The sequence below is a fragment of the Mycobacterium sp. genome, from assembly GCF_025965855.1.
Taxonomy (GTDB): Bacteria; Actinomycetota; Actinomycetes; order Mycobacteriales; family Mycobacteriaceae; genus Mycobacterium.
In genome coordinates, this window is record NZ_JAOPWB010000179.1 from 1 (window position 1) to 49,285 (window position 49,285).

Consider the following 49,285-nt stretch of genomic DNA (forward strand, 5'->3'; position numbering starts at 1 on the left):
AACAGCCCGCCCGAATGGTTGGCCACCACCAGCGCGCCGCCGGTCGGAAAGTCCTCGAGCCCACGCACCTCGGCACGGTGCCAACCCTTGATTACCGGCCGGATCAGGCCCATCAACCGCTCGGTGAGTTCCGGGTCCCACTTCGCGACGGCCGCTGACTCGATGTCGGATGTGTTCACACGCCTCCCAGCAGAAGTCGTTAAATAGTTTGATGTTATCCGTCCTGTAGGCGTGGGTACCCGAATACCCTCACTTCGATGCAGGGCCTGGAGGAGCGGTGAAGAGGCTTGGAGGCTGGGACGCCGTGCTTCTCTACAACGAGACTCCAAACCTGCACCAGCACACGCTGAAGATCGCGATCGTCGACGCGTCGGAGTCCGACGGATTCGGGTACGACCGCTTTCGTCGGACGTTGGCGCGGCGACTGCACCTGCTCGAACCGCTGCGTTATCAGCTGGTCGACATCCCGCGTAGGCTGCACCGCGCGATGTGGCTGGAGAATTGCGACGTCGACCTCGACTACCACGTCCGACGCCTGCAGATCAGACCTCCCGGTGGTCACCGCGAGCTGGATGCCGCGATCGGAGAGATCGCCAGCACTCCGCTGGATCGCAGGAGGCCGTTGTGGGAGTTCCATTTCGCGGAGGGCATGGCGGACAACCGGTTTGCGATCATCGGCAAGGTCCACCACGCCCTGGCCGACGGCGTCGCGTCGGCCAATTTGATGTCCCGCGCGCTGGAATTTCCCGATGCCCCATGGCCGGAAAAGGACAACTACCGGCGCGACCCTCGCCCATCCGACGGGCAACTGATCCGAGCCGCGATGCGTGATCACGGCGTCCAGCTGCGAGAGCTGCCCGCCCTGTTGCGAGACACCGTCAAGGGAGTACGGCGGGTGCGCCGCCAGTCCAGATCTGCCCCGGGACTGGCCCGCAACTTCCGCCCGCCGGCGACATTCCTCAACCACGTCGTGACAGCCGGCCGCACCTTCGCCAGTGCCACGCTCCCACTCGCCGACGTCAAGGGCACCGGCAAGCATCTCGGTGTCACGATCAACGACATGGTGCTGGCCATCGGTACGGGAGCCCTTCGCTCACTGCTGCTGAAGTACGACGGCCACGCCGCTGAGCCCCTGTTGTGTGGGGTGCCGATGAGCATCGACACCTCGCCGGAACGGATCTCCGGCAACGCCCTGGGCACGGTGGTGGTATCGCTACCCGTGCAGGTCACCGATCCCCTCGAGTGGGTTCGCCTCGCTCGCGTCGGCGCGACGGTCGGCAAGGAGAACGCTCGGCTGCTTGGGTCCGAACTCGTCAGCCGCTGGTCCAACTACGCACCACCAACCCTGACGGAGTGGGGTTTTCGGCGCATCGCGACCAGCGACTCGCCCAACAAGCTGATCAACGTTCCCATCTCGAACGTGCCGGGCCCGCGCCAATTCGGCCGGATCGCGGGCGCCCCACTCGCGCAGATCTACTCGGTCGGACCGCTCACCTTCGGTGTGGGAGTCAACATCACCGTCTGGAGCTACGTCGATCAACTCAACATCTCGGTGCTCGCCGACGACGCGACGCTCGAGGATCCCCACGAGGTCACCGACGCGATGGTCGACGCGTTTGCGCTTATCCGTCACGCGGCTGGGATGCCTGCCGAGGTCAGATAGCGTCAGTGCAGGAGGCCTTCGACGAAGACGCTTTCCGGGACCGCGGCATCGAGGCCGATCGGAACGGCCCGGTTACTGGCGGCCATCAGATCGTCTGCGCTCGTCGCAGCCGTGACGGTCCAGCCGTGCGCTTGCAGCCAGTCGACGACCTCGGTTCGTTCTTCCTCGTAGAGCAAGTTGCCGGACTCGGTGATGTCTTTGCCGCCCAGCTTGATTGCGGCCTGCCGATAGCGTTCCGTCTGCTCCTCGCGACGTGCGAAACTGTCTTGGCTGAAGAACTCGTTGGTGAAGGCTTCCACCGCGACACGGCTCCCGGGAGCGCTGAGCGACTGGATCCGGTCGAACAGCAGGTCCTGGGCGTCGGCAGTGAGATACGGCAGCAGCCCCTCCGCCGACCACGCCGTCGGAACCGAGGCGTCAAACCCGGCCTGCGCCAACGCCGTCGGCCAGTCCTGACGCAGATCGATGCCAACGCTGACGTGGGAAGCGACCGGGCTGACCGCATGAGATTTCAGCGTGCCGGTCTTGAATGCCAGCACCTTGGGCTGGTCGATCTCGTAGACCACACACCCTGCAGGCCAGTCGAGCCGCCAGGCGCGTGAGTCCAGACCGGCCGCCAGGATCACGATCTGCCGGATGCCGTCGCGGGCCGCCGCGAGAAAGTAGTCGTCGAAGAACTTCGTCCGGCACGCGGTATAGCCCAGCATCGCCTGCATCCGGTCCGCGAATTGTGGATCGGCATCGACCAATTCGGCTGGCAATTCATCGTCCAGGTAAACCCGCCAGATGCCGTCGCCGGCCGCTTCGAGGAACAGTTTTGCGTAGGGATCGCTGATCAGCGGATCGGCGCTTTTGGTCTCTGCCGCCCGCCCACCGGCGACCCCTAACGCGGTAGCGCCGACGCTCTCATTGATGTCCCATGTGTCATCGTCAGTTCTAGCCATCGGGATCCCTTCGCCACTCTCGGTACAACGCGCTACCAGCAAGCGTATACGAGAACTTAGCCAAGCTTACAAATTGCAACCAGGAACTGGCCAGGACTGACGACTGGGTGATAGCGGCGGTTCACACCGATACGGCGAGTCCCTTGGCGGGGCGGACCTCGACCGGCTCGAGATGGACCGACAGCGCCTCAGGCGTTCGCCAGTGCGGGCGGCTTGATGGCCTCCGGATCGGGGTTGGCCAGCGGCAGGCCCATGAAGCGACGAGCGTTGTCTCCCATGAAGTCGTACGTGCGGCGGGTGTCCATGCCCTCGGCGTACTGCCAATAACGCTTGGGCTCGGCCAGGCCTTCGGGATGCGGCCAGTCCGAGCCGAACATCACCTTGTCCCATCCGACGGTCTGTACGACGTCGGCCACGGAGCCCTCCCAGAACGGGCTGACCCAGACGTTGCGGCGGAACACTTCGTGCGGGTGCTCGGGGAAGTTCTGCGGCATCTTGTTGTACGTCGACTGCAGATCGTCGAACAGCGGCTTGATCCACGCGCTGCCATTCTCCACGCTGGCGATGCGCAGCTTCGGGAACCGGGTCAACGTGCCGTGGCAGATCAGGCTTGTCAACATGTCGGCGATCTCGCGGTGACCCAGCGCCGTCCACTTGAATGCCGACATCTCGAACGCGCTACTGGTCGACGGCGGCTCCCACTTGTCGATGTACTCCTGCAGCGGAGGTTGGCTGGCGTGCAACACGATTGGCAGCCCAGCGTCCTCGACGTCGCGCCAGAACGGGTCGAACTCGGGCAACGCGGGGGAGCGCCACCCCTTGTAGCCGTTCACCGGCGCCGGCTTGATCAGTGCGACCTTGGCGCCGTTGTCCAGGATGTAGGCGAGTTCGCGACGGGCTTCGTCGACGATGCCGAGGTTGAGCACCGGCGTCGAGTAAACCCGGTTGGCGTGGCTGAAGCCCCAATGCTCGAGCATCCACTGGTTCAGGGCGTGGATGATCGCCACCGTCAGGTCGGGATCCTCGGCGGCCGAATGCTCGACCAGATTGGCCAGTGTCGGGTAGTTGAGGCACGAGTCGACCCCTTGGCGGTCGAGTTCGGCGATCCGGTCCTCGGGGTTGCGCGCTCCCGGCGGCGTGTCGATGCCGCGGCCGGACATCTCCCGCATCGACAGACCCTCGGGGTTCTGGCCGGAGTAGAACTTCTCGTGCGCCCCGGGGGCCGCGACCCGTTCGAACGTCGGGTTCGGCATGTAGTCGGTGATCTTGTTCAGGATCGCGATGCGAGTGTGCCTGCCGATTTGGACGAACTGCACCTTCGGCTGGAACTGCTTGGGCAGATACTTCGTCAGCGCATCAGGCGTCTCGTACATGTGCTGATCGGCATCGAAGATCGGTGCCTCGGTGAACTGCGTCATCGTTGTGCCTCTCGCTACTCGACATACGGCTCGTTTAAGAGCTTGGCGGAATCTGACAGTTGTGTCAAGTATGTATAGTCCTACGCGATGAATAATACTTGAGCAGCGGTGATTGCAGTTGACGATACTGTCATATAAAGTCGCCGCATGACGGTGACCTCGGCTTCGCCCGAACGGCAACTGGACGCCACCCGCGGTGCGCGCACCCGCTCGGCGATCCTGAACGCCAGCCGTCGTCTCTTTCTGGAACGCGGCTATGCGGGCACGCCGATCAACGCGATCACCGAAGCGTGCGGCATCTCTCGGGCCGGCTTCTACACCTACTTCAAGGACAAGCGCGAGATCTTCAACGTCCTCGGCAAGAACGCCTACCGCGAGGCCCTCGCCGTCATCGCCGAGTGGGCCGAGGCCGGCGAACCGTTCGGTCCGGCCGACATCCGGGCCTGGGTCGGCCACTACTTCGACTACATGGACCACCACGGCGCCTTCGTGCTCGCGTCTGCGCACTCGGCGCCCGACGACGACGACTTTCGAAACTCGCGCAACCGCATGGTGACTCGGGCGTCGTGGAAGCTTGGCCAGGCGATCGCCGGAAACGGCGCCCACTCACCGGACGTCATCGGCGTCGCGGTGATGGGGCTGCTGGACCGAGCCTGGCACACAGTGCACCGGCAGACCGTGGCCGTCGACCGCGACGAAATGATCGCGGTGGTCGCGGAGATGATCGTCGCGATGGCAACGCCTCTCGCGTCGTGACGCCGCTGTCGCTCGACGCGCCGGACGTGGTCGAGTTCATCCGTGCCAACCACCGCGCATTTCTCTTCTGCCGCGACGGCGCCCAACGCCCCATCGGCTATGCAATGCGCTCCGTTGCCTATCGCTCCGCCACCCGCTGCCTCTACTTCGCCACCTATGCCAAGAGCGCCAAGGTCCAACACCTACGCTCGGCTCCCGAGGTCGCATGCTTGATCGGCGACGACGAGGGTTGGGTCTCCGTTTGTGGCCTCGCGCACGTCTACCAACCGTCCGCAGCCGAAGTCGACGAACTCATCGGCGAAAGTTCACGGGATCAACGCGTGCCCGACTCGGTGGTGACGAAGGTCCGCGACCGCCTTCTCAGCGGCAAGCGGTGCTTCATCGGTCTGACGCTCACCGAGGTCCGCGCCGCCGATCTCCCCGATCGACGTGCCTAGTCCGCGCAGTGGCGGCCCGGTTTCCATGGCCGAGGACGAACTAGCCGAGTTCTTGGCGCAGGGGCCGACCGGCGCGATCTGTGTCGTCGACGCCGACGGCCAGTTGCTGGCCCTACCGGCGCGGGTGGTCGACTTCGACTCCGCCACAATCGCCGTCACCGCTGACGGCGTGAACGGCGACGCCACGCAACGCGCTGAGATCCAGGCCTGCGTAGTGGCCGACACCTTCACCGCCTATCGGGACATTCGCGGTGTGATCTGTCAGGGAACGGTGACATGGCCACCCGCGTCGGATGACGTGGCCACGCTGACAGTTAGCCGCACGCTGACGTTCTCGTTCGCCAACGCATGACCGTCCAGGCCAACGGAGGTTCGACGATAAGCGACGAAGCCGTCGTTAGCCCACCCGTTCGATCAGCGCCTCAGCATCGGCGACGCTGCGCAGCAGATCATTGAGATGGGTGCAGGTGCTGGTACCGAACAGTTCCTGTCGGACTCGGAAGTGCAAGTCCTGCAACGTCATTCCGGCGATTCGCTCAGCGCTGGCGACGGCTCCCGGGCATTCCTGCCAGGGCAGCACCCGAGGTGTGGCCCGCGAATCGACGATGACGCCGGTCTCGGCATCCACGACGGCGACCAGGGTGTACTCGTGGATGATCGTCTCCACCCCGTCGCTTCGCACGTAGGTGTCGCGGAACATCGCATCGATGCCGACTCGCCCGGCGCTTTTCTTCATGGACGTCGATGCGCCGTCTGCGGCGCATGGCGTGGCGCGGCAACGCCGCCACTTGGTGCCACGCCCAAGGGTCCCCTGGATCTTGGCCGTGATCGAGGTCGGGAGCCTCCGGGCCGGTGACGATCACGGGATCGCCCGCCTCGAACGACGTCAGCAGCAGCCCGCCGCTCGCGAAGCCCGCACACTGGTCGGCGACCGGCAGGTACCCGGACTTCGCGACGTCCCCGAGCAGGTTCGACGCCGAGAGCGCATGACCGGATATCAGCGTGGCGACGGGAACGTCGTCGAGCAGCGTGTAGCGCAGATCGCATGCCCGCCGCAGCTCGGGAGCCGCCTTGTCGGCCGCGGCGCGGAACCCGCGCATCGCGGGCGCGCCCGCCAGCCGGGACATCGCGGCGACCGGTGGCGTCACCTCGACGTGACGCACGACGCGGGCGATCAGCTCGATAGTGGCCGAGAGCGTCGCGGAGCCGAGCTCGGTCACCGTTCCGTCGGCCGCCGTCCACAGATCGCGCGCCCGCCCGTTCAGATACACCGGGTCCAACGAGCCCTCGTCGCGCGTCATGTCGATCGACGTGGTCCGGCGCGCGGACCGGGGACGACGCAAGGGATTGCCGGTCGTGGGCTCATGCACGCCGTGCAATGGATGCAGCCCGAAGGGCGGGGAGCCCAGGTCCGTCACCGGATGGACTCTAGCTCTCCTCGGCCGGTCGGAACGCGAAGGTCAATAGTGACTGGCCGTCGGCGGTCTCGAGCGTAGTCGTGGTGGACACGAGCGGCTGGCCGATCCGCAGTTCGGCCGGGGTCGCGTCGACGATCAGCGTCTCGACCAGCACGCCCTCGGGCAACTCGACGAAGCCCACCACGTACGGCTGGAACACCTTTGGATCCCGATTGCCTTTGTACGGCAACGGTGGTGGGAACTCCTGCGTGGTGTAGGTGTAAAGCGTTCCCTCGGTGGATAATTCGATCGGCTCGATGTCCTCCTGGATTTCGGCGTCGCCGCCGAAGAGCTCGGGCAGCTCTGCAGGGAACTTCACCACGCCTGTTGAACGCCTGCGCGACGCAAAAAGCACCGCGCGGTCGCCGTCGACTCGGAACAGTCCCTCGGTGATCAATGCGGTCATCTCAGGCCACCTCGATCACCATCGCGGCACCCATACCGCCGCCGGCGCACATCGACAGCACTCCGATTCCGCCGCCGCGCCTGCGCAATTCGTAGATCGCCGAGGTGACCATGCGGGCACCCGTTGCGGCGATCGGGTGGCCCAGGCTGATGCCCGACCCGTAGACGTTGACGATGTCCTCATTGAGCCCGAGTTCGCGGGCGCACGCCACCGCCTGCGCGGCGAACGCCTCGTTGATCTCGAACAGTGCGACGTCCTCGAGCTTGCGGCCGGCCAGTTCCAGCGCCTTGGGAATGGCGGTGATGGGCCCGCTGCCGGTGCGTTTCGGCGCCACCCCGACCGCGCTCCACGAAAGGATCTGAGCCAGCACCTCGCTCGCGGTGTCCGGGGCGGCGAGTGCCACGACGGCGGCGGCGTCGTTGATGCCCGAAGAATTGCCGGCGGTCACGGTGAAGCCTTCGATCTCGGGATGCAGCACCTTCAGGGCCGCCAGCGACTCCATCGAACTGCCGCGCCGGGGATGCTCGTCTTCGGCGAACGTGATCGTGCTGCCGTCGGCTTGCGGCACCTGGATCGGCACGATCTCGTCGACGAATGAGCCGGCGTCGATCGCCTTGACCGCGCGTTGGTGACTGCGCAGTGCCCACTCGTCCTGTGCCTCGCGGGTGATGCCATACTGCACCGCGCAGTTGTGCGCGACGGTGATGGACATATCCAGCGCTGGTGCGTCCGCGGTCGGCGGATGCGACAGCGGAAACCACTGTTCGTAGTCCTCTGGGGACTTGCCGGTGGTGAAGGGCTTGCGCTTCTGCAATATCGGTCCGGTGGACAGCGACTCCATGCCGCCGGCCAAAATGGCGCGGCTCATGCCGGCCGCGATCTGACCCGCGCCCACGGCGATCGCCGAGAGGCTGGACGCACACTGGCGGTTGACGGCCAGGCCGGGAATCCCGGTCAGCCCGAGGTCCACCGCGACGTAGCGGGCACTGTCGCCGCCGCCTTGCAGGCTCTCGGCCAGCACCAAGTCGTCGAACTCCGCCGCGTCAAGGCCGGACCGATCCACGACCGCCGCGACGACGGGCTTGGCGAGCTCGATCGCGGGCATGTTGGCCAGCGTGCCTTTGCGCGCCGTTCCGATCGGTGTGCGGGCAGCGGCCACGATCGCTGCGCGGGACGTCATTGCGGCCATGTGTCTCCCAAGATCGTCGGATTGCGGGGCTGGTCGCCCTTTCAGCGCGCCCAGTCTATACCGTTAAATAGATATCGGTATGTCAGGTCACACGACGTTAGGAGCGGCCGGTGAAGGTGATCAAGTCCGTGGACGACGCGCTCGCGACGATCGGGGAGGAACTCGGCGTCAGCCGGTGGGTGGACATCGACCAGAGCCGGATCGACGCTTTCGCCGATGTAACCATGGATCACCAATGGATCCACGTCGACGTCGAGAAGGCCAAGGCCGAAAGTCCTTACGGTGCAACGATCGCGCACGGCTTCCTCACGCTCTCGCTGATCCCCGGCGTGAGCAAGGACAACTATCGCGTCGAGAACGCCAAGATGGGCATCAACTACGGCCTGAACAAGGTGCGGTTCCTGTCCGCGGTCACTGCGGGCAGCCGCATCCGGGTCAGGTCCGAGCTCGCGGATGCTGCCAAGGTCGCCGACGACACCGTGAACCTAACGGTGCGTCACACCGTCGAGATCGACGGGGTCGACAAACCAGCCGCGGTGGCCGAACTGATCGCTAGGTTCATCTGGTGACCGGGGGCCCGTTCGAAGGCAGAGCCGTCCTCACCGGGGCGGGCAAGTCCCAGGTTGGCCGGCGGCTGGGCCGAACGGGACTGGACCTCACGCTCGAGGCGGTGCTGCGGGCGATCGCCGACGCCGGGCTGAGCGTCGACGACGTCGACGGAATCGCCAGCTACCCGGGGCCGGGTGTGCCGGACCCCGGATTCTCCGGGGCCACCGTCCAGGAGGTCCGCAACGCACTCGGACTGCGCTCCCGCTGGTACGTCTCGGCGATGGAGACCGCGGGCCAGATCGGCCCGGCGATCGAAGCGTGCATGGCGGTCAGCCTGGGCTTGGCCAATCACGTCGTGGTCTACCGGTCGGTGTGGGAGTCCACCGCCGCGCAGCAGGCCGGCGGCAGCCGGGCGTCGGTGCTGTTCGGCGGCGGGGAATTGCCGCCCCATCTGGAGTGGACGGCACCCTTTGGCGCACTGTCGGCGGCGAACTGGCTGGCGATGCCCGCCCAGCGCTATATGCACGACTTCGGCCTGACCCGCGAGCACCTGGGCCGCATCGCGATCAACGCTCGCACCAACGCCGGGCGTAATCCCGACGCGGTCTACCGGGAGCCGATGACGATGGACGACTACCTGGGTGCCCGGATGATCTCCGAGCCGCTGTGCCTCTATGACTGCGACGTGCCCTGCGACGGTGCCACCGCCGTGATCGTGTCGCGCCGTGATGCCGCGAACGGCCTACCGCGGCAACCGTTGACGGTTGAGTCCGTCGGGCCGGGCATGTTCGAACGCGCCACCTGGGATCAGCGCGCCGACATCACCACCATGGCCGCCCACGATTCGGCGGCCACGCTGTGGGAGCACACCACGCTGACCCCCGCCGACGTCGACATGGCCCAGCTTTACGACGGCTTCTCCTTCCTCACCGTGATGTGGCTGGAAGCGATGGGCTTCTGCGAGCACGGCAAGGTCGGCGAATTCGTCGACGACGGTTCGCGCATCGCGCTGGGCGGGTCGCTGCCGATCAACACCAGCGGCGGGCAACTCTCCGGCGGGCGGCTGCACGGGATGGGCTTCCTGCACGAGGCCTGTGTGCAGTTGTGGGGCGAGGGCGGCGATCGACAGGCGCCCCGCACTCCCGAGGTGGTGGCCGTCGGTGTGGGCGGGGGACCGGTGGCCGGGTCGATGCTGTTGAGCAGCCGGTAGCTTATGTCGATGGCCGCGGTCGACGACCTGACGCTCGGTGACATCGTGACCGACAACGCGGTCCGCTTTCCCGGCGTCGTCGCCTACCGGCACGGCCGCCGCACCGTCACCCACGCCCAGTTACGGGACCGGGCAGTCCGATTGGTGTCGGCGATGGCCGCGGTCGGGGTGAAACGCCAAGGCCGCATCGCGGTGTTGAGCCGCAACAGCATCGAGTTCGGCGAGCTGAACGCGGCCACCCAACTCAGCGGAATCATCATGGCCACCATCAACTTCCGGCTCTCGCCAACGGAGATGGCCGATGCGCTGCGCCGCGTCGCCCCGTCGATCGTGTTCTGCGCCGAGGAGTTCCTACCGGTGATGGCCGATCTCGTGGCGGGCATTCCGTCGGGGCCGATGCTGGTGGCCATCGGCGGACAGGCTGCGCCCGGAATCACGGGTTACGAGCAATTCGTCGAAGGAGGCCGCAGCGGCGAGCCCGAGTTCGTGGCCCGGCCCGACGACATCGCCTACCTGCTGTTCACCAGCGGCACGACTGGCGCGTCCAAATGCTGCGTCCTCGGCCAGCGGGAGATGCGCCGGGTCGTGTTGACGATGAACAACGAGATACGTTGCGGCAGCGCCGATCGCGGGCTGATCAACATGCCGATGTTCCATTTCGGTGCGCTCGCGATCGTCGGCGGACTACATGCTCGTGGCGGAACCGTAGTGCTGCAGCAACAGTTCGACGCGGCCGACGCGGTGCAGTTGATCGCCGACGAGCGGATCACGGTGCTGCACCTGGCGCCGGTCATGCTCAGGGCAGTGCTCGATGTGGTGAGTGACCGCTCGGCGGTGGAATCGGTGCGCACGGTGGTCTATTCGGCCGCGCCGATGACCGCGGCCATCCTGCGGCGGGCGCTTGCCGTGCTGCCGGATGCGGGCTTCCTCAACCTCTACGGGCAGACCGAAGTCATCGTCTCCGGACTTCCGCGCGAACTCCACGCCCTCGATGAACCCGACGCCGCCGAGCGGCTGAGCTCGGTGGGTTTCCCGTTTCCCGGCACACGGGTGCGCGTGGTCGATGAGCACGGAGGCGTCCTTCCCGTGGGGCAGACCGGTGAGATCGTCGTGCGCTCTGACTCGGTGTTCCGCGGCTACTGGCAGGACGACGCGGAAACGCAGGCGACGCTGCAGGACGGGTGGTGTCGCACCGGCGACATGGGCCGGATAGACGGGCACGGGCTGCTCTATCTGATGGACCGCAAGAAGGATGTGATCATCAGCGGCGGCGAGAATATTTATTCGCCCGAGGTCGAGGATGCGGTCAGTGCGGTTGACGGAGTGGCCGCCTGCGCGGTCGTGGGAGTGCCCGACGACAGATGGGGCGAGGCGGTCTGCGCGGTCGTGGTGCCGCGCAGCGGTGCTGCGCCGACCCTGGAGACGGTGCAGGAGGGCGTGCGGCAACGGCTGGCGCGCTACAAGGTGCCTCGTCGACTGGTGCTGGTCGCCGATCTGCCTGTACTGGCCAGCGGCAAGGTGGACAAGAAGCGACTGCGGGCCGACCTCAAGGCGGCTGCCGGCTGAGCTTCCATGCTCACGCCGTGCGGAGGAGCGAACGGCGCAATAGTTTGACCATCAACAGTGCGGCCCGCTCGTCGCTGTCCGACGCGCTTGCCCCCGTCGGCTCGGACATCCGGCCGAGCACCGCCACGAACACCGCGCCCGCCACATCGGCGTCGACGCCGGCGGGCAGGTCGACAGTGGACAGGAGCGCGGCAACCGCTTGGAAAATTGCGCCAATGCCGTGGTCGACATCGGCGTCAGAGAGCTGTTCTGCGACCGTGCCGTCGAACCACGCCCGGATCACACCCCGGTAGGTGCGATGGAATCGGACGTAGCCAAGCATCCACTCGGTCAGCGAATCCGGGGCCATGGCGGGCAGGGCGGCGGCGTGCTCCTCGATCTCGGCGACCGCTCGGCGGGTCAGTTCGGCCAGGATCTTGTCCTTGGTGCTGAAGTGCCGGTACAAGGTCGCGCGGCTGACCTCGGCGGCGGCCGCGATCTCCTCCATGCCGATGGCGTAGTAGCCGCGTTCGGCGAACAACGACGAGCTGACCGACAGCACATCCTGTGGAATCGGCGAGCCCGCCGCCTCGATGGCCGCCGGTGTCGCCGCGGCACTGTCGAGGGGCGCGGTTCGCGCGCAGCCGTTTGTTACCTGCGGTGCTACCGCCTGCAGCACCTCGGCCGGGGTCTCGGGAAACAGCATCAGCTGAAGCGCAACGGTCAACGACCACGTCACGGTCGCGCGAGCGGGCAACGGGAACATGGCCCGGTACCGGTAGAGATGAACCATGTGGGGGATGCGCCCCAGTGCTGCGGCCGCATCGTCGGCTTCCAGATCCCCCAGGCGCGTCCGCCGCAGCCGATCGGTGACTGTCTGATGGAACTGGTCGGCGGCCGAGCTGGCATCGATGACGGACAACCCGGTGGCCGTGCCGATGCCCGGAAATTCGGCGAACACTGCGGCGTGGGAGTCGTAGATGTCCGCCCATTCGACTAGCCAGCGGTGCAGCGCGTTCATCCCGTCGACCGTCGGGCCGAGTCCACTGAGGTGTTCGCCGTGGGCCAGCACATCGCGCTCGGCCAATGCACTCAATTCGCCGAAGATCTCCTCCTTACCCGCGAAGTATTGATAGACGGTGGCACGCGAGGCGCGGGCCGCCTTGGCGATGGCGTCAAGCGAGGTGGCGTGGAATCCGTTGGCCAGGAACACCTCTGCGGCGCGCCCGAGTATGCGGTCGCGCGTGTGCAGGCCGCGGCGCCCCACGCCGGCATTGGCCGCGGGGGCATAGCCGGGGCGCCGCAGCCTGACCGGAGAGCTGGCCATGGGAGAAGTCGACGCGGTTGTCATGGGACCGACGGAGCTCCGGGCAGGTTGCGCTTGGCCTTGCCGGGATAGCCGAAGAATTTCTCGAAGTTGGCGTCGTTGATGGGCTGCGCGGTGTTGCGGGCGGCGGCCGACCGCAGCGCTCCGAGGCGTGCCTGGGCCTTCTCGAGCGTCTCAACCGGCCCGGATTGCCGCAGGCGTCCCACCTCGAGCGCGGCCTCGGCGATCTCGATTCGAAGCCGTTCACCCGCTTCGCCGAAGGTCAACAGGTCGTGGTCGTCTTCATCGACCTTGTCCCGGCCTGCGTCGTCGGCGGGTCGGTCCGTGGATTCCATGTCGCGCCTCTCAACTGCTAGACGAATGTGGCGTACGTCATATAGTCTGTGAGACGAACCGTCAGAAAACAAGACGGTACGTCAGAAAAAGTACGACAGATCGCCAGATGCGAAGGAGCATCATGCCGCTTCAGGATGACCACCAGATCGTGTCCGTTGACGACCACTTGGTCGAGCACCCGCGGGTGTGGCAGGACCGGTTGCCGCAGAAGTACCTCGAGCAGGGCCCGCGCATCGTCGAGGAAAACGGTATGCACCTGTGGCACTACGACGGGCAGGTCTTCCCGACCATCGGCCTGAACGCGGTCGCCGGCAAACCGCCGGAGGAGTGGGGCCTGGATCCCGTCCGCTACGAGGACATGATTCCGGGCTGCTACGATCCGGTCGCGCGGGTCGCCGACATGGACCTCGATGGTGTGCAGTCGGCGTTGTGCTTCCCGTCATTCCCCGGATTCGGCGGCGGCACGTTCCAGCGTGCCGAGGACAAGGACCTGGCGCTGCTGTGCGTGAAGGCGTGGAACGACTTCTACATCGACGAGTGGTGTGCCACCGCGCCTGAGCGCTACATCCCGCTGGCGATTCTGCCGACCTGGGACATCGACGCCTGCATCGCGGAGGCCAAGCGGGTGGCCGCCAAGGGCGCCAAAACCATCTCGTTTCCGGATAGCCCTGTGCCGCTGGGGCTCCCGTCGTTTCACTCAGACCACTGGAACGGGCTGTGGGAGGTCTGCTCCGAGACCAAGATGCCGGTGTCGCTGCACTTCGGCTCCGGCTCCTTCGTGCCGGGCTTCTCGTTCTCCACGATCAAGCCGATCCCGGGTCAGATGGCGGTGCCCGACGCACCCTTCGCGGTTGCGACGGCACTGTTCTCCACGAACCTGATGTGGAGCACGGTCGATCTGCTGTTCTCGGGCAAGCTGCAACAGTTCCCCGATCTACAGATCTCACTGGCTGAAGGTGGCATCGGCTGGGTGCCCTACATCCTCGAGCGGACCGACTACGTCTGGGAGCGGCATCGCTACTACCAGAACATCGACTTCGACACCCGTCCGTCGGATTTGTTCCGCAAGCACTTCTGGGGCTGTTTCATCGACGACGAGCACGGGCTGAAGAACCGGCACAGCATCGGCATCGACCGGATCATGCTCGAGATCGACTTCCCGCACAGCGATTCCAACTGGCCGAACTCGCGCAAGCGGGCTGCTGAGGTGCTCGCAGGCGTGCCCGACGACGAATGCGCGCTGATTGTCGAGGAGAACGCCCGCCGGATGCTCAACTTCCCGCGGGTGAGAGCGGCCGATCGGCAACTTGCCAGCGTCTGATGCCTAGAGCCTGCCCCGCGAGACCAACTGCGCGGCAATGACATTGCGCTGTATCTCGTTGGTTCCTTCGCCGACGATCATGAGAGGGGCGTCGCGGAAGTAGCGCTCGACATCGTATTCGGTGGAATAGCCGTAGCCGCCATGGATTCGGACGGCGTTGAGCGCGATTTCCATGGCCACCTCCGATGCGAACAGCTTCGCCATTCCGGCTTCCATGTCGCAGCGTTCGCCGCTGTCGTACTTCTCTGCGGCGTAGCGGGTGAGCTGGCGTGCCGCGGTCAGTTTGGTTGCCATGTCGGCCAGATAGTTCCCGACGGACTGGTGCTTCCATATTGGCTGCCCGAAGGTCTCCCGCTCCTGCGCATATTTCAGCGCGTCCTCGAGCGCGGCGTTCGCCACGCCCAGGGCCCGCGACGCCACCTGAATACGGCCCGTCTCAAGGCCTTTCATCATCTGCGCGAATCCTCTGCCCGGCGTGGCTCCGAGGATCGCCGAGGCCGGCACGCGGCAGTCGTCGAATGACAGCTCGCAACTCTCCACGCCCTTGTATCCCAGCTTGGGGAGGTCGCGCGAGACGGTGAGGCCCTGACCGTGTTCGACCAGGACGATCGAAATGCCCTTATGGCGTGGCGCGGCTTGAGGATCGGTCTTGCACAGCAGTGCGATGAGGCCGGACCTGCGGGCGTTGCTGATCCAGGTCTTCGCGCCGTTGATCACCAGCTGGTTATCCTCGGCTAGTGCGGTGGTCGTCATCGCCTGCAGGTCCGAACCGCCACCAGGTTCGGTGAGCGCCATCGTGGCCCGCATCTCCCCGCTCGCCATGCGCGGTAGATACTTTTGTCGCTGTTCGTCGTTGCCGTACAACGAGATCAGCTTCGCGACCACGGTGTGCCCGCCCATCACGCCGGCCAGGCTCATCCAGCCGCGGGCCAATTCCTCGGTCACTTCTACGTAGCAGGGCATCGACACCGGCGAACCGCCGTATTCCTCAGGCACGGCAAGACCGAAGATCCCGATCCGCTTCATCTGCTCGATCCACGCTTCCGGGTACTCGTTTGCGTGCTCGACTTCGCGGACCGTGGGCTTGACGTCGCGGTCGATGAAGGTCCGGACCGTATCGACCAGCATGGTCTCTTCGTCGTTGAGCGCGGATGTCATTGCAGTTTCTTACCGGACGTAATGGTCAGAATCAAGTGAACCGTGCGGGTCGATCGCTCTCATATATGTCGTAAACAGCCATGTATGCCCGATCAATAGTATGACACTACTGTCAGAATTGAAGCTGCGTACTCACCTCTCAAAATAGCTAAAGCTTTAGCCGTATGCTGTCAGATTGGATGAGACCGTGCGCCCGGATGGTCGAGCGAAGGAGGTCGTATGAAAATTCGGCTTGAGCAGTCGAAGTGCGTGGGCCACGCCCAGTGCTACGCCGTCGACCCGGAGTTGTTCCCGATCGACGACTCCGGCTACTCCATCCTCGAGGAGCATGAGGTGCGGCCGGAAGACGAGCAGCTCACCCGCGACGGCGTGGCCGCATGCCCCGAAATCGCCCTGATCCTCGAAGAAGGCTGACGGCAAGCTTGCCAATCGGCTGCAATCACCGGCACACTGCTGACATAGTTAACCAAGTTGACTTTGTGGAGTGTCATGCATACAGCTGATTGGCGTGCTCGGCTCGAGTTGCTGCTCGCCGACTTCCGTCGTCACCAGGCCGACATCGCTCGGTCGGGCGACAAGCCTGACCGCATCGAGGTGGCCCGTGCCTGGCACGCCGAGCTCGTCGACCACCAATTGGCGGCCCCAGGGTGGCCGCGCGAGGTCGGCGGACTCGACCTGTCACTGGCCGATCAGCTGGACTACTACCGGATGACCACGGATGCGGGTGCGCCGCCGCATCCGTGTCCGTTGTCGTTCATCCTCGCCCCGACGCTCATCGCGCACGGCACCCAACAGCAGAAGGATCGTTTCCTGACACCGTTGCTGCGTGCGGATGAGTTCTGGTGTCAAGGGTTTTCCGAGCCTGGGGCGGGCAGTGACCTGTCGTCGCTGTCCACCCGCGCGGTCCGCGACGGCGACGTGTACCGGGTGACGGGTCAGAAGGTGTGGACCACGATGGCCGACCGCGCCGACTGGATGTTCGCGCTGGTGCGGACGAGCTCCGGTGCGAAACCGTCGGACGGGATCACCTACCTGTTGATCCCGATGAAAAGCCCCGGGATAACGGTGCGTCCGCTGCGCGACATCAGCGGCGCGGCGCACTTCGCCGAGGTCTTTCTCGACGACGTGACGGTGCCGGTTGAGAACATGGTCGGCGATGAGGGCGCGGGCTGGTCGATCATGCGCACATCGCTGGGCCACGAGCGGGCCACCGCTTTCCTAGCCGACGAGTTCAAGTACCGGCGCACGGTTGACCGGGTGATCGATCTTGTCGTCGCCCAACGGCTCGACGACGACCCGTTGGTCCGTCAGGACGTCGCACGGCTGGAATCCGGGGTTCGCACCATCGCCGCCAACAGCGCCCGGGCATTGGCCGCGGTGTTGCGCGGCGAGGATCCCGGCGGCGTGGCATCGGTGAACCGGTTGGTGAAATCGGAGTTCGAGCAGCACATGCATGCGCTGGCCCTGCGCGCGGCTGGTCCCTATGCGGCGCTGGGCAGCCGCGCACCCGACGCCGTCGACAACGGCCGCTGGACGTTCGGCTACCTGATGAGTCGGGCGACCACGATCGGCGCGGGAACCGCGGAGATCCAACGCAACACCATCGCCGAGAGCGTGCTCGGACTGCCGTCACACCGCGGCGAGGGCACCCGGGCAGCCGCCGTCACGCCCGGCGCCCCGCTCGCCGTGCCCGAGGCGGATGAACGCGAACTGCGCCAGGTGCTGGCGGCGACACTTCGGGCCAAGGTGGACGTGGCGGCATTGCTCGACCGCAAGCGTCCCGTCGATGCGGCCGAACCCGAAGTATGGTCGGCGCTCGTCGAATTCGGCCTACCGGGTCTTGCCGTGGACGAATCCCTGGGCGGCGCCGGCGCCCGACCGCGTCTGCTTTACGCCGCCATTGAGGAAGCCGCCAAGGCGTTGGCTCCTGCGCCGCTCGTTCCGACGGTGATCGCGCTCGACGTCGCACTACAGTGCGGGGCAAAGGCTTTGGTCCAGCGGATCACGGGCGGCGCGGCGGCCGCGTTCGCCGTGGCCGTGAACGACAGCGGCTGGGTGGCCAGCGGTCCTGAGCTGCCCGAGTGGAACGGGTCGGACCTTAACGGTGTGGTCCCGATCGTTGCGGGAGCACCGCAGGCCGAGGTGTTGGTGGTACTGGCTCGCGTCGCCGGCGGCGCCGGCGAGGTGTTGGTAGCCGTCGACGCGGCTGCCGACGGTGTCAATGTGGCGGCCCATCAACCGCTCGACCTGACCGGCACCATCGGTGCCGTGACGCTGACTGGGGCGGCGGGGGAGGTGCTGGCCGACGGGACCGATGTGTCCCCGGTGCTGCACGACGCCTACCGCCAGGCGGTGCTGGCGGTAGCCGCGGACTCGATCGGGGTGGGCTCGCGCGCTTTGGCGCTGGCCGTCGACTGGGCACGCGAACGGCATCAGTTCGGCCGCCCCATCGGCAGCTTCCAGGCGGTCTCGCACCGGTGCGCGGACATGTTGGTCGCGCTGGAGGGAGCGCGCAGCCAGGTGCTCGCCGCGGCCGAGGCCGACCTCGAGGAGTCGGGATACCTGGCGGATCTGGCCGCCGCGGCCGCGCTCGACGCCGGGGTGATGGCCACCGAGGGTGCGCTGCAGATCCACGGCGGCATCGGCTTTACCTGGGAGCACCCGGTTCATCTTCTGCTGCGCCGCGCTCGGACCAACGCCGTGCTGATCGGACGCGCCGACGCGCTGCGCGACCGGGCCGCCGGCGAGTTGTTGACGCTGAGCCGCTAAGACGTCACATCGAACAGGAAGACGGCAACGTGGAATACGGCATGGGTCCCGACTTGGAGGCCTTCCGCGCCGAGGTACGCGCCTTCATCTCGGAGCATGCACCCCCCATACCCCCGCGGGCGGGCGTGCGTAGCGCCGAGAACGAAGCCGAGCTCAAGGCGCTTCAGGACTGGACGGCGCGCCTGTTCAAGGCCGGCTACGTCGGCGCGGACTGGCCCGCGGAGTTCGGCGGCCGCGACGACCGCTCCGTGCAACACGCCATCGTGGTCGGCGAGGAGCTCGCTCGGGCCGCTGCGCCAGGCGTGCCGAGCGGCAACGCGCTGGCATCGCATGCGCTCATCCACTACGGAACCGATGAGCAGCGCCGCAGGCATCTGCCCGAGATCCGGGCGGGTCGACAGCTGTGGTGCCAACTGTTCAGCGAGCCCGGTGCGGGAAGTGACTTGGCGTCGCTGCGCACCCGCGCGGTGCTCGACGGTGATACGTACACCGTCAACGGCCAGAAGGTGTGGACCACTGACGGGCATTGGGCCGATTACGGATATCTGTTGGCGCGCACCGATTCCGACGCCCCCAAGCACAAGGGCATCAGTGCGTTCGTCCTCGACATGTCCAGCCCGGGCATCACGGTCCGCCCGCTGCGCGAGCTGACGGGTACCTCGGATTTCAACGAGATCTTCTTCGATTCCGTCGAGGTGCCTGCCAAGGCAATCATCGGAGTACCGGGGCAGGGCTGGGCGATCGCGAACGCCACGCTGGGGCACGAACGCACCAGCGTGGGCGCCGCCGTCGTCAAGCTGAGGCTGGCTATTGACGGACTGGTCGCCCTCGCCTCGCGCGTCACCGTTGACGGTCGCCCCGCGATCGACAGCGATCGGGTTCGGGATCGGATCGGTGAGTTCAGCGCCGAGGTGGAGGCGCTGTCGGCGCTGACGTACGCCAACCTCACGCGTTGGCTCCGTGGTACCGAACGCATGCACGACGGCGCGATGGCCAAACTGATGTTCAGCGAGCTCAACCTCGAGATCGCGCGCTTCGCCGTCGAACTCGGCGGCGAGGCAGGCGTGTTGGTGGAGGGCGACCCGGACGTCCTCGACGGCGGTCGTTGGCAGGACGAGTGGCTCTACGCCCGTGCATACACCATCGCGGGCGGCAGTTCGGAGATCATGCGCAATCTGATCGCCGAGCGGGGCTTGGCGCTGCCGCGCGACCGTCGTTGAGCTTCAGGCGGTGACCAACGCCGCACGATGCTCGGCGACGGTGCCGTCAAAGGCCTCGTCGACCTTGATCCGGCGCAGGAACAAATGCAGATCGTGCTCCCAGGTGAAGCCGATGCCGCCGTGCACCTGCAGCGCCGTACCGGCCACCTTGGCGGCTGCCGACTTCGCATATGCCGCCGCTGCGGATGCGGCGCGGGATCGCGCGGCCACCGATGCGGTGTCCAGCGCGAGCGCCGCGGCCCACAATGCCGCCCTGCTCGCTTCGACAGCGACCACCATGTCGGCGCAGTGATGCTTGACCGCCTGGAACGAGCCGATGGGCGCACCGAACTGTTCGCGCTGCCCGGCGTAGGACACCGTCATGTCGAGCAGTCGGGCCGCCGCGCCCAGCGCGTCGAACGCCCGATGTACCGCCAGCGCATCGCGCAGCAGGGCGACCGTTCCCTGGGGCAACTCCGTCCATTCGTCGCTCGTCACGTCGAGGCGCAGCCGCGCCCACGACCGGGTGAGATCCAGTGTCGCCAAGGCGGTCGTCGTCGGGGGCGTCACGACGACGAGGTACTCCCGGTGGTCGACGACGCCGGTTACCGCGACGGAGTCCATGTCGGCGGCCATCGGCACCGGACGGGTGACACCAGCCAGCCGCAGCGCATCGCCATCGAGACTGGCGTCGGGACCGAGCGCCAATCCGGTCAGCTCGCCGTCGTCGGCGGGCGAGTCGACGTGGTCGAGAAGCCATGCCGCGATGCTCACATCGGCGACGGGCAGCGAGCTCGCCGCGTATCCGTGCGCCTCGGCCACGACCGCGAGATCCACGTGGCTGCCGCCCATTTCGGGAGTGAGGAGCGCCAAAAGGCCCGACTCCGCCGCATGCGCGAGCGCTGCGGGATCGACGGTGACGGTAGCCGAGTCCAGTGTCGCGCGGACTCTGGCGATGGGGTCGTTCCGGGTGAGCCAGGCACGCTCGGCCGCGGCGAGTTGGTCCTGTTCGTCGGTCAACCCGAAGTCCATGGCAGCCCCTTCTACTAAGTTGACCTAGTAAACCATGTCCTCTAGGTTCAGTTGACAGGCTTTCGCCGCGAGGGCCGATTCGGAAAGCAACGATGACGAGCATTCACGACGCGCTGGGACGGCTCTGGGACGCCGACGACGGTGCCCGCATGGTGCAGTGCGATGCACGTTGGGTCGCGTGGGGGTCCGTCCGCTCGTTGACCGAGCAGATCGACCGGGAGTTGACCGCGGCGGGATGCGGCACAGGTGGCAGGGTCGCCGTCGTGCTGGGCAATCGGGCGGAGTCCGTCGCGGCACTCATCGCGATCTTCCGGGGCGGACGCACGCTGGTGACCATCAGTCCGCTACAGCCGCCGGAGCGGCTGAGCGCCGACCTCGCTGCGGCGCAGGTTTCCTTCGTCCTGGCACCGTCGGCACTGTGGTCCGAGGACGTATTCAGCCGCGCCGTCACCGAACTCGGCGCAACCGGCTGGAGCCTCGACGCCGCCTCCGTCGCCATCCGGGCCCGGGGGACAACGGACGCGACGAACGGCGATCCCGCCGTGGCGATCGAGATGCTGACGTCGGGAACGACAGGCGCCCCGAAGCGCATCCCGTTGACCCGCGCACAGCTGGAGGCCTCCCTCGCATCGGCGTTACGGCACAACGACCGTTCCGACGCCAGGACCAAGCCCCCGCTGTCGGGCACCGTGGGCATGGTGACATTGCCCATCGTGCACATCGGCGGGCTGTGGGCGTTGTTGCAGTCGCTGGTTGCGGCCCGTCCGGTCGCGATGCTCGACCGCTTCACCGTGCCGGGATGGCACGCCGCGATCAAGGAGCACCGGCCTGCCGTCGCCGGACTGCCGCCTGCGGCCATCCGGTCAGTGCTCGACTCCGACATCCCGCGCGAGGATCTGTCGAGCATCCGCGCCATCAACGCGGGCACCAGCCACGTCGACCCCGAACTGGTCGAGGCATTCTACGAGCGGTACGAGATCCCCATCCTGGTCATCTATGGAGCGACCGAGTTCTCCGGCGCGGTCGCCGGGTGGACGGTCAAGGACTTCCACACTCGATGGACCGACAAGAAGGGCAGCGTCGGACGAGCCTTCCCTGGGGTGCGGCTGCAGGTCGTCGACGATGACGGCGCTGCGCTCGGCCCGGGGGTAAGCGGCAGGCTGCAGGTCGCCACACCCCAGGCCGGCAGTTCGGGTGGATCCTGGGTCACCACAAGCGACTTGGCGCATCTCGACGCCGAAGGCTTCCTGTACATCGACGGCCGCGCCGACGACGTGATCATCCGCGGCGGCTTCAAGGTGGCGCCGGAGACCGTGGTCCGGGCATTGCGAGCGCACCCGGCTGTCGCCGACGCCGCCGTAGCACCGATACCGGACCGGCGATTGGGTCATGTCCCCGTTGCGGCTGTCGAGTTGCGCAGCGGCGCCGCAGCCGATCCCGAAAGTCTGCGCGAGCACTGCCGGACCACGCTGACGCCCTACGAGGTACCGGCCCGCATCTTCGTCGTCGACGAGTTGCCTCGTGGAGCGGCGCTCAAGGTCGACCGGCGCCGTCTGATCGCAATGCTCGAGGACCTTGGCGTGCCGACCGTTCAACCGGCCGGAGCAGGTTGAAACTCTCGCAATGCCAATCCAATCGGAAGGAGACATCTTGACCATGGGTCGAGTTGAGGACAAAGTCGTTCTGATTACCGGAGGCGCCCGCGGTCAGGGCCGCAGCCACGCCGTCAAGCTGGCCGAGGAGGGTGCTGACATCATCCTCTTCGACATCTGTCACGACATCGAGACCAACGAGTACGCGCTGGCGACATCGCGTGATCTCGAAGAAGCCTGTCTGGAGGTGGAGAAGACCGGCCGAAAGGCCTACACCGCCGAGGTCGACGTCCGCGACCGGGCGGCGATAAGCCGCGAACTTGCCAACGCGGTCGCCGAATTCGGCAAACTCGACGTGGTCGTCGCCAATGCGGGCATCTGTCCGCTGGGAGCTCATCTGCCGGTTCAGGCCTTCGCCGATGCCTTCGATGTCGACTTCATCGGCGTCGTCAACACCGTCCACGCCGCGCTGCCGTACCTGACGTCCGGCGCATCGATCATCACCACGGGGTCGGTCGGCGGGCTGATCGCCGCATTGCAACCCCCGGGTGCGGGCGGACCGCAGGGCCCCGGCGGAGCGGGTTACAACTACGCCAAACAGCTGGTCGACTCCTATACGCTCCGGCTCGCGGCGCAGCTGGCACCACACTCGATCCGTGCCAACGTCATTCATCCGACAAACGTGAACACCCCGATGCTCAACAGTGAGCCGATGTACCGACAATTCCGACCGGACCTCGAGGCGCCGAGCCGGGACGACGCCCTGCTGGCGTTCCCCGCCATGCAAGCAATGCCCATCCCCTACGTCGAGGCTTCGGACATCTCGAACGCGGTCTGTTTCCTGGCCTCGGACGAGTCCCGGTATGTGACGGGCCTGCCGTTCAAGGTCGACGCCGGCGCCATGCTGAAATTCTAGGAGAACCGAATGACTACCACCGAGAAGCAAAGTGCCGACGCGGCCGCCGAAGAGGGCCGCATCACCGACGAGGACATCGAACGTGCCAAGGCGCAGATCGGCATTCCCGTTCACCAGCGTGACGAAGCGTGGCACAAACTGCCGTCGGCTGACGCCATCACGCACTTCGCGTTCGGCTGCGGTGACGACAATCCGCTGTTCCACGATCCGGCGTACGGACCGTCGACGCGCTGGCACGCACAGATCGCTTCGCCGACCTTCCCGATCACGACGGGTCTGGATCAGACCCCGAAGTTCACCGATCCGGAGCGAAAGAAGCTGTTCCGCGGGCTGTTTCGCGGGACCGGCAAGTACTACTCGGGGGTGAGGTGGACGTGGTATCGCCCGGTCTATGCCGGTAGGCCGGTGTTGGCGGAGAACTACACCCTCGACGTGCAGGTCAAGGAGAGCGAATTCTCCGGCGGGCGTTCGGTGAAGGAAACCTACCGCTACCTCTACGTCGACATCGACGGCAACCCGATCGCGACCCGCGACGAGTCCTACATCAACGCCGAGCGCCACGGCTCGAAGAAGTCCGGGAAGCTCAAGGACATTGCGCGCAAGCACTGGAGCCCTGAAGAGTTCGCCCAGGTCGAGGAGGAGTACGAGGCGGAACGACGACGAGGCGCTGATCCGCAATGGTGGGAGGACATCTCGGTCGGCGACGAGCTTCCGGGAATCATCAAGGGCCCGTTGACCGTCGTCGACATCATCTCCATGCACATGGGGTGGGGCTGGGGTGGCTACGGTGTGGGGCCGCTGAAGTTCGCCCACCAGTTGCGCCAGCGGATGCCCGCCTTCTTTCAGCCGGATGACTATGGCGTCCCCGACGTCGTGCAACGACTGCACTGGGACGCTGGACGCGCTCAGGCCCTTGGCATTCCGGCTCCGTACGACTACGGCCAGATGCGCGCCGCGTGGGTGAGCCACCTGCTGACCAACTGGATCGGTGACGACGGCTGGCTGGCCGAGATGGACCTGCAGCTGCGCGGCTTCAACTACCACGGAGACGTGCACCGGTGCAGTGGCACGGTCACCGCGAAGGGTGACGGGGCCAATGACCCGGTGTCACTGGACGTCTTCGCCACCAGCCAGCGGGACGAGACCACCACGCGCGGCACCGCCAAGGTATTGCTACCGTCCAAGACGACCGGCGCCGTGGTGCTGCCGATCCCGGATGCCGATCTCAGAAGGCGCGGTGCGCAGGTCGTTTCTCGGGTTTCTGGCAAGGTCGGTGAAGAGATGCGACGACTGTATGGAGAGTGAGACCACCACATGAAGAGACTGGTTCTGGAGCCGGAGCACGAGGCGTTCCGGGAGACGGTCCGGCAGTTCATCGATCGTGAACTGGTGCCCAACGCCGAGCAGTGGGAGAGCGACCGCATCGTCGACCGCTCGGCGTTCGTCGCTGCAGGCAAGTACGGCCTGATCGGGTTCAACATGCCTGAGCAGTATGGCGGTGGCGGCGTCGATGACTTCCGGTTCAACGCCGTGATCGACGAGGAGATCGCCCGCTACGGGGGGCCGGCACCGTCGCTGAGCCTGCAGAACGACGTTGTGGGTCCGTACTTCTCGTCGTTGGCCAACGACGAACAGAAGGAGCGCTGGCTGCCGGGCATCATCAGCGGCGAGCTGATCGTCGCCGTCGCGATGACCGAGCCCGGCGCGGGCAGCGACCTGGCCGGCATCCGCACCTCGGCCATTCGTGATGGCGACGACTGGATCATCAACGGCTCCAAGACGTTCATCTCGTCGGGTATCAACGGCGACCTGGTGGTGGTGGTCTGTCGTACCGACCCCGAGGCCGGCCACAAGGGCTTCACGTTGCTGGTGGTCGAGGCGGGCATGAAGGGCTTCACTCGCGGCCGCAAGCTCGAAAAGATGGGGTTGCACTACCAGGACACCGCCGAACTCAACTTCGACAACGTCCGGGTGCCGTCGGCCAACCTGCTCGGGAAGGAGGGTCGCGGCTTCTATCACCTCATGGCCAACCTCCCGTCGGAGCGGTTGTCCATCGCCATCTCGGCCATCGCCGGCGCACGCGAGACCTGGCGGCAGACATTGCAATATGCCAAGGACCGCAAGGCCTTCGGCCAGTCCATCGGCAGCTTCCAGCACAACCGATTCCTGTTGGCCGAGATGGACACCGAACTCGACATCGGCGAGCAGTACATCGACCGTTGCCTGCAGGCGGTCGTGGACGGGGAACTCACTGCGGTCGAGGCGTCGAAAGCCAAGTGGTGGTGCACCGAGACCGCCAAGAAGGTGATTGATGGCTGCGTGCAGTTGCACGGTGGCTACGGCTATATGACGGAATACCGGGTCACGCGCGACTACATGGACAACCGCATCATGACGATCTTCGGGGGAACCACCGAGATCATGAAGGACATCATCGGCCGCGACCTTGGCTTGTGAACCCGTTGTCGTGAACGGCATCTCGGTCGAACACGATGGTGCGGTGCTGCGGATCCGGCTGGACCGGCCGGAGAGGCTTAACGCCGTCGACACGCCCATGCTCGACGAGCTGTCGTCGCGGCTGAGCGATGCTGCGGCAGATGACCCGGTCCGTGCCGTGTTGCTCACAGGCGCCGGGCGGGCGTTCTGTTCCGGCGGTGACCTGACCGGCGGTGACACCGAGGGAGCGGCTCATGCCGCCAACCGGGTGGTGCGGGCGATCACCTCGCTACCCAAACCGGTGATCGGCGGTGTGCACGGTGCGGCCGTCGGCTTCGGGTGTGCGCTGGCGCTGGCCTGCGATCTGGTGGTGGCAGCACCATCGGCGTACTTTCAGTTGGCTTTCACGCGGGTCGGGCTGATGCCGGATGGCGGTGCGTCCGCTCTGCTGCCCGAGTTGATTGGGCGAGCGCGCACTGCACGCTTGGCGATGGCGGCTGAAAGAGTCTCCGCGACAACGGCGTTCGAGTGGGGCATGATCTCGTATCTCACTGGTGAGGGCGATTATCAGTCCGTGCTGGCCGACGTGCTGCGGGCGGTCTCCGGCGGTCCGACATTGGCGTTCGGCTGGACCAAGCGCGCACTGGCCGCAGCGACCCTGACCGACCTCGAGTCGGTGCAGGCGATCGAAGCCGACGGGCAGTTGGCGTTGATCGAGACCGCTGACTTCAGGGAAGGCGCGCGCGCCTTCCGCGAGCGGCGCACCCCGGATTTTCGTGGTCACTGAACAGAGGAGAGCCGACGTGACAACCCAGAAGGTACGAGTAGACGGCCTGGACATCGAGTACACCGACACCGGAACGGGTTCGACCATCCTGTTCGTGCACGGCGTCTACGTGACCGGCGCCCTGTGGAACGACGTCGTGGCCGAACTAGGGGAGGGCTTCCGCTGCATCGCCCCGACTTGGCCGCTGGGCGCCCACAGCACACCCACCGACGGTGCCGACCTCGGCGCCGAGGCGGCCGCCCGCCGCATCGTGCACTTCATGGAAGCCCTCGATCTGACCGACGTCACCGTGGTGGCCAACGATACCGGTGGCGGTCTGGTGCTGGCGTCGCTGGGTGATCCAGCACTGGACACGTCTCGGATCGCCCGTCTGGTACTCACCAATTGCGATAGCTACGAACACTTTCCACCCGGTTCGTTCGCTCAGATCGTGAAGCTGTGCCGACTTAGCTCTACATTAGGTGGAGGAATCGTGCGCCTGTTGGCCACCGGACCGGGGCAGGCCTTCTTCCTCAAGGCCGTATCCAAGCACCCCCCGACCCAGGAGCGGCAGCGAGAGATCTTCGGAGCCTTCGCCACCAGCGGAGCGGCCCGCCACGACGCCGTCAAGGTGACCGCCTCACTGGACCCGGCTCTCACGTTGCGTGCTGCACCGGCGATCGAGGCGTTCGACAGACCCGTCACCTTGACGTGGGGCACCGAGGATCAGCTGTTCCCCATCGATCACGCCCGCCGACTACGCGACGCGTTCCCGCATGCCACGTTGATCGAGATCCCACATAGCTCGACCTTCGTCATGCTCGATGCACCAAAGGAACTCGCCGAAGCGATCCGGAACAGCTGACAAGGAGAATCGCTCATGGACCTGGGTTTGGCCGGCGCGGCCGTGTGCGTTCAAGGTGGAAGCAAGGGCATGGGGCGCGCTGCCGCCGAGTGTTTCGCCGCCGACGGCGCACGAGTGGCGGTCATGGCGCGTGGACGTGAGGCGCTCGACGACACGGTGGCGCGACTAGCCGAACTCGGCTCTCCCGACGCGGTCGGGCTCGTGGTGGACGCCGGTGATGCCACTAGCATTGCCAACGGTTTCGCGGAACTAAGCGATCGATGGGGCGAGCTCAACTCACTGGTCTGCGCCGTCGGGCCCCAGGTCTCACAGCTGCCCTGGGACGAGGTGACCGACGATCAGTTTCTCGATGCTTTCGTCATCGGCGCGTTGAGTGCCGTACGGTCGGCGCGCGCCGCCCTCCCGTTGCTTCGGGCCGCAAAGTGGGCTCGGATCGTCAACCTGGCGGCGATGTCGGCGCGCAGCCAGGGTTTCGGGTTGATCGAATACACCGCCGCCAAGGCGGCATTGACCAGCATCACCAAAAACCTTTCACTGGAACTTGCGGCCGAGGGAATCCTCGCCAACACCGTCTCACCCGGCACCTACATCTCGGACCAGATGGTGCAACACATCGCCACGCTCCCCGCCGACGCCGGGGTGAGCGCAGACGACCCGACGTCAGTAATGCGGTATATCTCGGAATTCTTCGGCGTGCGTGCAGACCTCGGCCGCGCAGGGATCCCGCCCGATATCGCGCCGGTGATCTGCCTCCTGGCGTCCGAACGCAACACGTACACAACCGGCGCCAACATCAACGTGGACGGTGGGTCCAGCTTCTTCGCTTGACCGGGCCTGCCACCAAATGTGACAGTGACGCGCAGTGGCGTTCTACCGAATGCGCTAGCGCCTTCAGGACAGCGCGGGTTCCTTGCGGGTGAGCTGTCTTGAACATTATGTGTTGATAGTAGACCTCGACATTGTTTACCTAGTAACCTATGTTGGCACTTAGTCGGCGCGGCCAGCAGGACAGAGGTGAGCGGATGCAGAAACCGATGACCGGTGTGCGCGTGCTCGAGGTTGCGCAGTTCACCTTCGTGCCTTCCGCGGGCGCGGTCCTCGCCGACTGGGGCGCCGACGTCATCAAGATCGAGAATCCGGTCACAGGAGATGCGCAAAGGGGACTCGTCACGGTCGCCGGTCGCTCCGCCACCACACCGGGAGTCTCGTTCTCGCCCACGATCGAAGCCCCCAACCGCGGCAAGCGCAGTGTCGGACTGTCCCTGGCGTTGAAAGAGACGCGGCCGGTGTTCGAGGAACTCGTCAGGCGCAGCGACGTCTTCCTGACCAACTTGCTGCCTCAGGCGCGGGCGAAATTACGGATCGACCTGGACGAGATACGTCGCATCAATCCAGAGATCGTCTACGTCGCGGGGAGTGGCTTCGGGAGCGAAGGGCCCGACCGCGAGACGGGCGCACACGACGCGACGGCGTTCTGGGCGCGCGCCGGCAACGCCGACGGGGTCACGCCGACGGAATCCGAGGTGCCGACGGGCATGCCGGCGGGCGCGTTCGGCGACAACATCGGCGGCATCACCATCGCGGGCGCGGTCGCCGCCGCCCTCTACGGCAGGCAAACGACTGGGCAGACGTCCGTCGTCGACGTGTCGCTGCTGGCGGTCGGGGCGTGGGCCAACCAGTCCAGCGTGAACCTGGCCATGCTCTACGGGTGTCCGTTGCCGAAGATCGACCAGCGGACGCAGGCGCCGGGTAACCCGCTGACCGGCGCCTACCGGTGCTCGGACGGCCGCTTCATTCAGCTTTCGATGCTTCAGCCCACTCGCTACTGGACTCCCGTCTGCCGACTCTTCGGACTCGAAGCAGCTGCCGTGGATGAGCGATTTGCATCGCTCGAGTCCTTGGCGGAACACGCCGATGAGGCCACCACGCTGCTCGCCGACGCGATCGCATCGCGAACCTTCGAGGACTGCACCCGGCTGCTGAGTCTGCTACGGGGCCAGTGGTCTCCGGTGCAGGACGCCTGGGAGGTCGCCCACGACGAATCGTTGATCGCCAACGGGCGCATCGCCGACCTTCGGGACGCTCAGGGGAATGAACAGCGGCTCGTGGCGAACCCGGTGAAGTTCGACGAGGCCGCCGCCCACCTGACCCGGGCGCCGATGTTCGCCGAGCACACCGACGAGGTTATGCGGGAACTCGGTATTGACGATCATGAGTTGATCGAATTGAAGCTCGAAGGCGCCATCACCTGAGCGTCGGTCGGATCAGCACTATCGACGGTGGTGGCACCGACCCCGTCACCGTTTGAGTTCCCAGCCCGCCCAGGTGCCGTTCATGAACGGGCCTCTCTCGCCGTTACGCTGGTAATACCCTTGCGGATCAAACACTTTGGTCTCGGGATAGCGCCAGTGTTGAGCGGTCGAGGTGGCGATGCCGGTGGCCCGAACGATGCCGAATGAGAGCCCGTAGCCGACATAGACGACGCTCATCACCGCCCACGCGATCACAAACGCGCCGACGTGAGGGCGGTTGGCGAACACCCTGGTGCGCCGCGCGACTGTCTCCGGCCAGGTGCGTCCGGTGTCGTCGACCCACATCAGCGGTGCGGCGACTGACAGCACGATGCCGAACAACACGGCCTCCCAGATCAGCGGGAACTGGTGCGGTGTCCCATTGAAGATCGAGCCCCACGGAATGACTTGGGTGTAGGTGTAGAAACCCATCTGGACGAAGGTCGCCTCCATGACGCCGTCCCACACGATGCAGATCGGTACCGACAAGGCGAGCACGGCGAGCTTGGGTCGGCGCACTAACCAGGACCCGAATCGAGCCTTGACGGCGATCCTGCGGTAGACGGCGAGCGTGAACCAGGCCGGGATGAGGAAGAAGTAGCCATAGCCGATGATGACTGCCCACGGCTCGACGGTCTGCGCGAGATTGATCCAGAACCAGTCGACGTTGAAGTGGAACATCCGAGGGTCGTAGGCGGCATACGGCGCCCAGTTCATGATGGGGTCTAGCCAGGTCAGACTGGTGGTGACGGCGATCATCAGCAGCGTGGGTGTGGGCTTACCGCGGCGGCGCGACTGGACGATCGCCGTTCCCCAGACCGCGAAGAACATGACCAACGAGCCGACCTCGAAAAGCAGATACCAGTTTGAGATGCCCAGGAATTCGGTGCGTGGGGGGACGAAAGATCCAGGGGCGCGGCCCACCCGCGTCCCGTCGACGCTACGACTCGAATTCAGTGCCGCGTAGCCGACAGCGACAACGCCGACAACGATGAGGCTCCACGACAGCGGGGACAGGTGCCCGAAACGGTTGGGGCTCCCCGGCTCCGGGCTCCGATCAAGCGTCTTGACCGACGTCATGAGGTGAACAAATCGCTCAGGGATTGTTGGACGTCATCGATCCCACCGTGCTCGCCCATGCCCGCATAGGCGGCCTCGGGGCCCTTGCCATCGTTGGGCCGCCACGGGTTGGCCTCGTCGGCGTTGTGGGCTTTGAATCCAGCCTCGGGGAAGTTGTACCAACGCCTGGTGTTGTGTTCGACCATCTGGGCGACCTCGTCGTCGGGCACGTCGGCGAAGACTTCTTCGGCGCGGGCGCGGCTCTTCGGCCAGAACGAGTCCGAGTGCGGGTAGTCGCACTCCCAGGTGATGTTGCCGACGCCGATGTCGTAGCGGTTCTTCACCCCGGCCTCGTCTTCGATGAAGCAGCCGGAGATGTTGCGCTTGAACAACTCCGAGGGCGCGATGGTCGGGTGAATGTTCTGGTAGTACTTGTGCTTGCGCCACACGTAGTCGGCCCGCTCGACGAGATACGGCATCCAGCCGACGCCGCCCTCGGAGAACGCCACCTTCAAGTTCGGGTGGCGGTGGAACACCGGGGAGAACAACAGTTCGGTGCACGCCGCCATCGACGTCGTCCCCATCAGCGTGATCATCACGGCGAACGGCGCTTCCGGCGCGATCTGCGGGGGGAAGCCACCCGAGCCGAAGTGCATCACCGCCGTCAAGTTGGTCTCTTCCATCGCCGAGAACACCGGATCCCAGTGGTCGGTGTGATAGCTCGGCAGACCAAGGTTGATCGGGTTGTCCGGCAATCCAATTGCCCGACAGCCCTTCGCGGCGACCCGTTCGATCTCGGCAACCATCAGCGCCGGATCCCACAGCGGGACCATCGCCATCGGGATGAAGCGTGCGGGATCGGTCGCGCACCACTCGTCGAGCGAAAAGTCGTTCCACGCTTGCACACTCAGACGCGCAAGCTCCTTATCCTCGCCTTCGAGAAAGATGGTGCCGCAGAACCGCGGGAACGACGGGAAGCACAGCATGGCCTCGACGCCATCGATGTCCATGTCGACGATGCGGGCCTTCGGGTCATAACACCCCGGGATCATGTCGTCGTAGCGGACGGGTTCCAGGCCGTACTCCTCGGGCTTCTTGCCGGCGACAGCGTTGAGTCCGATGTACGGGTAGGGACGGTCTTCGTAGAGCCAGGACTGCATCGGCGGCAGATCGTCGCCACGTGGGATCTCGACAATTCGAGGGCCGCGCTCGACGTACTTCGACGGCAGTCGGCCGGTCCATACCTTGGGATGCTCGATCAGGTGATCGTCGACCGACAACAACTTCATGTACGGCTGCAAAGGCATAGCAAGGCTCTCCTTCGGTCACGCGATCGCTGCAGGGATGGTGACTGTATTCACAGTAAGAACCGGTCCCCGAGAAAGTCAAGTGATCACTTGACTACGCGCTGGGATCGCCCTTAGTGTGGCTTCAGTCACAGCCCCTAGCGCGAGAGGTTTAAGCGTGGAACTCGACCTGTCGAGCATGATGACCGATCCGGCTCTGGCGAATAATCCCTGGCCGGTCTATGCCGGTTTGCGCGATCACGCCCCGGCCATCGCGGCGCCGTTCAGTCGTTCGCGCAGCGGCACGGTCGTCGTGCTGTCGCGTTACGAGGACATCCGCAAGGCACTGAGCTCGCCGGAGTTGTTCGAGGCCAACGGCGCCAACGAGATGGGCCAGCAACGGCCGTGCATTCCGTTGGACGTCGACCCGCCTAACCACGCCAAATACCGCAAGCTACTCGATCCCTTGTTTTCACCGCGCGCAGTACGGGCAATGGCGGATGAGACCCGAGCCATCGCGAAGGAGATGCTGGCAAAGGTTGCCGCGCAGGGCCATACCGATTTCCACGCGGCCTTTACCGTCCCGTTTCCGTGCCGGGTCTTCCTCAACGTGGTGGGTTTTCCCACCGAGGACCTGGACAAGTTCCTGGTCTGGAAGGATGCCTTCGTGCACGGCGAGGACGTCGCGCAAAGTGACGACCTGACCGTGCTGCGGGAACTGTGGAAGAAGACCGCCTCCGAGGTGTACGCCTACTTCGACATCCTGCTCGACCGCCGAATCGCCGAGCCCGCAAACGATCTCGCGACGCGACTGGTTCAGGCCGAGATCGAAGGGGCACCGTTGACGCGCAACGAGATGCTCGACATCTTGTTCCTGCAGATGGCCGCTGGACTCGACACCGTGACGGCCACCCTGGATTGCGTGATCACGCGACTGGCCAAGGACGCCGAGCTGCAGGCCGCGGCGCGCAGCGAGTCCGACAAGATGAAACAGATCGTCGAGGAACTGTTGCGAATCGAGTCGCCGGTGTCGTTGGTCTTGCGCTACGCGACCGAGGACATGGTGATGCACGACGTCAACATCGCCAAGGGCGATATGGTGCTGTTGATGTTGGGCTCGGCGAACAACGACGACCGCGAATTCGACGATCCGCAGACGCTCGACGTCGACCGGAACAACACCCGGCACTTGGCCTTCGGCGGCGGTGTACACCGCTGCCTCGGATCGCACCTGGCACGTCAGGAACTGATGGTCGCGCTCGAGGAGATCTTTGCGACCCTCGGCCCATTCAGCATCCCCGAGGGCGAAGAGGTCAACTTCGTACCCGGAATCCGCACCGCACACAGCCTTCCGCTGCAGTGGAAGGCATCGGTCACCGCATAGCGCCGCATGTCGCGTCGTCAGCCGGTTGGCACGCTGGGGTCAGTCACTTGACGGTGAGACCCGCGTCCACCGAGTGCGTGATACCGGTGATGTAGCGGCCCGAGGTGCCGCACAGATAGACCATGGCTTCGGTGATGTCGCTGGGCTCGACGACCGGAACATTCGGCAACAGGTTCTGCATGGTCTCACCGAATTCGGGGTGATCCAACGCATATTGCATGAACTGTTCGTTGACGACCATCGGAGTCATCACCCCGGTCGGATGCACGGAGTTCACCCGGATGTTCTTCTCCGCGAGGCTGTTCGCGTAGTAGCGCATCAAGCCGACGACGCCGTGTTTAGCCGCGGCGTACCCGGCCGTACCGTGACTCATGGTGCTAAATCGGGCGCCGCCGGTCTTGAGCCCGGCCGATGAGCTGGTGATGACGATGGCCCCGCCCTCAGTGTTGTCCAACAACGCAGGCAGGGCGGCTTCGATGGTGAAGTACACGCCGTTCAGCATGACGTTCACGGCATCGATGTAGGCCGACATCTCATGCGACTGGTCACCAAGGATCGGCATGATGCCCGCATTGGCCAAGACGAAGTCCAACCGGCCGAACTCGGCCACTCCCTGTGCGACAACCGCTTTGAGCCTCTCGAAATCGCGAACATCAGCCTGCTCGGCGACGATTCGCCGACCGGTCTTCTCGACGAGGTTGACGGTCTCGTCGAGGTCCTCCCGGGTGGCCATCGGATAGGTCACGCTGTCGATCTGCTCGCAGAGGTCGACCGCGATGATGTCGGCTCCTTCCTCGGCAAACCGCACGGCATGCGAGCGGCCTTGGCCGCGTGCCGCACCGGTGATGAAGGCGACTTTTCCATCAAATCCATTGCCCATGTTCAGGTCTCGCTTTCTCTCAGCTTCGGAATCGTGCGACAAGTCGGGTGGCGCTCGCGTCTTCATTGATCTCGCGGAGCACCAGGTAGTTGACGCCGTGCCAGGCGCGTCTGTTGTACTGGCCCAACGAGATACGGGTGCCCGGACCGCCGGTGCACGCTGGCACGGCTTTGACCTTTTCGAGGCCCTTCATCACCCCGAACGGGGTCAGCGTCTGCGCGTGGCCGATGCCACGCGCCAGCGCGTCTGCGCCGTCGAACGCCAGGGTCGGGACGCAGTTCTCCTGGCGGTATCCGAAGCGGGCCTCGAAACGCTCCTGGAGCGCCTGGCCGGTCTTGTTCGCTTCGTCGTACTGATCGACGCCGATCCACCCCTGCAGGCCCTTCATCCACTCTGGGATCACATAGCAGTTGATGAACGCCGTGCACATGTACCGCGGGGGGTTGTAGTCGGCGGCGCGAAACGCCAAGTTCATCTCGATGCCAGGAAGTCCGAAGCCGAAGTACGCCACTGCATCTGGATTGCGCGCCTGCAGCCGTGCAACCGTCTTCGCCAGGTCGCGGTCGGCTTGACCAACGCCTTCGCTGTGGACGATCTCGAGGCCCTCACGCCGGCAGGCGTCGGTGAAGAACTCGGTGTACTCGAGTCCCGTCGCGGCACGCTCGTAGACGACGCCGACTGTCTTCAATCCACGGTCGGCGATGGCCTCGGCAATAAGGTAGCCCTCTTCGGGCAGACTGCCATTGCCGAATCCGAACATGTACTCGTCGTACTGCCGATCCGTTCCGCTCCACGTCAGGGTGGGTACCTTGCGTGAGGCATTGGCCATGTGTTCCTTCACGGCGAGGGAATTGTCGCTGATCAGTGGCCCGATGATGCCGACGCAGCCGGCGTCGGCGAGATCCTGCCAGGCAAGCACCACGTCGTGGGCATCGCCGCGCGGCAGCCCTTCGACGTCTTTGATGATCAACCGCACCGGGCGGTCGATAGTGCCGCTCGCGGTGGCCTCATCGAATGCCAGCCGAGTCGCGTCAAGGAACGTCTGTTTGACGTCTTCGATCGGAAAGTCAAGACAGATACCGACTTTCACCGAAGGAGCGCCTTCTGGAATACCGCCGTTGATGTCGCGGCCGGTCACAACGAATCTCCTTGCTTGTTGGTTCGTACACCCTGCGGGGTGACCACGAGGTCCAGTGCACTATGGACGGTCGGCGTGGCGTTGCAGACTGCTTTGATCGCATTGAGCGCCCGGGTCGCCGTTGCATCGCCGCCAGGAAGCTCCCCGCCGTCCAACTCGAGCTGCACCGAGACGCTAGGGGTGCCGTCGATGTCGACATGGGTGAAACGGCGTCCCTTCGATCCCGTGGGTCGCACGGGTGACCAGGCGTCGCCCGGCTCGTCGGGCATGGTGTAGACCCACGACATTCGCAGCCGCGGCTCACCGTCCACGATGCCGTCGAACCGTAACCGCACCGCCGCGACCGTGCCTTGCGGAATGGCGCCCGCCTCGAACTCGTAGTCCCTGTTGGCCGGCGTAAGGTCCTGATACGCGTTGATGGACTCCAATTCCCAGCTGTAGCCGTCGGCCAGCATCTGCAGAGCGCCCTCGAAGTGCATGGTCCAGACGTCAGCGGGCAGGTCGGTGGTCGGGCCCTGCGGCACGGTGCCAAAACCGAGTGCCATGAACGACAACGGGTCTGAATAGGTGCCCTGTAGCACGCGTTCAGCTACCCGAACGGTGCGCGGAGCATCGCACAGCGAGCCGAGGTACACCGGCAGCGCATCTGTAGTGAACCCTGGCGCGATTCCAGTCCCCATGAAGGCAGATTGCCCAGCAGCGCAAGCCGTCTCGAGCTTTGCAAGCATGTCCGGGGGCAGCGACTTCGGATAAACCAACCGAATGAACGTGGTGGTGACGACGCTTTTGCCGGATTCGAGCAGCCGGCACATCTCGTCGATGACATCGTCGACTTCACGGCCGAATTCGGTCGCCATATAGGTCACGCAGTCGGCGTCGAGGGTGCAGAACTCGTCAAAGCTGCCGATGGCGCGCACCCCGACCGGGTCGACGCCGACGATCTCCCCGGAGTCCTTCCCGATTTTCTCTGGGCTGTGCACGAGGTGGCCGACCAACTCGACATCGGGCCGTTGCAGCAGTTGACGCAGGACCAGTGTGCCGGTGTGGCCGGTGCCGTAGTGGGCGACCCGGTAGCGACTCATGCCGGGTTCCCGCTGGTTGCGCGAGCGCCGACGGCCTGTCTCGTTACGACGTCCCGGCTTGCGATCGGTCCGTGGATACCGGGCTCGGCCGCGACGAGATGCGGAATCGCGTTCACCGCAGCCATTCCCGTGAGTGCGATCGCGGAGTTGAGGTTCTTCTCCCCGTCCTGGGCATCGAAGCACAGCTGCATGCGCATGTTGGGGCGACCGGCCACTCGATACACCACCGCGCTGGCCGCCTCGGCAACCGGACGCGGCCAGGAGTCCGGCCACGGCGTACTGGACACCGTCGCGAAATACTGCACCGAGACCACTGCTTTACCGTCGACCTTGCCGGCGAGTTGCCACCGGTGGGCGCAGATCGTCCCGGCAGCAAGCACGCCGACATTTGTGTTCAGATCCGTGGGGGCCTTGAGCGTCTCCCAATCGAGATCGATGTCGTCCAGCTCGTAGCCCAGGATCTCGGCGATGTAGCGCACCACGGTCTCCCAATCGTGGTTCACCTTGCCCGAGGCGATGCGCGCGGGCACATGGCCGTCCGGCTTGCCGAAGCCCATGGATTCGTGCAGCACCTCCCAGATCGGGTAGGTCTCGTCGAGGCCCAGTGCATACTCATCCATCCGGTAGCTGTCGACCTGACCGGCGCCTGCCAGCAGCGCGGTCGGAATGTTCAGGCTGGCGACGCCGGGTTCGCTGCCGGTGGCGTAGAAGCTGGATTGCCCTTCCCGACAAGCGCTTTCGATGGTGTCCCGCCAACTCTGCGGTGCCGCGGGGGAGTAGATCATCGGGATGGTGGAGATGGTGATGACGTTAATCCCCGCCCGAAGTAGTCGCGCCATGTCCTCGATGGCGTGCTCTTCGCGACGGACGGCGGTGCCGCAGTAGCAGAAGCAGTCCGGTTTAGCGGCGATGATCGCGTCGACGTCGTCGGTGGCGAGCAGCCCGATGTCGGGGAGTCCGCTCAACGATCCAGCGTCGACGCCGACCTTCGCCGGTGTCGTCACCAGCACGGCGATGAGGTCGAGAGCCGGGTCGTTGATGATGCCGCGCAACGCTTCCCGGCCCGTCAAACCTGTTCCGCCATGGGCTACCCGATAGGTCACCTGGTCTCTTTCGCCTCGTCGATCAGTCGTCATTCGGTCACCGGTGGGCGTGTGCCCGGTCCGTCGGCTAGGTGGACAATCCTTCGGTGACGAGGGTCGTGACGCCCGGGCCCGTGACGGACTCGATCCCCTTTACCTTGGACAGCAGCTTGACAATGGCCTCGCCCGCCGACGCCATGTACTTCACACCGCACAACTCGGCGTAGTTGACCAATGACAGCTCATCGATCACACCGAGATCCAGGTAGGGTTGAAGACGCTCCAGCACCTGTGTTGAGGTCCCGACGAACTGCACTTTGTCGATCGCCTCACGCGGGGTTCTCGCGCATACGTCGAGGGCCTCCTCGCGAGAGATCCACGGCGGGATGCAATCTCGGGAGAACATCCAGTTCTCACCGTAGGGATGGGTGAGACCCCACCGCGTGTAGGTGGCGCTGGTCGGCGTCGCCAGCATGGTGTTCCACAGGACGAACGGATGTTCCCGTAACTCGGCGAGATTCGCTTCGTACTCGTCGAGCACAGTGATCATCGTGACCGAAATCTTAATGCTCCCAGGGTCCCGGCCAGCGCGCTCGGCGTGCTCGCGAACCGTGGCAACGTCCTCGGCGAACCGTTCGGGGCTGTCCTCGCTGGCGCCGGGAATGTAGGTGAACCAACCGTCGGCGTACTTGCCGATCAACTCGAGTACCTCAGGTCCGCCGCCTGCCACGTAGACCGGCGGAGGGGTGTCGCCATGCGGATGAACCGCGACGATTGCGTCTTTATGCTTCCATGCGATTCCTTCATCGTTGACGGGAGCGGTTGTGCGAAGGAACTTCTGCACCATACGAAGCGAATCCGACAGCTTTTCGTTTGCGCCCTTCCGCGCGATCCCGTAGGGCTTCATCTGCTTGTTCTCGCCATTAGCCAAGAGCAGGCGAACCCGGCCCTTGGTGGCGTGGTCCAGTGTCAGCAAGCTCTGGGCGATGACCGACGGCGGACGTCGGACTGCGTCGATCACCCCGTAGTGGAACTTGATGGTGCTGGTCTGCGTGGCTGCCGCCGCGATGATTGGCCCGGTGTCCATGAACGCATCGAAGGTGGGCAGCAGTGTGGCGACATCGGTGATGTCGGGTGTCCATAGTGAACTGGGATGAGTGAAGCAGAGTTGGTCACCGTAAATGATGAAGTCCATGCCTGCCGCCTCGGCCCCGGCAGCCGCGCCGGTTGCGAGTTCAAAGGGCGGGAAATGGATCCCGTAGACGCCGATCTCCATTACGTCGCCAAGGATGGCGCGCGGTCGGTCAGTGAGCCCGCGGACGCCAACGAGGGAGCGATCAGGAAGCGATCAGTGCGCTTTGCCCACCACGACGTGAGCGCAACGCAACCAATCAGTAAGCCCCACATGATGATTGCGCCAAGGGCACCGTTGGACTGTGGGGCGCCGGATTCCGGCTGCATGGCGATCTTGCCCGGGTAGGGGACCAGGACTCCGGTTTGGGTCAACATTCCGGCGTACTTGGTGATGGCGTGCGGCAGGTAGGTGGCGGCGTACACCACGTTGCACAGCACGATGTAGGCGATGGCCTGCAGGCCCAGGCGGACGCCCGGTGATGGCGTCTTCGACTTCGCCCAGACGTCTACGACCGAGTCGCCGCCTGGTGTGGTGTTTCCGACGACGACGGCGGCGAAGACGATGAACGCGGCCATTGCCAATGGGATGTAGGCCGGGAGCAGGCCCATGCCATTGCTGATCGCGAGACCGGGTACCACGCGGGAGAACGTCCAGAGATGCAGGTACTGCGCTTGAAGGCCTTCGATCGACAGGTCCCAGATGATCCCAACGGCCAGTCCGCAAGACACAAAGGTGCTCACTCGATTGGTGCCGAACCGCTTGATGATCAGTTTGGCGATTCCTACCGCGATGAGCGCAGGCAGCAGGAAGTACATGATGTAGCCCGGTGGCGCGATGACCGGCAGTTGTCCCTGGGTCATGCCGATCGGCCCGATTGCCGGGAGCCGGTGGAAGTCGGGGTGAAACTGCGCGTACATGGCGTTGTCGAACGGCGCCTCGATCCACGACATCGCGAAGATTCCGAGTACGAACCACAGGCCGGGGAGGATGCGTCCGCGCTTGTAGCTCAGGTATGTAAACGTGCCGAGCATGGAGAAGAACACCAGCCAGCACAGTGTCTCGAATACGACGACGCCCCAGTACATGACCGCTCCTCTTCGATGAGTCCCCAAGCGATTCGAAGCGTATGACGCCGCTCAGAGCAATGTCAAGCAGCCACTTAACTATCTCGCGGGTGCGAAGGGATAGCCCCTTGGCTCTAGGTTTTCGGCGGTACCCGCTGAAGCCCGTAGACGACAAAATTGGTCAATTCGTCGACGATCACGGCCTTGCTTGGCGGTTGCTCGCCTTCGCCGTAGGACTCTGGTAGCAGCACGACATTGGTGATCGCCGAGATGATGCCCATTCGCAGCACCAGGCCCGGAGTCGTCGACGTCAGCTCACGACGGCTGAGGAACTCGCCCATCTCCGGGCCCATTCCCTGCAGGACTTCCGCGAATTGCCGGCCGATGATGGCGGTGTCGAAATCGGGCGGACGCTCGACGAGGACGTTGAGGATCGCACGAGCCAGGCCACGATGGCTGTCGATCAGGTCCACCACCTCAGCAACGAAACGGTGGACGACCTCCTGGTGCGGCTGAGCCCGCAAGGTGTCGTTGCGGCGCCAATCGTCGGCGAAACGTTGAAGTGTGGCGAACAACGGATTAACCACCGACGCGAGCATCAACTCCGACTTCGAGTTGAAGTATCGAAAGATCAGATTCTCTGACACGCCGGCGTTTTGGGCGATGTCCTTTGTCGTGGTGCCCCGGTAGCCCCGTTCGGCGAAGAGTTGCTGCGCAGAATCGAGCAGATGCTGCTGCGCCGTCCCGCGCTTGACACGAACCTTCGCCGCGGGTTGCTGCATCCGGACAGCATATTCGGTTGATCGCCAACCGCCGATCAGCCCGACACTATCGACGGTGGTGGCGTGAATCCCGGGTTCGCCAACGCCGTTGCCATACCGCTGCCGATAGGTCCCTTTTCGTCGAACAGCGTCGCCACGCCGGTGGCGACCCCTGCATGGCTGTAGTGCGTCACCGACGCCAATCCGATGTAGACGCCTTCCGGCAAGCGACTGAGCGTGATCGTGTAGTCGGCGTTGATGAACTGCAATCCCTCAGTGCTCCAATGGGTTAACGAACTTGTGACGTCCCCGGCCATGACGGCGCGAGTAAAGGGCGACAGTGGCTCGTCGTCGACGAGCAGCTTGGTCTCCCGCAGCCAGACGAACTTCTGCCCATGGTGGCGCCACTCGGTGACGCCGACACCCGGACTGCCCGCGACTGGGTCGCGGCCGAACGAGTGCAACACCATCGGCACATCATCAGCCAACACATCGGGCTCCGCCGGTACTGCGGGCATGGTGACCGGCGACGTCCACACCGCATCCACGGCATGCTCGCTACGGCGAAGGAACAACGCACTGGCCCGAGCCACCGTCACGTCGTTCTGAGTCATGACCGCGTCGACCACTCGAAGTCGCCGGCCGTCGCGCACAACCGAAGAGTGCATCTGCACGGGTTGCAGCGCCACTGGCCTCAGCAGATCCACCGTCAGCCGGGCGGGCTGTAGATCGACGTCGTCGACTTCCTGCTCGACCGCGCGCGCCAGCAACCCGCCGATGTAGTTACCGCTGATCGACGGACCCCACGGCCCTCTCGTAAAACGGGTTGGTACGTAACCTTTCCCGTCGGTGACGAAGAAGCACGTCGGCACGGGGCGGGCCGATTTCGCCGAGGAGTCTTCCACCTGATCTCTACCCCCGTAACCGACATCGCTCGAGCAGGATCTGTGCCAGGCGTTTAGGGTGGCTGAACATTACCTCGTGGCAGGCATCAACCGGGATCACGGTGTCCACCCCGCCGAGCGCGGCGATGCTCGCGTGTTGTGACGCCACCGATAGGGCCCGGTCGCGGGTCGTCAGTATCCAGGTGCGCGGAACGTCGTCGGGAAATCCGCTACGGTCCACGGGTTCTGCTGGTATCCGCGCGGACTCAGCGTGCAACTTCGACATCGTCAGTCGGCGCTGCGCGGGGGTCATGCCGTTGCAGAATGCCCACCGCGCCGCCGGCGCCGGAATCTTCATGGGTCTGCCGATCCGGGCCGCGCGCCGAGCGAAGACCGCCAGCGGGCCACCGAGCGTGTCCGCGATGGCCGAACCCTGAGGCGGAACGAATGCCGTTGCGAGAATCATCTCCCGCACGCGCGATGAACCGAGCTTGGCGACGACGCCGGGGACCGTCACACCGGCCATCGAGTGGCCCACGATCACGATGTCACCGAGACCCGCTTCCTCGATGTCGGCGACGACGGAATCCACCCATTCGGCGATCGTGACGGTCGCGAGGTCGCCTGGCTTGTCGCCGTGCCCGGGAAGATCCACCGCGAGCGCGCCCAATTCGGGCTCCTGACGCCGTAGTTCGGCGACGACGAGATCCCAGCAGTCGCCGGCGTGCTCGCCGCCGTGGACGAGCACGAGGTCGGGCAGCGACTTGGCCGAGCCGTTCATCGGTCGATCAACTGGGAGCTCAGCATGTCGATGTCGGCACGGAAGTCGGAGAAGCTCCTGCTGGCCGGCTCGATAGTGATCCACGTGACACCCGCCTCGGCGTAGGTGTCCAGCCGCGGGCGCACCGCGGCACAAAATTCCTCGCAGTCGCCACTGGCGAGCAGGTCTGCTTCGAACGGGACGAAGGCGACGTCGGCAGCGCCGCGGCCCGCCTCCGCCCGCTGCTTGTTCACCTTCGCGATCCACTCGCCAAGTGTGTCGATGTCCTCGAGCGGCCGGGCGCGGGTGATCGCGGCCATCTCGCCCGACGCGGCCATCGGCATCCAGCCGTCGGCGACCTCGATGACCCGGCGCTGCGCGGCCGCGCCGTTGCCACCGATCCAGATCGGCGGACCGCCCGTCGTCAGCGGCGGCGGCAGCGCGACATGACCGCTGACCCCGAACTCCGGCCCGTCGTGGTCGACCCCCGCCCAGGTGGCCTTCCACGCGGCGATCGCCTCGTCGAGCAGCGCACCGCGCCGCTCGAAATCAGCGCCCAACGCTTGGAATTCGGCCCTGAGGTAGCCGGCTCCCGTGCCCAATGTGAACCGACCGCCGGAGAGCACATCGAAACTCGCAGCGGCCTTCGCCGTCAGGTACGGGTTGCGGTAACCCGATACCAGGATGTAGGTCATCAACCGGATGCGGGTGGTGGCGGCCGCGGCGAAGCTCAGCGACACAAACGGGTCGAAGGCGTGGTGGCCGCCGCGGGCCAACCACTCCCGGTCGGGATACGGGTGTTCGGACATCGAGAAGGCATCGAAGCCGGCCTCCTCTACCAGTCGTGCGATGTCGCCCATGCCTGCGCCCTCACACCACCGGTTCCAGTGCTTGACGGCCCGCATCGGGAACATCAGGTTGTAGCGCACTTCGGTCCCTTTCGGCTCCATTGTCGCCGCGACTATCTCACCAGCGATCGCGCGATGACTTCGCGCTGGACCTCGGTGGCGCCTTCGCCGAGTCGCTTGACTCGCAGGTCGCGAAACCATCGCTCCAGCGGCAGTTCGGTGGAGATTCCCAGCGCGCCGTGAACTTGGATGCACCGGTCCAGAACTCGGTAGGCGGCTTCGGTTCCGAACATCTTGGCCACCGACGCATCCACCCGAACGTCGCGTCCAAGGTCGGCGTTCCAGGCGGCTTGGTACATCAACAGCCGCGCGGCCCGCAGGTCCACCTCACTGTCCACCAGCATCCACTGGATGCCCTGCTTGTCAGCGAGCTTGCCGCCGAACACATCCCGCTCCCTTGCCCATTGGCACGTCATGCCGAGTGCGCTCTGCGCGATCCCGATCGGTCCGGCGGCGTACACGATGCGGCCATGCACCAGGAACTCGCTGGCCAGCGAAAAGCCCTGTCCCTCGGCACCGATCAGTTGGCCCGCGGGTATCCGCACATTGTCGAAGTGCAACTCATACGGCGCAAAAGACGCCATCACGGGGATACGGCTGAACGTGACTCCGGGGGTGTTCTTCTCAAGAATGAAGGCCGAGATGCCCTCGCGCCCCTCGCCGGTCCGGGCATAGATCACGCCCCAGTCGGCATCAGGGGCGTGCGAGATCCACATCTTCGAACCGGTGAGCAGGTAGCCGTCGCCGTCGCGCACCGCCTTGAGTTTGATCGCCCGCGCCGGATCCGATCCACCGGAAGCCTCGGTGATCGCGGTGTAGGCCTTGGACATGGTGCCGTCGATGATGGGCTTGGCGTATCTGTCGAACTGCTCCGCAGACGCCTTGAACATGATGTTAGGTGGGTTGCCGCCGAAGGCGCCGAGCGCCGGAAAGAACGCTCCCATACGGCATTTCGCGGCTTCCTCGGCAACCACCACCTGACCGAGCACGCTTAGCCCGGAACCGCCGCACGCCGCAGGCGTCTGCAGCGCCCATAGCCCGAGCGCTCTGGCTTTGGCTTGCAACTCGACGAGCTGCTCGCGGGGTAACCCGACCGTATCGTGGTCCAGCTTCTCCTCGATGGGATGCACGTGGGCATCCATGAACCGCCGCACGGTGTCGCGCAGCATCACCAGCTCTTCCGGCAGCTCCCATGCGCCGGAATGTTCCTCAGGCATCAGACTCTCGCGGCCGCCCGCAGGTCCCGTGCACTCTGCAGCTGCGGCTCGTGATTCGCCTCGTACTGCTCGATCCACTCGTGTGGCAATTTGCCCCACGCCTCACCGATCCGCAGCCGTTGCGCGGAGCTGAACACCTCCGCGGCCACGACGTCACCGACGAAGATCGTGTTCTCGTCATTGTCCAGCGACCCGGTGATTCGGCACTCCACGTAGCTGTGTGCGTCGAGCAGAATCGGCGCGCCCGTGACCCCCGCCTTGGTGTGCAGCTTCGAAATCTTGTCGCCGTCGCGGCCCGAACTGCCGCCGAGTGTCATCAGGATCTCCATCGATTTGTCGATCTCGTCCGGGCCGGCCGACAGCATGTGCATCACGAAGATGCCGGAGTTCACCAGCATGTCGTGCGTCTTGTTGTACTTGGTCAGGCTGACGGTCGCGCGCGGCAGTTCCGGCACGATGCTGGCCGAGCCCGCCGACAGCGACATCAGCCCGTTAGCGACTCCGCCGTCAATCGTGGTAACTGCCACCGGAAATGGTCGGAGTCCGGCCAGCACCGTGTCGGCGGCCGTGAGGTCTAGCGTCATGTGTATTCCCCTTGTCGATTGGATGGAGATCAGCCGAGCGTGAACGGGTCGCGAGTCTCCCCGGACAGTTCCACCCACACCGCTTTCGTCTCGGTGAAGTCCTTGATGGCGTCGATGCCGTTCTCCCGCCCGATGCCGCTGTAGCCGATGCCGCCGAACGGAACATGCGGCGCGACGACGCGATACGCATTGATCCACACCGTGCCCGCGCGCAGCTTGGCCGCCACCCGGTGCGCCCGATGAACGTCCTTGGTCCACACCGCCGCGGCCAATCCGAACTCGGTGCTATTGGCCGCCGCGACGGCCTCGTCCTCGTCGGCGAAGGTCATCACCGCCAGCACCGGTCCGAAGATCTCCTCGGCGACGGCCCGCATCGAGGGTTCGACACCGGTCAGCACCGTCGGCTTGACGAAGAAGCCGCCGAGCTCGGTGGCCGGCTCGCCGCCGTAGGCGATCGTCGCACCCTCCTCGCGGGCAGAAGCGAAGTGCGACAACACCTTCTGGTACTGCGGCTGATTGGACACCGGACCCATCTCGGTCGCCGGGTCCTTCGGGTCACCCAGCTTGATGGTCGCCGCCCGCGCAACGATCTTGTCCACCAGCGCGCCGGCGACGCTGTGGTCCACGAGAAGGCGCGAGCCCGCCAGACACGTCTGGCCGGTGGCGGCGAACACGCCGGCGATCACGCCGTTGGCCGCGGCGTCGAGGTCGGCATCGGCGAACACCAGCTGCGCCGATTTGCCGCCGAGTTCGAGTGAGAACCGGGTCATGTTGTCGATCGCGGCCTTGCCGACCTGAATACCGGTGGCCGTCGAGCCGGTGAACGCGATCTTGTCGACACCCGGGTGCGACGCGAGTGCGGCACCGGTCTCCGGGCCCCAGCCGGTGACGACGTTGATGACGCCCGGCGGAAAACCCGCCTCGGCGAACAGCTTTGCGAACGCCAGTGTCGAGGTCGGGGTGTGATCGCTGGGCTTGACGACGAAGGTGCATCCCGCGGCCAGCCCGGCGGCCAACTTCCAAGTCAACAGCAGCAGCGGTGAGTTCCAGGGTGTGATCGCGCCGACGACGCCGACCGGTTCATGGCGGGTGTAGACGAAGTAGTTGGGCTTGTCCACCGGTATGACGTCGCCCTGCAGCTTGTCTGCCAGCCCGCTGTAGTAGAAGTAGTAGTCCGGCAGCGACCGCATCTGGCCGACCATTTCGCGAACCAGCTTGCCGCCGTCACGCACCTCGAGTTCGGCCAGCTGCGCGGCCTCGCGCGCGATGATCTCGCCGAGCCGCCGCAGCAGCTTGCCACGGGCGGTCGCAGTGAGCGCACCCCACGGTCCATTCAGCGCAGCACGGGCGGCGGCTACGGCGCGATCCACATCGGCAGCCGCGCCGTCGGGCACGCGTGCCCAGGGCCTGCCAGTGAAGGGGTCAACACTGTCGTATGTCAATCCCGATGCGGCGGGGGATGGTTCGCCTCCGATCAAGAGGTCGAACTGGACCAACGTCTCGGTCGCGGTGTCAGTCATGCGTCCTCATCGAGTTCGCGGTTTCTTCTTGTTGTTCAACGAGTCCGGGCTGGCTCCGGCATTGCCGAGGTCGGTAAAGAACTTGCCGTGTCGGGCCGCGACACTGGGGGTCAGATCGCGGGCCTCCCACATCGCGCGAACGGTGCCTTGAACACCATTGGGTCTGCGCGTGGTGATTTCGGAGGCCAGTTCCAAGGCACGGACGCGTAGTTGGTCGTCCGGGACCACCTCAGTCACGAGCCCAATTCGCAGAGCGGTCTGCGCTGACATCCGCTCCTCGCTGCCGAGCAACGCCCACCGCATCACGTCGCCGTAGGGCACTCCGAGGGCCAGCATGCCCATCGGCTCCAGTGCCGAGACGATGCCCGCATTGGCATGTGGGTCAAAGAATGTGGCCGTCTCACTGCAGATCGAGAAGTCGCACTCGTTGACGAAGTACATGGCGCCGCCGGCCACGATGCCATGCAGTGCCGCGATCACCGGCTTCCACACCTTGTGCGCCTTCGGCCCCAGTAATTCGCCCGGATCCTCCTGGTTGAAGATCGGTTGGTGCTTCCACCAGGTGCCCTCGGTCACGTCAATGCCCGTGCAGAACGCCCGTTCGCCGTTGGCGCACAACACCGCGACCCGGATGTCCTCGTCGTCACGTACTCGGGCCCAGACTGTAGCGAGTTCGGCGGCCATCTGTTCGGTAAAGCTGTTCAGCTTGTCGGGCCGGTTGAGCGCCACGGTGGCGACGTGGTCGGTCACCTGGAATTCAATAGTGGCCAGGTCGGTCTGCTCGATCACCGTTGCTCCTCGGTCGATCCGGTAGATACCGACATCTTCGCACCCGACTCGCCGACATGGTTCACCTGGTTAGCGATCTCGCGTTTGAGGATCTTGCCCGCGGGGCCCAATGGGAACTCGCGCCAGAACACAAACCGGCGCGGCTGCTTGTAACCGGCCAATTCCGCGCGGCACAACGCGGCTAGTTCTGCCGCCAGTGCGTCCTGGTCGGAGACGTGGGATTTGGGAATCACAGCGGCGACCGGCGTCTCGCCCCACTCGGGATCGGCCACCCCAACCACCGCCACCATGTCCACGTCTCGGTGCTGGGCGAGTACCCGCTCAATCTCCGCTGGGTAGACATTGAACCCGCCGGAGATAATGAGATCGGTTTTGCGGCCAGTGATATGGAGGTAGCCCTCCTGGTCAAGGTAGCCCAAGTCACCGGAGCGCAGCCCGTCAGGACGGAACGTCTCGGCGGTCTGTTCGGGCCAGTTCCAGTAGCCAATCGCGTTGGCAGGGCTGGTGATCACGATTTCGCCGACGTCGCCGGGCGGGGCGTCTTCGCCGTCGACGTCGACGACGCGGATCACGCACATCGGGGTTTCCTGCCCGCACGACGTAGCGATCGAGGTTCTGCCGGCGACGATGTCGCGATGATCCTCCGGCGTGAGAATCGTTGCCTGTCCGCCGCATTCGGTGAGTCCATAGCGCTGCTGCAGGTCGCAGCCGAGCAGGTCCATCGCCTTACGAGCCAGGCCCGGCGGGACGGGGGCTGAACCGTAGGAGATGCGCCGCAGGCTCGACATGTCCCGCGGTGGGCCGTCTTCGAGGATCGCCAGCGTACGGTGCAGCATCGTCGGGATTAACGTCGTGAACGTGATGGCACTGCGTTCGATCTCGTCGATCACGGCCTGCGGGTCGAATCTCTGATGGATCACCATGGTCTGACCTAGATAAAGCCACGACACCGTGCGGACCATGCCGCCCGCGGTGAAGAACGGGGTGGTGGCAAGCATGACGTCCGAGCGGTTGGCCTCGGTCACAAGGTTCGTGTCGGCCGCCTGGTAGAGCAGACCGCGGTGGGTGTGCATCACGCCCTTGGCTCGACCGGTGGTGCCGCTGGTGTACAGGATGAACGCCACGTCGTCCGGCGTGACGTCGCGACGCCCGGCGCCGGGCTGCGCTTGCGCCAGCGCCGTCTCGTAGTCGGTGACCAACTCGCTCGTGCCGAGCGCTGAGCGCGCACCCACGCCCAATATCAGTCCCAGCTCGGTCAATTCGCCCAGGAACCTGTCCATGTGGTCTGCGTGGATGATCACCGCTCGTGCGCCGGAGTCGTCGCGCACGTGGGCGACCTCGTCGGGAGCAAGCCGGATGTTCACCGGTACCGTGATCAGCCCGGCCTTGGCCAGGCCGAACGAGAGCTCCGGCCATTCGAGGCAATTGCGGGCGATCACCATCACCCGGTCGCCCGGTACCAGCCCCCGGCCGATCAGGAATACGGCAAGCCTGCGGGCCCGCTCGTCGACCTGCGACCAGGTAAGCGCCCGGTCGGCGTCGACCAGCGCACGCTTGTCGGGGTAGCGGCGGGCGTTGTTGGTTGCGATGTCACCGATGAGCATCAGATCAGGCGGCCCTTCAAATCAGGAAAGCAAGTGTCTCGACCGGGCCGCTTGCGTCGATCAGGTGCACGATCTTGCGGATCAGCCGCGGGCCTTCCGGCGATAACCGAATCGTGTGGAGAACCCGCCCGGCCCAGAAGCGTTGACGCAGACGGTATTCGAACAACGCGAAGTTGGATTCGACCGTGACGGTGTCGGTGCCGGTGCCCACCACCTCGCTGTTGGAGACCACGCGCCGCATCACCGACGGTGGGGTCTGGGAGTGCCGGTTGCCGGTGTTGAGCTGGGCCACCCGGCTCTTGATCCGTCGCCGGTTGTCGTTGATGTAGGCCAGCGTGGTTCGCGGGTCGTCGTCGGGGTGCATCGGGACGCGGTACTCGACCGTGTCGTCGTCATCGGCCCACAGCGCCTCCCACTCCGAGTAGCGGCCCTCGTCGGCCAGACGGGCCTCCAGATACAGAAACGACAGGATCTCGGGGTCTGGCAGCGGACGCAGAGCGGGGCGTGCCTGGGTTTCGGAATTGACGGTCATGCCCCCGCCGTTCCGCCGACGACCGAGGCCCAGT

At 65.3% G+C, this 49,285-nt stretch carries 46 protein-coding genes and 2 pseudogenes; 20 read left to right on the forward strand and 28 right to left on the reverse strand.

The window, feature by feature from the left end; genetic code table 11:
- Positions 1–179: pseudogene (locus tag JWP83_RS14750) on the reverse strand (glycerol acyltransferase); the annotation flags it as partial.
- A 98-nt stretch (positions 180–277) separates the two neighbouring features.
- Here JWP83_RS14750 and JWP83_RS14755 point away from each other — a divergent pair.
- The gene (locus JWP83_RS14755; protein ID WP_297731125.1) at positions 278–1,663 is read left to right on the forward strand and encodes a wax ester/triacylglycerol synthase family O-acyltransferase; all 1,386 of its coding nucleotides are present in this window, start codon (positions 278–280) and stop codon (positions 1,661–1,663) included.
- A 2-nt stretch (positions 1,664–1,665) separates the two neighbouring features.
- Here JWP83_RS14755 and JWP83_RS14760 read toward each other — a convergent pair whose 3' ends face one another.
- Entirely contained in the window at positions 1,666–2,607 is a 942-nt protein-coding gene (locus JWP83_RS14760) for a class I SAM-dependent methyltransferase (RefSeq protein WP_297731127.1), read from the reverse strand.
- A 188-nt stretch (positions 2,608–2,795) separates the two neighbouring features.
- Positions 2,796–4,025, reverse strand: coding sequence for an amidohydrolase family protein (locus JWP83_RS14765; RefSeq protein WP_297731129.1), 1,230 nt, complete (start codon positions 4,023–4,025; stop codon positions 2,796–2,798).
- Between the two features lie 147 nt (positions 4,026–4,172).
- Between JWP83_RS14765 and JWP83_RS14770 the strand changes: the two genes are divergently transcribed.
- From JWP83_RS14770 to JWP83_RS14780, 3 genes are read left to right on the forward strand one after another with little or no spacing between them, the layout of a single operon-like run.
- Complete coding sequence (locus JWP83_RS14770) at positions 4,173–4,781, forward strand: TetR/AcrR family transcriptional regulator (protein WP_297731131.1); 609 nt, start codon at positions 4,173–4,175, stop codon at positions 4,779–4,781.
- On the forward strand, positions 4,778–5,218 hold the full coding sequence (locus JWP83_RS14775) for a pyridoxamine 5'-phosphate oxidase family protein (RefSeq protein ID WP_297731134.1): 441 nt from the start codon (positions 4,778–4,780) through the stop codon (positions 5,216–5,218). The genes JWP83_RS14770 and JWP83_RS14775 overlap by 4 nt, the downstream gene beginning before the upstream one ends.
- A 25-nt stretch (positions 5,219–5,243) precedes the next feature.
- Positions 5,244–5,570, forward strand: a complete 327-nt coding sequence (locus tag JWP83_RS14780) for a hypothetical protein (RefSeq protein WP_297731137.1) — start codon at positions 5,244–5,246, stop codon at positions 5,568–5,570.
- 45 nt (positions 5,571–5,615) lie between these two features.
- Here JWP83_RS14780 and JWP83_RS31265 read toward each other — a convergent pair.
- The 3 genes and pseudogenes from JWP83_RS31265 to JWP83_RS14795 form a co-directional block, all read right to left on the reverse strand.
- Positions 5,616–6,636, reverse strand: a pseudogene (locus tag JWP83_RS31265) (DUF2889 domain-containing protein).
- A gap of 10 nt (positions 6,637–6,646) precedes the next feature.
- The gene (locus JWP83_RS14790) at positions 6,647–7,081 is read right to left on the reverse strand and encodes an OB-fold domain-containing protein (RefSeq protein ID WP_297731139.1); all 435 of its coding nucleotides are present in this window, start codon (positions 7,079–7,081) and stop codon (positions 6,647–6,649) included.
- A 1-nt stretch (position 7,082) separates the two neighbouring features.
- On the reverse strand, positions 7,083–8,270 hold the full coding sequence (locus JWP83_RS14795; RefSeq protein WP_297731141.1) for a thiolase family protein: 1,188 nt from the start codon (positions 8,268–8,270) through the stop codon (positions 7,083–7,085).
- A gap of 110 nt (positions 8,271–8,380) precedes the next feature.
- Between JWP83_RS14795 and JWP83_RS14800 the strand changes: the two genes are divergently transcribed.
- The 3 genes from JWP83_RS14800 to JWP83_RS14810 are packed head-to-tail and all read left to right on the forward strand — an operon-like array spanning position 8,381 to position 11,595.
- Positions 8,381–8,839 (forward strand): MaoC family dehydratase, encoded by a 459-nt coding sequence (locus JWP83_RS14800; protein ID WP_297731142.1) that lies wholly within the window; start codon positions 8,381–8,383, stop codon positions 8,837–8,839.
- On the forward strand, positions 8,836–10,029 hold the full coding sequence (locus tag JWP83_RS14805; protein WP_297731143.1) for a thiolase family protein: 1,194 nt from the start codon (positions 8,836–8,838) through the stop codon (positions 10,027–10,029). Before JWP83_RS14800 ends, JWP83_RS14805 begins: the two co-directional genes overlap by 4 nt.
- Positions 10,030–10,032: 3 nt before the next feature.
- Entirely contained in the window at positions 10,033–11,595 is a 1,563-nt protein-coding gene (locus tag JWP83_RS14810; RefSeq protein ID WP_297731144.1) for a class I adenylate-forming enzyme family protein, read from the forward strand.
- 10 nt (positions 11,596–11,605) lie between these two features.
- On the opposite strand, the gene JWP83_RS14815 is transcribed toward JWP83_RS14810, so the two are convergent.
- A complete protein-coding gene (locus JWP83_RS14815; protein WP_297731145.1) occupies positions 11,606–12,901 on the reverse strand; it encodes a TetR/AcrR family transcriptional regulator in 1,296 nt (431 codons plus the stop codon).
- A gap of 20 nt (positions 12,902–12,921) precedes the next feature.
- A complete protein-coding gene (locus tag JWP83_RS14820) occupies positions 12,922–13,236 on the reverse strand; it encodes an acyl-CoA synthetase (RefSeq protein ID WP_297731146.1) in 315 nt (104 codons plus the stop codon).
- A 122-nt stretch (positions 13,237–13,358) separates the two neighbouring features.
- Between JWP83_RS14820 and JWP83_RS14825 the strand changes: the two genes are divergently transcribed.
- Positions 13,359–14,558 carry an amidohydrolase family protein gene (locus JWP83_RS14825; protein ID WP_297731147.1) on the forward strand — a complete coding sequence of 400 codons (1,200 nt, stop codon included), beginning with the start codon at positions 13,359–13,361 and terminating at the stop codon, positions 14,556–14,558.
- 3 nt (positions 14,559–14,561) lie between these two features.
- On the opposite strand, the gene JWP83_RS14830 is transcribed toward JWP83_RS14825, so the two are convergent.
- Positions 14,562–15,716, reverse strand: a complete 1,155-nt coding sequence (locus JWP83_RS14830) for an acyl-CoA dehydrogenase family protein (protein ID WP_297731148.1) — start codon at positions 15,714–15,716, stop codon at positions 14,562–14,564.
- 219 nt (positions 15,717–15,935) lie between these two features.
- Between JWP83_RS14830 and JWP83_RS14835 the strand changes: the two genes are divergently transcribed.
- From JWP83_RS14835 to JWP83_RS14845, 3 genes are all read left to right on the forward strand, one after another.
- Positions 15,936–16,130, forward strand: coding sequence for a ferredoxin (locus JWP83_RS14835; protein WP_297731149.1), 195 nt, complete (start codon positions 15,936–15,938; stop codon positions 16,128–16,130).
- A 75-nt stretch (positions 16,131–16,205) separates the two neighbouring features.
- Positions 16,206–18,485, forward strand: coding sequence for an acyl-CoA dehydrogenase family protein (locus JWP83_RS14840; protein ID WP_297731150.1), 2,280 nt, complete (start codon positions 16,206–16,208; stop codon positions 18,483–18,485).
- 29 nt (positions 18,486–18,514) lie between these two features.
- Positions 18,515–19,705, forward strand: a complete 1,191-nt coding sequence (locus JWP83_RS14845) for an acyl-CoA dehydrogenase family protein (protein WP_297731152.1) — start codon at positions 18,515–18,517, stop codon at positions 19,703–19,705.
- A gap of 3 nt (positions 19,706–19,708) precedes the next feature.
- On the opposite strand, the gene JWP83_RS14850 is transcribed toward JWP83_RS14845, so the two are convergent.
- Positions 19,709–20,716 carry an acyl-CoA dehydrogenase family protein gene (locus JWP83_RS14850; protein ID WP_297731154.1) on the reverse strand — a complete coding sequence of 336 codons (1,008 nt, stop codon included), beginning with the start codon at positions 20,714–20,716 and terminating at the stop codon, positions 19,709–19,711.
- A 92-nt stretch (positions 20,717–20,808) separates the two neighbouring features.
- On the opposite strand from JWP83_RS14850, the gene JWP83_RS14855 reads away from it, so the two are divergent.
- The 8 genes from JWP83_RS14855 (at position 20,809) to JWP83_RS14890 (ending at position 29,543) form a co-directional block, all read left to right on the forward strand.
- Positions 20,809–22,329: a class I adenylate-forming enzyme family protein gene (locus JWP83_RS14855; RefSeq protein ID WP_297731156.1), complete on the forward strand. Its 1,521-nt coding sequence runs from the start codon at positions 20,809–20,811 to the stop codon at positions 22,327–22,329.
- A 43-nt stretch (positions 22,330–22,372) separates the two neighbouring features.
- Entirely contained in the window at positions 22,373–23,224 is an 852-nt protein-coding gene (locus JWP83_RS14860; RefSeq protein ID WP_297731158.1) for a mycofactocin-coupled SDR family oxidoreductase, read from the forward strand.
- 9 nt (positions 23,225–23,233) lie between these two features.
- Positions 23,234–24,529, forward strand: a complete 1,296-nt coding sequence (locus JWP83_RS14865; RefSeq protein ID WP_297731160.1) for a MaoC family dehydratase N-terminal domain-containing protein — start codon at positions 23,234–23,236, stop codon at positions 24,527–24,529.
- Positions 24,530–24,538: 9 nt separating this feature from the next.
- Positions 24,539–25,681: an acyl-CoA dehydrogenase family protein gene (locus JWP83_RS14870; RefSeq protein WP_297731162.1), complete on the forward strand. Its 1,143-nt coding sequence runs from the start codon at positions 24,539–24,541 to the stop codon at positions 25,679–25,681.
- Positions 25,682–25,691: 10 nt separating this feature from the next.
- Positions 25,692–26,447 carry an enoyl-CoA hydratase gene (locus JWP83_RS14875; protein ID WP_297731164.1) on the forward strand — a complete coding sequence of 252 codons (756 nt, stop codon included), beginning with the start codon at positions 25,692–25,694 and terminating at the stop codon, positions 26,445–26,447.
- A 46-nt stretch (positions 26,448–26,493) separates the two neighbouring features.
- Positions 26,494–27,291, forward strand: coding sequence for an alpha/beta hydrolase (locus JWP83_RS14880; RefSeq protein WP_297731212.1), 798 nt, complete (start codon positions 26,494–26,496; stop codon positions 27,289–27,291).
- A gap of 15 nt (positions 27,292–27,306) precedes the next feature.
- Entirely contained in the window at positions 27,307–28,119 is an 813-nt protein-coding gene (locus JWP83_RS14885; protein ID WP_297731166.1) for an SDR family NAD(P)-dependent oxidoreductase, read from the forward strand.
- 194 nt (positions 28,120–28,313) lie between these two features.
- Positions 28,314–29,543, forward strand: coding sequence for a CoA transferase (locus tag JWP83_RS14890; protein ID WP_297731168.1), 1,230 nt, complete (start codon positions 28,314–28,316; stop codon positions 29,541–29,543).
- A 45-nt stretch (positions 29,544–29,588) separates the two neighbouring features.
- On the opposite strand, the gene JWP83_RS14895 is transcribed toward JWP83_RS14890, so the two are convergent.
- Entirely contained in the window at positions 29,589–30,662 is a 1,074-nt protein-coding gene (locus JWP83_RS14895) for a spirocyclase AveC family protein (protein ID WP_297731170.1), read from the reverse strand.
- Positions 30,659–31,948, reverse strand: a complete 1,290-nt coding sequence (locus tag JWP83_RS14900) for an amidohydrolase family protein (RefSeq protein ID WP_297731173.1) — start codon at positions 31,946–31,948, stop codon at positions 30,659–30,661. Before JWP83_RS14900 ends, JWP83_RS14895 begins: the two co-directional genes overlap by 4 nt.
- A 157-nt stretch (positions 31,949–32,105) precedes the next feature.
- On the opposite strand from JWP83_RS14900, the gene JWP83_RS14905 reads away from it, so the two are divergent.
- The gene (locus JWP83_RS14905; protein ID WP_297731176.1) at positions 32,106–33,311 is read left to right on the forward strand and encodes a cytochrome P450; all 1,206 of its coding nucleotides are present in this window, start codon (positions 32,106–32,108) and stop codon (positions 33,309–33,311) included.
- A gap of 43 nt (positions 33,312–33,354) precedes the next feature.
- On the opposite strand, the gene JWP83_RS14910 is transcribed toward JWP83_RS14905, so the two are convergent.
- From JWP83_RS14910 to JWP83_RS14985, 16 genes are all read right to left on the reverse strand, one after another.
- Positions 33,355–34,191 carry a mycofactocin-coupled SDR family oxidoreductase gene (locus JWP83_RS14910; protein WP_297731178.1) on the reverse strand — a complete coding sequence of 279 codons (837 nt, stop codon included), beginning with the start codon at positions 34,189–34,191 and terminating at the stop codon, positions 33,355–33,357.
- Between the two features lie 19 nt (positions 34,192–34,210).
- A complete protein-coding gene (locus JWP83_RS14915) occupies positions 34,211–35,329 on the reverse strand; it encodes an ABC transporter substrate-binding protein (RefSeq protein ID WP_297731181.1) in 1,119 nt (372 codons plus the stop codon).
- On the reverse strand, positions 35,326–36,411 hold the full coding sequence (locus JWP83_RS14920; RefSeq protein ID WP_297731183.1) for a hypothetical protein: 1,086 nt from the start codon (positions 36,409–36,411) through the stop codon (positions 35,326–35,328). Before JWP83_RS14920 ends, JWP83_RS14915 begins: the two co-directional genes overlap by 4 nt.
- Positions 36,408–37,514 carry a dihydrodipicolinate reductase gene (locus JWP83_RS14925; protein WP_297731185.1) on the reverse strand — a complete coding sequence of 369 codons (1,107 nt, stop codon included), beginning with the start codon at positions 37,512–37,514 and terminating at the stop codon, positions 36,408–36,410. The genes JWP83_RS14920 and JWP83_RS14925 overlap by 4 nt, the downstream gene beginning before the upstream one ends.
- 67 nt (positions 37,515–37,581) lie before the next feature.
- On the reverse strand, positions 37,582–38,769 hold the full coding sequence (locus JWP83_RS14930) for an LLM class flavin-dependent oxidoreductase (RefSeq protein ID WP_297731187.1): 1,188 nt from the start codon (positions 38,767–38,769) through the stop codon (positions 37,582–37,584).
- Positions 38,769–39,713, reverse strand: coding sequence for a spirocyclase AveC family protein (locus JWP83_RS14935; protein WP_297731189.1), 945 nt, complete (start codon positions 39,711–39,713; stop codon positions 38,769–38,771). The genes JWP83_RS14930 and JWP83_RS14935 overlap by 1 nt, the downstream gene beginning before the upstream one ends.
- Positions 39,714–39,826: 113 nt before the next feature.
- Positions 39,827–40,474, reverse strand: a complete 648-nt coding sequence (locus JWP83_RS14940; RefSeq protein ID WP_297731191.1) for a TetR/AcrR family transcriptional regulator — start codon at positions 40,472–40,474, stop codon at positions 39,827–39,829.
- A gap of 35 nt (positions 40,475–40,509) precedes the next feature.
- A complete protein-coding gene (locus tag JWP83_RS14945) occupies positions 40,510–41,358 on the reverse strand; it encodes a thioesterase family protein (RefSeq protein WP_297731193.1) in 849 nt (282 codons plus the stop codon).
- Positions 41,359–41,365: 7 nt separating this feature from the next.
- Entirely contained in the window at positions 41,366–42,118 is a 753-nt protein-coding gene (locus JWP83_RS14950) for an alpha/beta hydrolase (RefSeq protein ID WP_297731195.1), read from the reverse strand.
- Positions 42,115–43,047, reverse strand: a complete 933-nt coding sequence (locus JWP83_RS14955; RefSeq protein WP_297731198.1) for an LLM class F420-dependent oxidoreductase — start codon at positions 43,045–43,047, stop codon at positions 42,115–42,117. Before JWP83_RS14955 ends, JWP83_RS14950 begins: the two co-directional genes overlap by 4 nt.
- Positions 43,048–43,058: 11 nt before the next feature.
- Positions 43,059–44,222 (reverse strand): acyl-CoA dehydrogenase family protein, encoded by a 1,164-nt coding sequence (locus JWP83_RS14960; protein ID WP_297731200.1) that lies wholly within the window; start codon positions 44,220–44,222, stop codon positions 43,059–43,061.
- Complete coding sequence (locus tag JWP83_RS14965) at positions 44,222–44,806, reverse strand: flavin reductase family protein (protein ID WP_297731202.1); 585 nt, start codon at positions 44,804–44,806, stop codon at positions 44,222–44,224. Before JWP83_RS14965 ends, JWP83_RS14960 begins: the two co-directional genes overlap by 1 nt.
- Before the next feature lie 29 nt (positions 44,807–44,835).
- Positions 44,836–46,326 carry an aldehyde dehydrogenase gene (locus JWP83_RS14970; protein WP_297731204.1) on the reverse strand — a complete coding sequence of 497 codons (1,491 nt, stop codon included), beginning with the start codon at positions 46,324–46,326 and terminating at the stop codon, positions 44,836–44,838.
- Between the two features lie 6 nt (positions 46,327–46,332).
- Positions 46,333–47,115 (reverse strand): enoyl-CoA hydratase/isomerase family protein, encoded by a 783-nt coding sequence (locus JWP83_RS14975; RefSeq protein WP_297731206.1) that lies wholly within the window; start codon positions 47,113–47,115, stop codon positions 46,333–46,335.
- On the reverse strand, positions 47,112–48,719 hold the full coding sequence (locus JWP83_RS14980; protein ID WP_297731208.1) for a class I adenylate-forming enzyme family protein: 1,608 nt from the start codon (positions 48,717–48,719) through the stop codon (positions 47,112–47,114). Before JWP83_RS14980 ends, JWP83_RS14975 begins: the two co-directional genes overlap by 4 nt.
- A 16-nt stretch (positions 48,720–48,735) precedes the next feature.
- Positions 48,736–49,251: an aromatic-ring-hydroxylating dioxygenase subunit beta gene (locus JWP83_RS14985; RefSeq protein ID WP_297731214.1), complete on the reverse strand. Its 516-nt coding sequence runs from the start codon at positions 49,249–49,251 to the stop codon at positions 48,736–48,738.
- Positions 49,252–49,285 lie beyond the last annotated feature (34 nt).

Coding starts and splice junctions, on each gene's coding strand:
- JWP83_RS14760 (WP_297731127.1), bottom strand. CDS start 2,607: ATGGCTAGAACTGACGATGACACATGGGACATCAATGAGAGCGTCGGC.
- JWP83_RS14765 (WP_297731129.1), bottom strand. CDS start 4,025: ATGACGCAGTTCACCGAGGCACCGATCTTCGATGCCGATCAGCACATG.
- JWP83_RS14770 (WP_297731131.1), top strand. CDS start 4,173: ATGACGGTGACCTCGGCTTCGCCCGAACGGCAACTGGACGCCACCCGC.
- JWP83_RS14780 (WP_297731137.1), top strand. CDS start 5,244: ATGGCCGAGGACGAACTAGCCGAGTTCTTGGCGCAGGGGCCGACCGGC.
- JWP83_RS14790 (WP_297731139.1), bottom strand. CDS start 7,081: ATGACCGCATTGATCACCGAGGGACTGTTCCGAGTCGACGGCGACCGC.
- JWP83_RS14795 (WP_297731141.1), bottom strand. CDS start 8,270: ATGGCCGCAATGACGTCCCGCGCAGCGATCGTGGCCGCTGCCCGCACA.
- JWP83_RS14810 (WP_297731144.1), top strand. CDS start 10,033: ATGTCGATGGCCGCGGTCGACGACCTGACGCTCGGTGACATCGTGACC.
- JWP83_RS14815 (WP_297731145.1), bottom strand. CDS start 12,901: ATGGCCAGCTCTCCGGTCAGGCTGCGGCGCCCCGGCTATGCCCCCGCG.
- JWP83_RS14820 (WP_297731146.1), bottom strand. CDS start 13,236: ATGGAATCCACGGACCGACCCGCCGACGACGCAGGCCGGGACAAGGTC.
- JWP83_RS14825 (WP_297731147.1), top strand. CDS start 13,359: ATGCCGCTTCAGGATGACCACCAGATCGTGTCCGTTGACGACCACTTG.
- JWP83_RS14830 (WP_297731148.1), bottom strand. CDS start 15,716: ATGACATCCGCGCTCAACGACGAAGAGACCATGCTGGTCGATACGGTC.
- JWP83_RS14835 (WP_297731149.1), top strand. CDS start 15,936: ATGAAAATTCGGCTTGAGCAGTCGAAGTGCGTGGGCCACGCCCAGTGC.
- JWP83_RS14840 (WP_297731150.1), top strand. CDS start 16,206: ATGCATACAGCTGATTGGCGTGCTCGGCTCGAGTTGCTGCTCGCCGAC.
- JWP83_RS14850 (WP_297731154.1), bottom strand. CDS start 20,716: ATGGACTTCGGGTTGACCGACGAACAGGACCAACTCGCCGCGGCCGAG.
- JWP83_RS14855 (WP_297731156.1), top strand. CDS start 20,809: ATGACGAGCATTCACGACGCGCTGGGACGGCTCTGGGACGCCGACGAC.
- JWP83_RS14860 (WP_297731158.1), top strand. CDS start 22,373: ATGGGTCGAGTTGAGGACAAAGTCGTTCTGATTACCGGAGGCGCCCGC.
- JWP83_RS14865 (WP_297731160.1), top strand. CDS start 23,234: ATGACTACCACCGAGAAGCAAAGTGCCGACGCGGCCGCCGAAGAGGGC.
- JWP83_RS14870 (WP_297731162.1), top strand. CDS start 24,539: ATGAAGAGACTGGTTCTGGAGCCGGAGCACGAGGCGTTCCGGGAGACG.
- JWP83_RS14885 (WP_297731166.1), top strand. CDS start 27,307: ATGGACCTGGGTTTGGCCGGCGCGGCCGTGTGCGTTCAAGGTGGAAGC.
- JWP83_RS14890 (WP_297731168.1), top strand. CDS start 28,314: ATGCAGAAACCGATGACCGGTGTGCGCGTGCTCGAGGTTGCGCAGTTC.
- JWP83_RS14895 (WP_297731170.1), bottom strand. CDS start 30,662: ATGACGTCGGTCAAGACGCTTGATCGGAGCCCGGAGCCGGGGAGCCCC.
- JWP83_RS14900 (WP_297731173.1), bottom strand. CDS start 31,948: ATGCCTTTGCAGCCGTACATGAAGTTGTTGTCGGTCGACGATCACCTG.
- JWP83_RS14910 (WP_297731178.1), bottom strand. CDS start 34,191: ATGGGCAATGGATTTGATGGAAAAGTCGCCTTCATCACCGGTGCGGCA.
- JWP83_RS14920 (WP_297731183.1), bottom strand. CDS start 36,411: ATGAGTCGCTACCGGGTCGCCCACTACGGCACCGGCCACACCGGCACA.
- JWP83_RS14930 (WP_297731187.1), bottom strand. CDS start 38,769: ATGGAGATCGGCGTCTACGGGATCCATTTCCCGCCCTTTGAACTCGCA.
- JWP83_RS14935 (WP_297731189.1), bottom strand. CDS start 39,713: ATGTACTGGGGCGTCGTCGTATTCGAGACACTGTGCTGGCTGGTGTTC.
- JWP83_RS14940 (WP_297731191.1), bottom strand. CDS start 40,474: ATGCAGCAACCCGCGGCGAAGGTTCGTGTCAAGCGCGGGACGGCGCAG.
- JWP83_RS14950 (WP_297731195.1), bottom strand. CDS start 42,118: ATGAACGGCTCGGCCAAGTCGCTGCCCGACCTCGTGCTCGTCCACGGC.
- JWP83_RS14955 (WP_297731198.1), bottom strand. CDS start 43,047: ATGGAGCCGAAAGGGACCGAAGTGCGCTACAACCTGATGTTCCCGATG.
- JWP83_RS14960 (WP_297731200.1), bottom strand. CDS start 44,222: ATGCCTGAGGAACATTCCGGCGCATGGGAGCTGCCGGAAGAGCTGGTG.
- JWP83_RS14965 (WP_297731202.1), bottom strand. CDS start 44,806: ATGACGCTAGACCTCACGGCCGCCGACACGGTGCTGGCCGGACTCCGA.
- JWP83_RS14970 (WP_297731204.1), bottom strand. CDS start 46,326: ATGACTGACACCGCGACCGAGACGTTGGTCCAGTTCGACCTCTTGATC.
- JWP83_RS14980 (WP_297731208.1), bottom strand. CDS start 48,719: ATGCTCATCGGTGACATCGCAACCAACAACGCCCGCCGCTACCCCGAC.
- JWP83_RS14985 (WP_297731214.1), bottom strand. CDS start 49,251: ATGACCGTCAATTCCGAAACCCAGGCACGCCCCGCTCTGCGTCCGCTG.